General features: G+C 56.9%; 56 protein-coding genes and 5 tRNA genes (2 of these 61 running past the window's edge). 36 read left to right on the top strand and 25 right to left on the bottom strand.

What is annotated here, in order from left to right; translation table 11 throughout:
• From recA to FQK12_RS16450, 15 genes are all read left to right on the top strand, one after another.
• Positions 1-877, top strand: the 3' portion of a protein-coding gene (gene recA, locus FQK12_RS16380) for a recombinase RecA (RefSeq protein ID WP_014226511.1). The gene continues 182 nt to the left of window position 1, outside the view; 877 of the gene's 1059 nt are visible here — the last part of the coding sequence; the start codon falls outside the window, past its left edge; the stop codon is at positions 875-877.
• A gap of 71 nt (positions 878-948) precedes the next feature.
• Complete coding sequence (gene recX, locus FQK12_RS16385; protein WP_014226510.1) at positions 949-1449, top strand: recombination regulator RecX; 501 nt, start codon at positions 949-951, stop codon at positions 1447-1449.
• Between the two features lie 130 nt (positions 1450-1579).
• Positions 1580-4207 (top strand): alanine--tRNA ligase, encoded by a 2628-nt coding sequence (gene alaS, locus FQK12_RS16390; RefSeq protein WP_014226509.1) that lies wholly within the window; start codon positions 1580-1582, stop codon positions 4205-4207.
• A 238-nt stretch (positions 4208-4445) separates the two neighbouring features.
• On the top strand, positions 4446-4631 hold the full coding sequence (gene csrA, locus FQK12_RS16395; RefSeq protein WP_000906486.1) for a carbon storage regulator CsrA: 186 nt from the start codon (positions 4446-4448) through the stop codon (positions 4629-4631).
• A gap of 323 nt (positions 4632-4954) precedes the next feature.
• Positions 4955-5047, top strand: a tRNA-Ser gene (locus FQK12_RS16400).
• 4 nt (positions 5048-5051) lie between these two features.
• A tRNA-Arg gene (locus tag FQK12_RS16405) sits at positions 5052-5128 on the top strand.
• Between the two features lie 182 nt (positions 5129-5310).
• Positions 5311-5387 (top strand) — tRNA-Arg (locus FQK12_RS16410).
• 192 nt (positions 5388-5579) lie between these two features.
• Positions 5580-5656, top strand: a tRNA-Arg gene (locus FQK12_RS16415).
• Positions 5657-5716: 60 nt separating this feature from the next.
• Positions 5717-5793 (top strand) — tRNA-Arg (locus FQK12_RS16420).
• Positions 5794-6194: 401 nt separating this feature from the next.
• On the top strand, positions 6195-6509 hold the full coding sequence (locus FQK12_RS16425; RefSeq protein ID WP_004853477.1) for a BON domain-containing protein: 315 nt from the start codon (positions 6195-6197) through the stop codon (positions 6507-6509).
• 127 nt (positions 6510-6636) lie between these two features.
• Positions 6637-7203 carry a fructose-1-phosphate/6-phosphogluconate phosphatase gene (yqaB, locus tag FQK12_RS16430; protein WP_014226508.1) on the top strand — a complete coding sequence of 189 codons (567 nt, stop codon included), beginning with the start codon at positions 6637-6639 and terminating at the stop codon, positions 7201-7203.
• Positions 7200-7628, top strand: coding sequence for a YqaA family protein (locus FQK12_RS16435; protein WP_014226507.1), 429 nt, complete (start codon positions 7200-7202; stop codon positions 7626-7628). The genes yqaB and FQK12_RS16435 overlap by 4 nt, the downstream gene beginning before the upstream one ends.
• Positions 7629-7694: 66 nt before the next feature.
• Positions 7695-9251, top strand: coding sequence for a glutamate--cysteine ligase (gshA, locus tag FQK12_RS16440; protein ID WP_014226506.1), 1557 nt, complete (start codon positions 7695-7697; stop codon positions 9249-9251).
• Between the two features lie 165 nt (positions 9252-9416).
• A complete protein-coding gene (gene luxS / locus FQK12_RS16445) occupies positions 9417-9932 on the top strand; it encodes an S-ribosylhomocysteine lyase (RefSeq protein WP_004104795.1) in 516 nt (171 codons plus the stop codon).
• A 54-nt stretch (positions 9933-9986) separates the two neighbouring features.
• Positions 9987-10754, top strand: a complete 768-nt coding sequence (locus tag FQK12_RS16450; protein ID WP_014226505.1) for an AraC family transcriptional regulator — start codon at positions 9987-9989, stop codon at positions 10752-10754.
• Here the strand turns inward: FQK12_RS16450 and leuA are convergent.
• From leuA to FQK12_RS16520, 14 genes are all read right to left on the bottom strand, one after another.
• Positions 10733-12409 (bottom strand): 2-isopropylmalate synthase, encoded by a 1677-nt coding sequence (leuA, locus tag FQK12_RS16455; RefSeq protein WP_014226504.1) that lies wholly within the window; start codon positions 12407-12409, stop codon positions 10733-10735. The two genes, FQK12_RS16450 and leuA, sit on opposite strands and share 22 nt — an antisense overlap.
• 144 nt (positions 12410-12553) lie before the next feature.
• Positions 12554-14092, bottom strand: coding sequence for a multidrug efflux MFS transporter permease subunit EmrB (gene emrB, locus FQK12_RS16460; protein ID WP_004123984.1), 1539 nt, complete (start codon positions 14090-14092; stop codon positions 12554-12556).
• A gap of 15 nt (positions 14093-14107) precedes the next feature.
• Positions 14108-15280, bottom strand: a complete 1173-nt coding sequence (emrA, locus tag FQK12_RS16465) for a multidrug efflux MFS transporter periplasmic adaptor subunit EmrA (protein WP_014226503.1) — start codon at positions 15278-15280, stop codon at positions 14108-14110.
• A 132-nt stretch (positions 15281-15412) separates the two neighbouring features.
• Positions 15413-15943 carry a transcriptional repressor MprA gene (gene mprA / locus FQK12_RS16470; protein WP_004104785.1) on the bottom strand — a complete coding sequence of 177 codons (531 nt, stop codon included), beginning with the start codon at positions 15941-15943 and terminating at the stop codon, positions 15413-15415.
• Positions 15944-16034: 91 nt separating this feature from the next.
• A complete protein-coding gene (gene ygaH, locus FQK12_RS16475; protein WP_014226502.1) occupies positions 16035-16370 on the bottom strand; it encodes an L-valine transporter subunit YgaH in 336 nt (111 codons plus the stop codon).
• Positions 16360-17106: an AzlC family ABC transporter permease gene (locus FQK12_RS16480; RefSeq protein WP_014226501.1), complete on the bottom strand. Its 747-nt coding sequence runs from the start codon at positions 17104-17106 to the stop codon at positions 16360-16362. The genes ygaH and FQK12_RS16480 overlap by 11 nt, the downstream gene beginning before the upstream one ends.
• Positions 17107-17384: 278 nt before the next feature.
• Entirely contained in the window at positions 17385-18380 is a 996-nt protein-coding gene (gene proX / locus FQK12_RS16485; protein WP_014226500.1) for a glycine betaine/L-proline ABC transporter substrate-binding protein ProX, read from the bottom strand.
• A gap of 62 nt (positions 18381-18442) precedes the next feature.
• Positions 18443-19507: a glycine betaine/L-proline ABC transporter permease ProW gene (gene proW / locus FQK12_RS16490; RefSeq protein ID WP_004853456.1), complete on the bottom strand. Its 1065-nt coding sequence runs from the start codon at positions 19505-19507 to the stop codon at positions 18443-18445.
• A complete protein-coding gene (gene proV / locus FQK12_RS16495; protein WP_014226499.1) occupies positions 19500-20702 on the bottom strand; it encodes a glycine betaine/L-proline ABC transporter ATP-binding protein ProV in 1203 nt (400 codons plus the stop codon). Before proV ends, proW begins: the two co-directional genes overlap by 8 nt.
• A 345-nt stretch (positions 20703-21047) precedes the next feature.
• On the bottom strand, positions 21048-22010 hold the full coding sequence (gene nrdF / locus FQK12_RS16500) for a class 1b ribonucleoside-diphosphate reductase subunit beta (protein WP_014226498.1): 963 nt from the start codon (positions 22008-22010) through the stop codon (positions 21048-21050).
• 10 nt (positions 22011-22020) lie between these two features.
• A complete protein-coding gene (nrdE, locus tag FQK12_RS16505) occupies positions 22021-24165 on the bottom strand; it encodes a class 1b ribonucleoside-diphosphate reductase subunit alpha (protein ID WP_038423021.1) in 2145 nt (714 codons plus the stop codon).
• Positions 24138-24548, bottom strand: a complete 411-nt coding sequence (gene nrdI, locus FQK12_RS16510; RefSeq protein ID WP_014226496.1) for a class Ib ribonucleoside-diphosphate reductase assembly flavoprotein NrdI — start codon at positions 24546-24548, stop codon at positions 24138-24140. Before nrdI ends, nrdE begins: the two co-directional genes overlap by 28 nt.
• On the bottom strand, positions 24545-24790 hold the full coding sequence (nrdH, locus tag FQK12_RS16515; RefSeq protein ID WP_004853449.1) for a glutaredoxin-like protein NrdH: 246 nt from the start codon (positions 24788-24790) through the stop codon (positions 24545-24547). The genes nrdI and nrdH overlap by 4 nt, the downstream gene beginning before the upstream one ends.
• A 183-nt stretch (positions 24791-24973) precedes the next feature.
• A complete protein-coding gene (locus tag FQK12_RS16520; protein ID WP_004853446.1) occupies positions 24974-25405 on the bottom strand; it encodes a carboxymuconolactone decarboxylase family protein in 432 nt (143 codons plus the stop codon).
• 87 nt (positions 25406-25492) lie between these two features.
• Here FQK12_RS16520 and FQK12_RS16525 point away from each other — a divergent pair, with 87 nt between their 5' ends.
• Complete coding sequence (locus tag FQK12_RS16525; RefSeq protein WP_014226495.1) at positions 25493-26851, top strand: PLP-dependent aminotransferase family protein; 1359 nt, start codon at positions 25493-25495, stop codon at positions 26849-26851.
• Between the two features lie 63 nt (positions 26852-26914).
• Here the strand turns inward: FQK12_RS16525 and FQK12_RS16530 are convergent, their stop codons facing one another.
• Positions 26915-27241 (bottom strand): DUF883 family protein, encoded by a 327-nt coding sequence (locus FQK12_RS16530; RefSeq protein WP_004123945.1) that lies wholly within the window; start codon positions 27239-27241, stop codon positions 26915-26917.
• Between the two features lie 149 nt (positions 27242-27390).
• On the opposite strand from FQK12_RS16530, the gene FQK12_RS16535 reads away from it, so the two are divergent.
• Entirely contained in the window at positions 27391-27741 is a 351-nt protein-coding gene (locus FQK12_RS16535) for a DUF2002 family protein (protein WP_004123942.1), read from the top strand.
• A gap of 41 nt (positions 27742-27782) precedes the next feature.
• Here FQK12_RS16535 and alaE read toward each other — a convergent pair whose 3' ends face one another.
• On the bottom strand, positions 27783-28232 hold the full coding sequence (alaE, locus tag FQK12_RS16540) for an L-alanine exporter AlaE (protein ID WP_004853442.1): 450 nt from the start codon (positions 28230-28232) through the stop codon (positions 27783-27785).
• A gap of 705 nt (positions 28233-28937) precedes the next feature.
• Between alaE and stpA the strand changes: the two genes are divergently transcribed.
• On the top strand, positions 28938-29339 hold the full coding sequence (stpA, locus tag FQK12_RS16550) for a DNA-binding protein StpA (protein ID WP_014839288.1): 402 nt from the start codon (positions 28938-28940) through the stop codon (positions 29337-29339).
• 46 nt (positions 29340-29385) lie between these two features.
• Here stpA and FQK12_RS16555 read toward each other — a convergent pair whose 3' ends face one another.
• From FQK12_RS16555 to FQK12_RS16570, 4 genes are all read right to left on the bottom strand, one after another.
• Positions 29386-29565, bottom strand: coding sequence for a hypothetical protein (locus FQK12_RS16555; protein ID WP_014226493.1), 180 nt, complete (start codon positions 29563-29565; stop codon positions 29386-29388).
• 91 nt (positions 29566-29656) lie between these two features.
• A complete protein-coding gene (locus tag FQK12_RS16560) occupies positions 29657-30178 on the bottom strand; it encodes a rhodanese family protein (protein ID WP_014226492.1) in 522 nt (173 codons plus the stop codon).
• A gap of 9 nt (positions 30179-30187) precedes the next feature.
• Positions 30188-30487 carry an ArsR/SmtB family transcription factor gene (locus FQK12_RS16565; protein ID WP_014226491.1) on the bottom strand — a complete coding sequence of 100 codons (300 nt, stop codon included), beginning with the start codon at positions 30485-30487 and terminating at the stop codon, positions 30188-30190.
• A gap of 157 nt (positions 30488-30644) precedes the next feature.
• The gene (locus tag FQK12_RS16570; RefSeq protein ID WP_014226490.1) at positions 30645-32432 is read right to left on the bottom strand and encodes a sigma-54-dependent Fis family transcriptional regulator; all 1788 of its coding nucleotides are present in this window, start codon (positions 32430-32432) and stop codon (positions 30645-30647) included.
• A gap of 249 nt (positions 32433-32681) precedes the next feature.
• On the opposite strand from FQK12_RS16570, the gene FQK12_RS16575 reads away from it, so the two are divergent.
• The 7 genes from FQK12_RS16575 to FQK12_RS16610 all read left to right on the top strand — a co-directional run bounded on the left by FQK12_RS16575 (position 32682) and on the right by FQK12_RS16610 (position 41698).
• Positions 32682-34202 (top strand): aldehyde dehydrogenase family protein, encoded by a 1521-nt coding sequence (locus FQK12_RS16575; protein WP_004853428.1) that lies wholly within the window; start codon positions 32682-32684, stop codon positions 34200-34202.
• 664 nt (positions 34203-34866) lie between these two features.
• The gene (locus FQK12_RS16585; RefSeq protein WP_014226488.1) at positions 34867-35463 is read left to right on the top strand and encodes a fimbrial protein; all 597 of its coding nucleotides are present in this window, start codon (positions 34867-34869) and stop codon (positions 35461-35463) included.
• A gap of 160 nt (positions 35464-35623) precedes the next feature.
• Positions 35624-36283 (top strand): molecular chaperone, encoded by a 660-nt coding sequence (locus tag FQK12_RS16590; RefSeq protein WP_014226487.1) that lies wholly within the window; start codon positions 35624-35626, stop codon positions 36281-36283.
• A gap of 28 nt (positions 36284-36311) precedes the next feature.
• Complete coding sequence (locus FQK12_RS16595) at positions 36312-38846, top strand: fimbria/pilus outer membrane usher protein (RefSeq protein WP_014226486.1); 2535 nt, start codon at positions 36312-36314, stop codon at positions 38844-38846.
• Between the two features lie 48 nt (positions 38847-38894).
• Positions 38895-39959: a fimbrial protein gene (locus tag FQK12_RS16600; protein WP_049097514.1), complete on the top strand. Its 1065-nt coding sequence runs from the start codon at positions 38895-38897 to the stop codon at positions 39957-39959.
• 135 nt (positions 39960-40094) lie between these two features.
• Positions 40095-40889: a CatB-related O-acetyltransferase gene (locus FQK12_RS16605; protein ID WP_014226484.1), complete on the top strand. Its 795-nt coding sequence runs from the start codon at positions 40095-40097 to the stop codon at positions 40887-40889.
• Positions 40890-40924: 35 nt separating this feature from the next.
• A complete protein-coding gene (locus tag FQK12_RS16610) occupies positions 40925-41698 on the top strand; it encodes a transporter substrate-binding domain-containing protein (RefSeq protein WP_004853415.1) in 774 nt (257 codons plus the stop codon).
• 39 nt (positions 41699-41737) lie between these two features.
• Here FQK12_RS16610 and FQK12_RS16615 read toward each other — a convergent pair whose 3' ends face one another.
• The gene (locus FQK12_RS16615; protein ID WP_014226483.1) at positions 41738-42658 is read right to left on the bottom strand and encodes a LysR substrate-binding domain-containing protein; all 921 of its coding nucleotides are present in this window, start codon (positions 42656-42658) and stop codon (positions 41738-41740) included.
• 145 nt (positions 42659-42803) lie between these two features.
• Between FQK12_RS16615 and FQK12_RS16620 the strand changes: the two genes are divergently transcribed.
• The 11 genes from FQK12_RS16620 to FQK12_RS16670 all read left to right on the top strand — a co-directional run bounded on the left by FQK12_RS16620 (position 42804) and on the right by FQK12_RS16670 (position 52996).
• The gene (locus FQK12_RS16620) at positions 42804-43580 is read left to right on the top strand and encodes an SDR family NAD(P)-dependent oxidoreductase (protein WP_014226482.1); all 777 of its coding nucleotides are present in this window, start codon (positions 42804-42806) and stop codon (positions 43578-43580) included.
• Positions 43581-43643: 63 nt separating this feature from the next.
• Entirely contained in the window at positions 43644-44837 is a 1194-nt protein-coding gene (locus FQK12_RS16625) for an MFS transporter (protein WP_014226481.1), read from the top strand.
• A 405-nt stretch (positions 44838-45242) separates the two neighbouring features.
• Entirely contained in the window at positions 45243-46637 is a 1395-nt protein-coding gene (locus FQK12_RS16630; protein WP_014226480.1) for a cytochrome c peroxidase, read from the top strand.
• A gap of 7 nt (positions 46638-46644) precedes the next feature.
• Complete coding sequence (ccmA, locus tag FQK12_RS16635; RefSeq protein ID WP_014226479.1) at positions 46645-47286, top strand: cytochrome c biogenesis heme-transporting ATPase CcmA; 642 nt, start codon at positions 46645-46647, stop codon at positions 47284-47286.
• Positions 47286-47942 carry a heme exporter protein CcmB gene (gene ccmB / locus FQK12_RS16640; protein WP_014226478.1) on the top strand — a complete coding sequence of 219 codons (657 nt, stop codon included), beginning with the start codon at positions 47286-47288 and terminating at the stop codon, positions 47940-47942. Before ccmA ends, ccmB begins: the two co-directional genes overlap by 1 nt.
• Before the next feature lie 97 nt (positions 47943-48039).
• The gene (locus tag FQK12_RS16645; RefSeq protein WP_014226477.1) at positions 48040-48777 is read left to right on the top strand and encodes a heme ABC transporter permease; all 738 of its coding nucleotides are present in this window, start codon (positions 48040-48042) and stop codon (positions 48775-48777) included.
• Complete coding sequence (gene ccmD, locus FQK12_RS16650; RefSeq protein ID WP_014226476.1) at positions 48774-48977, top strand: heme exporter protein CcmD; 204 nt, start codon at positions 48774-48776, stop codon at positions 48975-48977. Before FQK12_RS16645 ends, ccmD begins: the two co-directional genes overlap by 4 nt.
• Positions 48974-49453, top strand: a complete 480-nt coding sequence (gene ccmE / locus FQK12_RS16655) for a cytochrome c maturation protein CcmE (RefSeq protein WP_014226475.1) — start codon at positions 48974-48976, stop codon at positions 49451-49453. Before ccmD ends, ccmE begins: the two co-directional genes overlap by 4 nt.
• Positions 49450-51387, top strand: a complete 1938-nt coding sequence (locus FQK12_RS16660) for a heme lyase CcmF/NrfE family subunit (protein WP_014226474.1) — start codon at positions 49450-49452, stop codon at positions 51385-51387. Before ccmE ends, FQK12_RS16660 begins: the two co-directional genes overlap by 4 nt.
• On the top strand, positions 51384-51941 hold the full coding sequence (gene dsbE, locus FQK12_RS16665) for a thiol:disulfide interchange protein DsbE (RefSeq protein ID WP_014226473.1): 558 nt from the start codon (positions 51384-51386) through the stop codon (positions 51939-51941). The genes FQK12_RS16660 and dsbE overlap by 4 nt, the downstream gene beginning before the upstream one ends.
• On the top strand, positions 51938-52996 hold the full coding sequence (locus FQK12_RS16670) for a cytochrome c-type biogenesis protein CcmH (RefSeq protein WP_014226472.1): 1059 nt from the start codon (positions 51938-51940) through the stop codon (positions 52994-52996). The genes dsbE and FQK12_RS16670 overlap by 4 nt, the downstream gene beginning before the upstream one ends.
• On the opposite strand, the gene FQK12_RS16675 is transcribed toward FQK12_RS16670, so the two are convergent.
• The 4 genes in view from FQK12_RS16675 to FQK12_RS16690 are tightly spaced (at most 24 nt apart) and all read right to left on the bottom strand, a layout consistent with a single transcriptional unit that may run on beyond the window.
• Complete coding sequence (locus FQK12_RS16675) at positions 52993-53925, bottom strand: 2-hydroxyacid dehydrogenase (protein ID WP_014226471.1); 933 nt, start codon at positions 53923-53925, stop codon at positions 52993-52995. The genes FQK12_RS16670 and FQK12_RS16675 overlap by 4 nt on opposite strands.
• 5 nt (positions 53926-53930) lie before the next feature.
• Entirely contained in the window at positions 53931-54659 is a 729-nt protein-coding gene (locus FQK12_RS16680) for a class II aldolase/adducin family protein (RefSeq protein WP_014226470.1), read from the bottom strand.
• On the bottom strand, positions 54660-56180 hold the full coding sequence (locus FQK12_RS16685) for an amino acid ABC transporter permease/ATP-binding protein (RefSeq protein WP_014226469.1): 1521 nt from the start codon (positions 56178-56180) through the stop codon (positions 54660-54662).
• A 24-nt stretch (positions 56181-56204) separates the two neighbouring features.
• Positions 56205-56947, bottom strand: the 3' portion of a protein-coding gene (locus FQK12_RS16690; RefSeq protein ID WP_009652546.1) for an ABC transporter substrate-binding protein. The gene runs 61 nt beyond the window's last position; the window shows 743 of its 804 coding nt (coding positions 62-804); its start codon lies off the right edge, out of view — the gene reads right to left on this strand; it ends in the stop codon at positions 56205-56207.

Genomic DNA, 56947 nt, shown 5'->3' on the forward strand with positions numbered 1-56947 from the left:
TATCGTCGAGATCTACGGGCCTGAATCTTCCGGTAAAACCACGCTGACGCTGCAGGTTATCGCCGCCGCGCAGCGCGAAGGCAAAACCTGTGCGTTTATCGATGCGGAACACGCGCTGGACCCGGTTTACGCACGCAAGCTGGGCGTCGATATCGACAACCTGCTGTGCTCCCAGCCGGATACCGGCGAACAGGCTCTGGAAATCTGTGACGCGCTGGCGCGTTCCGGTGCGGTAGACGTTATCGTCGTTGACTCCGTTGCGGCGCTGACGCCGAAAGCGGAAATCGAAGGCGAAATCGGCGACTCTCATATGGGCCTCGCGGCGCGTATGATGAGCCAGGCGATGCGTAAACTGGCGGGCAACCTGAAGCAGTCCAACACCCTGCTCATCTTCATCAACCAGATTCGTATGAAAATTGGCGTGATGTTCGGTAACCCGGAAACCACCACCGGCGGTAACGCGCTGAAGTTCTACGCCTCCGTGCGTCTGGATATCCGTCGTATCGGTGCGGTGAAAGAGGGCGACAACGTTGTCGGCAGCGAAACCCGCGTTAAAGTGGTGAAAAACAAAATTGCCGCGCCGTTTAAACAGGCTGAATTCCAGATCCTCTACGGCGAAGGGATTAACTTCTTCGGTGAGCTGGTCGATCTCGGCGTGAAAGAGAAGCTGATTGAGAAAGCCGGCGCATGGTACAGCTATAACGGTGATAAAATCGGTCAGGGTAAAGCGAACGCCATCTCCTGGCTGAAAGAGAACCCGGCTGCGGCAAAAGAGATCGAGAAGAAAGTTCGTGAACTGCTGCTGAGCAATCAGGACTCCACGCCAGACTTCGCGGTTGATGGCAACAGCGAAGCGGAAACCGGGCAAGATTTCTGATATCGTCTGAACAGACTAACAAGGGGCCGCTTATGCGGCCCTTTTGCTTTTTTTGATTAGCGAGGCTGACCGTGACTGAAACTTCATCCCGCCGCTCTGACTACGCCAGGCTGCTGGATCGCGCGATTCGCATTCTGGCAATGCGCGACCACAGCGAACAGGAGCTAAGGCGAAAACTGGCTGCACCGGTCATGAGCAAAAACGGCCCTGAAGCGTTAGATGTGACGCCGGAAGAGGTCGATAAAGTCGTTGAATGGTGCATTGAGAACCGCTATCTGGACGACGAACGCTTTGTCCGTCAGTTCATTGCCAGCCGCAGCCGCAAGGGGTACGGCCCGGCGCGCGTCCGCCAGGAGCTAAAGCAGAAGGGGATCTCCCGCGAGACGACAGAGGCAGCCATGCGCGAGTGCGAAATCGACTGGGCGCGGCTTGCCAAAGAGCAGGCGCAGCGAAAATATGGCGACCCCCTGCCCAGCGTATTTGCAGAAAAAGTCAAAATTCAGCGCTTTTTGCTCTACCGCGGCTATCTGATGGAGGATATTCAGGAAATCTGGCGAAATTTTGCAGATTGACCCATCCGGGATTTTACTTCCCCGTGAAGAAAACTTATCTTATTCCCACTTTATTTTCGTGAGTAGCCTGCCGGTCGATACTGGGTAGTGGCTGCCAGCGACATTTCGTTAGCTTGATTTCAGGATAATTATGAGCAAGAGCACCGCTGAGATCCGTCAGGCGTTTCTCGACTTTTTCCATAGTAAAGGACATCAGGTAGTTGCGAGCAGCTCCCTGGTGCCGCATAACGACCCGACCCTGCTGTTTACCAACGCCGGGATGAACCAGTTCAAGGATGTTTTCCTTGGTCTCGACAAACGTAATTATTCGCGCGCGACCACCGCGCAGCGTTGCGTTCGTGCGGGTGGTAAGCACAACGATCTGGAAAACGTCGGCTACACCGCGCGTCACCACACCTTCTTTGAAATGCTGGGTAACTTCAGCTTTGGCGATTACTTCAAGCAGGATGCCATCAAATACGCATGGGAGCTGCTGACCGGTGAAAACTGGTTCGCCCTGCCGAAAGAAAAACTGTGGGTGACCGTCTACGAAACCGACGATGAAGCGTTCGATATCTGGGCAAATGAAGTTGGCGTACCGCGCGAGCGTATTATCCGCATCGGCGACAACAAAGGCGCGCCGTTTGCTTCCGATAACTTCTGGCAGATGGGTGACACCGGGCCGTGCGGTCCATGCACCGAAATCTTCTTCGACCATGGCGACCATATCTGGGGCGGCCCTCCGGGAACGCCGGAAGAAGACGGCGATCGCTATATTGAGATCTGGAATATCGTCTTCATGCAGTTCAACCGTCAGGCTGACGGAACCATGGAGCCGCTGCCGAAGCCGTCCGTAGATACCGGTATGGGCCTCGAGCGTATTGCCGCCGTGCTGCAGCACGTCAACTCCAACTACGATATCGACCTGTTCCGCGATCTGATTAAGAGCGTGGCGAAGGTTACCGGCGCGACCGATCTCTCGAACAAGTCGCTGCGCGTTATCGCTGACCACATTCGCTCCTGCGCATTCCTGATTGCCGATGGCGTTATCCCGTCGAATGAAAACCGCGGCTACGTGCTGCGCCGCATCATTCGTCGCGCAATTCGCCATGGCAACATGCTGGGCGCGAAGGAGACCTTCTTCTGGAAACTGGTTGCCCCGCTGATTGACGTGATGGGTTCCGCTGGCGAAGAGCTGAAACAGCAGCAGGCTCAGGTTGAGCAGGTGCTGAAGACCGAAGAAGAGCAGTTTGCCCGTACGCTGGAGCGCGGACTGGCGCTGCTGGATGAAGAGCTGGCTAAACTGCAGGGCGACACGCTGGACGGCGAAACCGCTTTCCGCCTGTACGACACCTACGGCTTCCCGGTTGACCTGACCGCGGACGTTTGCCGCGAACGCAACATCAAGGTTGACGAAGCCGGCTTTGAAGCCGCGATGGAAGAGCAGCGCCGTCGCGCGCGCGAATCCAGCGGCTTTGGCGCGGACTACAATGCGATGATCCGCGTCGACGGCGCCTCTGAGTTTAAAGGCTATGACAGCCTGGAACTGAATGGCAAAGTCACCGCGCTGTTTATCGATGGTAAAGCGGTTGACGCGGTGAACGCCGGTCAGGAAGCGGTTGTTATCCTCGACCAGACGCCGTTCTACGCCGAATCCGGCGGCCAGGTGGGTGACAAAGGCGAACTGAAGGGCGCCGGTTTCTCCTTCCAGGTCAGCGACGCGCAGAAGTACGGCCAGGCAATTGGCCATATTGGTAAACTGACCAGCGGTTCGCTTAAAGTCGGCGACGCCGTGCAGGCCGATGTCGATCAGGCTCGCCGCCAGCGTATCCGCCTGAACCACTCCGCGACGCACCTGATGCACGCGGCGCTGCGCCAGGTTCTCGGTACGCACGTTGCGCAGAAAGGCTCTCTGGTCAACGACAAAGCATTGCGCTTCGACTTCTCGCATTTTGAAGCGATGAAGCCGGAGGAGATCCGTGCGGTAGAAGATCTGGTGAACGCGCAAATTCGTCGCAACCTGCCGATCGAAACCAATATCATGGATATTGACGCTGCGCGTGAATCCGGCGCGATGGCGCTGTTTGGCGAGAAATATGACGATCGCGTTCGCGTGCTGAGCATGGGCGATTTTTCCACCGAGCTGTGCGGCGGTACGCACGCCTCGCGCACCGGTGATATCGGCCTGTTCCGCATTACCTCTGAATCCGGTACCGCCGCTGGCGTGCGCCGTATCGAAGCGGTGACCGGCGAAGGCGCGATGGCGATGCTGCACGCGCAGAGCGATCTGCTGGGCGATATTGCACAGCTGCTGAAAGGGGATACCCACAGCCTCGGTGACAAAGTCCGCGCCGCGTTAGAACGCAGCCGTCAGCTGGAAAAAGAGCTGCAGCAGCTGAAAGAGCAGGCTGCCGTGCAGGAGAGCGCAAATCTCTCCAGCAAAGCGGAAGAGATTAACGGTGTTAAGCTGCTGGTCAGCGAGCTGGCCGGCGTTGAGCCGAAAATGCTGCGTACTATGGTTGACGATCTGAAAAATCAGCTGGGTTCAACGATTGTCGTGTTGGCCACGGTCGCAGAAGGTAAGGTTTCTCTGATTGCAGGTGTGTCTAAGGATGTGACAGACCGCGTTAAAGCCGGGGAACTGATTGGTATGCTCGCCCAGCAGGTGGGCGGTAAAGGGGGCGGTCGTCCGGATATGGCGCAAGCCGGCGGTACCGATGCGTCTGCTCTCCCTGCTGCGTTAGCCAGTGTGAAAGGCTGGGTAAGCGCAAAACTGTAATAACTATAATTGCATAGATGCTGTGATTCTCGGATTACAGCATCTTGCGCGAGAAGCACTGATAACGATAAAGTCGGGTTGAAGTTGTGTATATCGGCTAAACTTAGGTTTAACAGAATGTGATGCCGTGACTGCTTACACCGTAGGGTGTTTGTCATCGCTTACTTTTTGGCGTTATATGATGGATAATGCCGGGATACGAGAGACCCGACTCTTTTAATCTTTCAAGGAGCAAAGAATGCTGATTCTGACTCGTCGAGTTGGTGAGACCCTCATGATTGGAGATGAGGTCACTGTGACAGTTTTAGGGGTGAAGGGTAACCAGGTACGTATTGGCGTTAATGCCCCTAAAGAAGTCTCCGTGCATCGTGAAGAGATCTACCAGCGTATCCAGGCTGAAAAATCCCAGCAGTCCAGTTACTAAGGTTTTCGCGCCTCGCTATTTTGTGAGGCGCCTCCTTCCACCCGCCGTTTTTGCCAATTTTCCTCTCCGATAGCCTCTCATTTTTGTCTCTTTCTCCGCATCCGCGACAGTTATCTTTTGCGTTAGCCGCGGCGTAATCAGCAATTTCTTGTTGATAAAATACTCTTTTTGCCGTTTTCACAGGCTAATTGCGCGGGAAGTGTGCAAACGAAAAAAAGGTCTCGAAAAAAGGTTTGACTTATAAGTACCAGAAAGTAATATGTGCGCCATCGCAGCGACGAAGAGCAGAAACAAGTTCTTCGAAGCACTCGTAAGAGGCGTGTGGTGAGGTGGCCGAGAGGCTGAAGGCGCTCCCCTGCTAAGGGAGTATGCGGTCAAAAGCTGCATCCGGGGTTCGAATCCCCGCCTCACCGCCATTTTGCATCCGTAGCTCAGCTGGATAGAGTACTCGGCTACGAACCGAGCGGTCGGAGGTTCGAATCCTCCCGGATGCACCATATTCTCCATACCTTCAGCAACGAAGGTGTGAATGAGGTGGCGGTATTAGCCGCAAGCACCAGGGAGGATAACGTTGCTTTAGCAACGGCCCGAAGGGCGAGTCATCCTCCCGGATGCACCATCTTACTTGATACTGCTTTAGCAGCAGTATCAAAATCTGCAGTAAAGTAAGTTTCCCGATGCATCCGTAGCTCAGCTGGATAGAGTACTCGGCTACGAACCGAGCGGTCGGAGGTTCGAATCCTCCCGGATGCACCATCTTCTCCGAGATAGCAGCTACGCTGTTGTTTCACGGTCTGCGAGATAATCGCCAGCGCCGGGGAGGATAACGTTGCTTCAGCAACGGCCCGAAGGGCGAACCGAGTGAGTCATCCTCCCGGATGCACCATCTCTTACTTGATACGGCTTTAGCAGCGGTATCAATATCGGCAGTAAAGCAAGTTTCCCGATGCATCCGTAGCTCAGCTGGATAGAGTACTCGGCTACGAACCGAGCGGTCGGAGGTTCGAATCCTCCCGGATGCACCATCTTACTTGATACAGCTTTAGCAGCAGTACCAAAATCTGCAGTAAAGTAAGTTTCCCGATGCATCCGTAGCTCAGCTGGATAGAGTACTCGGCTACGAACCGAGCGGTCGGAGGTTCGAATCCTCCCGGATGCACCATATTCTCCATACCTTCAGCAACGAAGGTGTGAATGAGGTGGCGGTATTAGCCGCAAGCACCAGGGAGGATAACGTTGCTTCAGCAACGGCCCGAAGGGCGAACCCAGTGAGTCATCCTCCCGGATGCACCATCTTCTCCGAGATAGCAGCTACGCTATTGTTCCATGGTCTGCGAGATAATCGCCAGCGCCAGGGAGGATAACGTTGCTTCAGAAACGGCCCGAAGGGCGAACCCACTGTTGTTTCACGGCCAGCCACTCTCCTTACCTCAAAACCCCTTAAGCGCAATCATTCACCTTATTCTTCAGCACTTTTTTCATTGGCAACTCCCTCTTTCCACTATAATTTATTCCTGTATATCGATCTGATTTTGGGTGAGATAAGTGCAAGGAGAGAAATCCATGAAATGGTTCAAAGCAATATCTGCGTTTTGCGCGACGCTTCTGGTCGCCGTATCGCTGGCGGGCTGCGCAGGTTCGTCCACAAAGGAAAGTACTGGTGGGTACATTGACGATACCGTCGTGACCACCAAAGTCAAAACCGCGCTCTTCAATGATAAAGAGATTAAGTCTTCGGAAATTAGCGTCCAGACCTTTAAAGGTCGTGTACAGCTGAGCGGCTTTGTCTCATCCGCCGAAAGCGCTAAACGTGCGGTAGAAGTGACGCGAAAAGTGCAGGGCGTTCGCGTGGTGGAGAACGATTTAAGAATCAAATAAACGCATCAGATTGCATCTGTATCGACAAGGGCGCCTTCGAGCGCCCTTGTCGCATCTGCCGCTGGCAGCGACAAACCTGACCTTTTGCGTTACAGTAAGACCTCCTTAACCGGTTGGTGAGAAGACGATGTACGAACGTTATGCAGGACTGATTTTTGATATGGATGGCACGATCCTCGATACCGAGCCGACGCATCGTAAGGCATGGAACGAGGTTCTCGGACGTTACGGTATGCGTTTTGATATGCAGGCTATGGTCGCGCTTAACGGCTCTCCAACCTGGCGGATTGCTCAGGCCATTATCGAATTAAACCAGGCTGATTTAGATCCTCACCTTCTGGCGCGGGAAAAGACGGACGCGGTGAAAGCGATGCTGCTTGATAGCGTCCGTCCTCTGCCGCTGATTGAAGTGGTTAAAGAGTGGCACGGTCGTCGTCCGATGTCAGTCGGTACCGGCAGCGAGAGCGCCGTTGCTGAAGCGCTGCTGGCCCATCTGGGCCTGCGTCACTACTTCTCGGCGGTGGTTGCCGCCGATCATGTCGCCAACCATAAACCCGCACCTGATACTTTCTTACTCTGCGCTGAGCGCATGGGCGTTGCGGCGGAAAAATGCGTGGTCTTTGAAGATGCGGACTTCGGTCTGCAGGCGGCGAAGCGGGCCGGAATGGATGCCGTGGACGTGCGATTGTTGTGAGCGACGCGCTGTCGCTGATATCGCTGTTTGCCAGCAGCTTTTTAAGCGCCACGCTGCTTCCCGGTAACTCGGAAGTGGTGTTGATCGCCATGCTCCTGGCGGGGGGGAGTCAGCCGTGGTTACTGGTTTTAATAGCAATAATCGGTAATAGCCTTGGAGGGGTAACTAACGTTATTCTGGGGCGCCTGTTTCCGCTGCGCAAAACATCGCGCTGGCAGGAGAAGGCGTCCGGCTGGCTGAGGCGTTACGGCGCGGTCACGCTATTATTAAGCTGGGCGCCTGTTATAGGCGATTTGCTGTGTTTACTGGCGGGATGGATGCGCATTTCCTGGGGACCAGTGCTCTTTTTTTTATGCCTTGGCAAAGCATTACGCTATATCGTCATTGCGGCGATAACGCTTCAGGGCATGACGTGGTGGCACTAATTGGACTGACGGTTCAACCATGACAATTATGCTAATTCAAACGATTTCGACAGGCGGGAGGTCAAATTGATCCCGGACGTATCACAGGCGCTGGCCTGGCTGGAAAAAAATCCGCAGGCGCTGCAGGGTATTCAACGTGGTCTTGAACGCGAAACGCTGCGCGTCAACGCTGACGGCACGCTGGCCACTACCGGTCATCCGCAGGCACTGGGTTCAGCGCTGACTCATAAATGGATTACCACCGATTTTGCCGAAGCTTTGCTGGAATTTATTACGCCGGTTGATGGCGATATCCAGCATATGCTCACCCTCATGCGCGATGTTCATCGCTATACCGCACGCCATATTGGCGACGAGCGGATGTGGCCGCTGAGCATGCCTTGCTATATCGCGCCCGGCCAGGATATTGAACTGGCGCAGTACGGTTCCTCTAATATCGGCCGCCTGAAAACGCTGTATCGCGAAGGGCTGAAAAATCGCTACGGCGCGCTGATGCAAACCATCTCCGGCGTGCACTATAACTTCTCGCTGCCGATGGCTTTCTGGCAGGCTAAGTGCGGCGTTGAGGATGCTGAAAGCGGTAAAGAGGCGATTTCAGCGGGCTATTTCCGCTCCATTCGCAACTATTACCGTTTTGGTTGGGTGATTCCATACCTGTTCGGCGCCTCTCCGGCGATCTGCTCGTCGTTCCTGCAGGGCAAACCGACGGCGCTGCCGTTTGAGAAAGCCGGCAACGGCATGTACTACCTGCCTTATGCGACCTCGTTGCGCCTGAGCGATCTGGGCTATACCAATAAATCGCAAAGCAATCTCGGAATTACGTTTAACGATCTCTACGAGTATGTGGCAGGATTGAAGCGGGCGATTAAAACGCCTTCCGAAGAGTATGAAAATATTGGGCTGGAGAAAGACGGCAAGCGTCTGCAAATCAACAGCAACGTGCTGCAGATCGAAAACGAGCTGTACGCGCCGATTCGCCCGAAACGCGTGACCCGCAGCGGCGAAACGCCTTCCGACGCGCTGCTGCGCGGCGGTATTGAGTACATTGAAGTTCGCTCCCTGGATATCAATCCGTTCTCACCGATTGGCGTTGATGAGCAGCAGGTGCGTTTCCTCGATCTGTTTATGGTCTGGTGCGTGCTGGCCGATGCGCCGGAGATGAGCAGCGACGAGCTGCTGTGCACGCGCACCAACTGGAATCGGGTGATTCTGGAAGGCCGTAAGCCGGGCCTGACGCTGGGTATTGGCTGCGAAACCGCTCAGTTCCCGCTGGCTCAGGTCGGCAAAGATCTGTTCCGCGATTTACGCCGCGTGGCGCAAACGCTGGATAGCATCCACGGATGCCAGGCCTATCAGCAGGTCTGCGATGAGCTGGTCGCCTGCTTCGATAATCCGGAATTAACCTTCTCGGCGCGCATTCTGCGTTCTATGCTTGAAGAGGGGATTGGCGGTACCGGCAGAGAACTGGCCGATCGGTATCGGACGATGCTGCGCGAAGAGCCGCTGGAAATTTTAAGCGAAGCGGATTTTGTCGCCGAGCGTGAAGCATCGGTACAGCGTCAGAAGAAGGTGGAGGCGGCGGATAGCGAGCCGTTTGAAGCGCTGCTGACACGGCACGCGTAGTTTTACGAGCCGTAAAAAAGAAAACGGCCACATCACTGTGGCCAAACTTTCATCTCTGATTCAGGGATGATGATGATAATAAATGCGCGTCTTTCATATACTCAGACTCGCGGCCTCAAAAAGAGTTCATTTTATTTTAAAAAAAATCACTATCGGAGGTGAAGAATGCCGTTGTTAGATAGTTTCACAGTCGACCATACCCGAATGGAAGCGCCTGCGGTGCGTGTCGCGAAGAAAATGAACACGCCTCACGGCGATGAAATCACCGTTTTCGATCTGCGATTCTGCGTGCCAAACCAGGAAGTGATGCCGGAAAGAGGCATTCACACCCTAGAGCACCTGTTTGCCGGCTTCATGCGCGATCACCTGAACGGCAACGGTGTGGAAATTATCGACATCTCTCCGATGGGCTGCCGCACCGGGTTCTATATGAGCCTGATCGGTACGCCGGACGAGCAGCGCGTCGCGGATGCCTGGAAAGCGGCGATGGCTGACGTGCTGAAGGTGAAAGATCAGAATCAGATCCCGGAGCTGAACGTTTATCAGTGCGGAACCTACACCATGCACTCGCTGGAGGAAGCTCAGGAAATCGCTCGCCATATTATTGAGCGCGATGTCCGCGTCAACAGCAACGATGAGCTGGCGCTGCCGAAAGAAAAACTGCAAGAACTGCACATCTAGTGCTTCTGCCACGGCCCGGCGAACCGCGTCGGGCCGCTACTCCCTGACGCCGCGATGTCGACGACTTTAACCTTCAATTTTCAACACCGTTCGCTGGTGCCTTTTGCCCATGATTACGCCCATGGCGATAGCGAACCCTGGCATCAGCACGATTGCGCCCAGCTGCTGCATATCCTCAGCGGCGTGGTGCGGGTGGAAACCGCGCAGGGTTATTGGGTTGTGCCGCCGGGCCGTGGCGTCTGGCTGCCCGCCGGTACGCCGCATACCCTACGGGTGACCGGCGTCGCGGCCGCGCGAACCCTGTTTATCGATCCCCTTGCCCGGGCCGATCTCCCCTCATCCTGCCAGATAGTCCAGGTGACTCCGCTGCTGCGTGAACTGATCGTCGCATCGCTGACGCTGGCGGAATCCTACGCGCCGGACAGCCGCGATGAACGCATTTACGAACTGATCCTCGATGAAATTCGCGGCATGGCAGTGCTGCCGTTTGGCCTGCCGGAGCCGCAAAGCGAAGCGCTGCGCCGTTTATGCCAGAAGGTAAGAGAAGCGCCCGGCGAACCCTGGAGCAGCGCCGAGGCGGCGAAGGAGAGCAGCATGAGCGAGCGCACGCTGAATCGTCATTTTCAGCAGCAGACCTCGCTCACCTGGAGCGAGTGGGTGCGCCGGGCGAAGCTGATGGAAGCGCTGGTTCGCCTGGCACAGGGGCATTCGGTATTGCGGGTGGCGCTGGATCTCGGCTACGGCAGCCATAGCGCTTTTAGCGCCATGTTTCGCCGGGTGATAGGCGTGGCCCCCAGCGACTACTTCCGCTCGCCGGCGTAATGGCCTGCGCTCATCGCATTGCACAACGCCTGCAGCGAGGCGCGCGCCACGTCGCTATCAATTCCTACCCCCCAGCGGCTGTCGCCATTCGGGAAGACGCAGCGAATATAGGCCACTGAACGGCTGTCGCTACGTTCGCCGAGGGTATGCTCATGATAATCTTTAATCACGATGTGTTGCTTTAACAGGCCGCTCAGCCCGCTGGCGGCGGCGGACAGCAGGCCGTTGCCGCGGCTCTGCAGTCGTCGCGTTTCACCGGCGATGCGCAGGGTCGCCTGCAGAGAAAGCTGGCCGTCCTGCTGGCTATCGCTTTGGTAATCCAGCAGCGCAAGCGGCGGCTGGGGCAGAAGTCCGTAGCGGGCGCGAAACAGCTGCCACAGCGCGTTCTGGGTCATCTCTTTACCATGCGTATCGGTTTCGTGCTGAACGTGCAGGCTAAAATCCTGCTGCAGCGCGCGCGGCAGCTTCAGGCCATGATTCTGCTCAATCAGCCACGCGCTGCCGCTTTTGCCGGACTGGCTGTTGACGCGGATCACCGCTTCGTAGCTACAGCCGATATCCTGCGGGTCGATGGGCAGATAGGGCATTTCCCAGCGTTCGCCGGGCCGGCGGGCATCGAACCCTTTTTTGATCGCATCCTGATGCGAGCCGGAAAAGGCGGTATAGGCGAGGCTTCCCGCCCACGGGTGGCGCGGATGAACCGGGATCTGGTTGCAGCTTTCGACAATTTCGACCACCCGGTTCATTTCGGAGAAGCTGAGCCGGGGATCGACGCCCTGGCTGTAGAGATTCATCGCCAGCGTCACCAGACAGACGTTACCGGTGCGTTCGCCGTTGCCGAACAGGCAGCCTTCGACGCGGTCGGCGCCGGCCATCACCGCCAGCTCCGCGCTGGCGACGCCGGTTCCCCGGTCGTTATGCGGATGGACGCTGATGCACACATCGGCGCGGCGCGAGAAGTGACGACAAAAATACTCAATTTGATCGGCATAAACGTTAGGCGTGCTCACTTCTACCGTCGCGGGCAGATTGATAATCATCGGCCGTTCGGCGCAGGGCTGCCAGATTTGCGCCACCGATTCGCAAATCTCCAGCGCGAATTCCGGCTCGGTGAAGCAGAAGGTTTCCGGGGAATACTCGTATTGCCAGCGGGTCTGCGGCTGCTGTTCGCACTGCTGGCGGATAAGCCGGGTGGCGCGGGTCGCCAGCTCGACCACCTGCGCTTTGTTCATTCCAAAAACCAGCTCGCGGAACAGCGGAGCGGTGGCGTTATAGAGGTGAACGGTGGCGCGGTGGGCATCGCGCAGCGATTCGAAGGTCCTGAGGATTAAATCTTCCCGCGCCTGGGTCAGCACCTGAATCGTCACATCCTGCGGGATACGCCGTTCTTCAATCAGTTGACGCACAAAGTTGAAATCGGTTTGCGAAGCCGAGGGAAATGCCACCTCGATCTCTTTAAATCCGCACTCCAGCAGCAAGTCCCAGAACTGCAGCTTGCGCGCGCTGTCCATCGGCTCGGCCAGCGCCTGGTTGCCGTCGCGCAGGTCGGTGGAGAGCCAGCGGGGGGCGCGGGCTATTTTTTGCTCCGGCCAGCGGCGGTCGGGCAGGGCAATCGGCGGATAGGGACGGTATTTTTCACCGGGTTGAGTCAGCATGATTTTCTCCTTCTTAGCGGATCTTCATCGTGCACGACAGAGCGAAAAGGCATCTCCAGCGAACTGGACATCAACTAGCGTAAACCGGACAACCTGCGTGTTGGGCAATAAAAAAGGGATCCGCAGATCCCTTCAGGTCAAACCTTAGTGCGCGCCGCCGCCGCCGCCCCCGGCGCTAAACGGCGGCCTGGCAAACCACACCAGCCCGAGCAGTAGGATAAATATTGCCGCCGAGAACCAGAAAATTTCGTTGGCGGAGATTATCAGCCCCTGGTTGGTTATCTGCTGCGCTATCCAGCCGGACGCCTGCTGTTGCGTCATCCCTAATCCCTGCAGCTGATCGTACATCTGCTGGGCGTTGGGATTATACGGCGTCACCGATTCGGTAAGCTGAGCATGGTGCAGCGCCTCGCGGTTCGTCCACATAGTGGTGGTAATCGAGGTGCCGATGGAGCCCGCCAGGGTACGCGTGAAGTTCGACAGGCTCGATGCCGCCGCCAGCCGTTCCGGCGGCAGGCCGGAAAGCGTAATGGTCGTCAGCGGCATAAAGAAGCAGGCCACCGCGAAGCCCTGGATAAACTGCGGCCACGCCGAGGCGCCGAAGTCCATACCCGGTTCGAAGGTCCACGCGCGCCAGTAGAAACAGACCGCGTACATAATAAAGCTGAAGGTGACCAGCCGACGCATATCCAGCTTATGCGCGAAGCGGCCGATAATCGGCGACAGGATTACCGGGATCACCCCGACCGGGGCCGAGGCCAGACCGGCCCAGGTGGCGGTATAGCCGTATACCTCCTGCAGTAGCTGCGGCAACAGCACGATAGCGCCGAAGTAGAGCATATAGGCGAGGCTGATACACAGGCAGCCGATGGTGAAGTTTCGCGACTTAAAGAGCGACAGGTCGACTATCGGGTTGTCGTCGGTTAGCTCCCAGACGATCAGGAAGCTTATCGCCACCACCGCGACAATGGTCAGGATGATGATCTCGTTTGAGGCGAACCAGTCCAGCTCTTTACCCCGGTCGAGCATCACCTGCAGGCTACCGATACCAATAATCAGCAGCGCCAGGCCAACGCCGTCAATCCGCCGCTGCTCGGTGCGGGTTTCGCGGTTGCGCAGGGTCTGTAGCGTCATGACCACCACGGCGATGCCAATCGGCACGTTGATAAAGAAGATCCAGCCCCAGTGGTAGTTGTCGCTGATATAGCCGCCGAGAATCGGGCCGCAAATCGGCGCGACGATCACCGTCATTGACCACAGCGCCAGGGCGATAGAGCGCTTGGCGGGCGGATAGTTGCTGAGCAGCAGACTTTGCGACAGCGGAATCAGCGGACCGGCGACGATCCCCTGAATCACGCGGAAGAAAATTAGCATCGTCAGGCTGTTTGACATGCCGCAGGCCCAGGAGGCGATGGCGAACGCCACCGTCGACCAGAGGAACAGCTTCACTTCACCTACGCGCTTTGCCAGCCAGCCGGTAATCGGAATGGAGATAGCGTTCGCCACCCCAAACGAGGTGATAACCCAGGTCCCCTGGCTCAACGATGAGCCAAGGTTACCGGCGATGGTGGGGATGGCCACGTTGGCGATGGTGGAGTCCAGCACCTGCATAAAGGTCGCGAGCGACAGCGCAATGGTCATAATGACCAGCTGCGCGCCTTCCAGCGGTTTTTGCTGTTGCATTACGCTCACCCCGAATTATCCGGCGTTGGCCTGGATGATGTCGTTTATCAGCTTATTGACCGGCTCAAGGCCGATTTCGCGGGCATTGCTTTCGTAAACCGGAGAGCTGCGTACCTGGCTTGCCAGCATCTCGCCGCCGCGGTCGGTGGTGTTCACTTCAACCAGGGTCGAAAGGCCGATGCGCAGCGGGTGCTCTGCCAGCTGTTTTTCATCCAGCTCGATACGTACCGGCAGGCGCTGAACCACTTTGATCCAGTTGCCGGTGGCGTTCTGCGCGGGCAGCAGCGAGAAGGCGCTACCGGTGCCCATATCGAGGCCGACCACTTTACCGGTGTATTTCACATCGTCACCGTAAATATCGCTGATCACGGTGGCCGGCTGACCGATACGCATGTGCGCCAGCTGGGTTTCTTTAAAGTTGGCGTCAATCCACAGGTTGGTCGCTGGCACGACGGCCATCAGCGGGGTGGTGGTGGTGATTTGCGCGCCGGGCTGTACGGAGCGACGCGAAACGTAGCCGCTAATCGGGCTGACGATTTTCGTCCGCTGCAGGGCCAGCCAGGCGTTACGCACTTCGGTGGCCGCTTGTAGTACCGCAGGCTGCTGTTCCAGCTTCGTGCCCAGAACGATCGCCTGATTGGCGTTGTATTGCTGAATCGCCACGTCCAGTTCGGCCTGCGCGCTGGCAACCGTGTCGCGCGCGTGCTGCAGCTCTTCGCGGCCAATCAGGTTGGCGGCCCCCAGCGGAATACGACGGTTAAGGTCGGTCTGCGCCTGGGAAAGCGCGGTTTTTTTCACGTCGATGCTGGCCTGCAGCTGCTTGCTGTTGATCATCTGCTGGCGCGTTTGACGTACGCTGGCGGCCAGCTGGGTTTGCGCTTTTTCAAACGCCTGCTGGGCATCGGTCTGGTCGAGGGTGACCAGCGGATCGCCTTTTTGCACGTAGTCGGTGTTGTCGGCCCAGACTTTCGTCACGCTGCCGGACACCTGCGCCATAATTTGTACCTGATTCCCTGCCACGTACGCGTCGTCGGTCTCTTCGAAGTGACGCAGTACCAAAAACCAATAAATCCCGTATGCCACGGCAACAATAATAAAGAGCAAGGTCAGCAGCAGGAGGGCGCCTTTACGTTTCCCTTTTTTGCTGCCCGGTTGCTGCGGGGTTTGGCTCTCCGCATTTGCGCTCATGTTATTCTCCACGATCTTATTATTTCACATCGGCTGAGCCGACCTGTTTATCAGAAAGGCCAGCAGAAGATCTGCTGGCCTGTCCGTTTTCCTTGTCAATCCAGAAAAATTGTTGAGCGGTTGGTTCCGCGCTTAGCGCAGAGACTCCGCAAGCACGCCATCCTCTTCCATTTGGTCAAGGCGACCAAGCAGCTTACGGGTGATGTGCTCGAGCTGATCTTTTTCGCTGGTGCTTAAAGAAGACCAGAGCTGATGCAGGCAGTTGTGCTGCGGGGGTAACACTTCGCGCAGGAACTGATGCCCCTTTTCGGTAAGCTGTAAATGCAGGCAGCGACGATCGTTATCGCTTTCGCGGCGCTCAATCCAGCCGCGTTTTTCCAGCTCGTCGGCAATGCGCGTGGCGTTGGTACGCGAAGAGCCCAGCGCGCAGCTCAGCTCGGAAGGCTGAATGCTGTGGTTTTCCTGAGACTCGAGCGTGATCAGCGCCATAAACAATGTCTCGTTAATCCCTTGCGCTTTCAGCATCTTGTTGCGGTTTTCCAGCAATTTTCCCTGCATATGCATGCAAAGACGGGTGAGCAGAATCTCCTGAAAAGGAAAGTCTTCGTGACGGCTGGCGCGGAACTTGAGCATTTGCTCAATGGGAGTAAACGAACTATCCATTTTGGTTATGACCTCATTAATTACAGTCGATATAATAACTATTGTGACAAATAAATCAAATGAATTATTGACAGAAATTGATACTTTAAGCTTATAGCCATGTGCCGATTTTCCAGACAACACCGTAGGTTAGGGCGCTTAATAGTGTAGGCAAAATAATGCTGCGCGTTTTCCAGAAAGCCAGGCCCAGCACGGCGAAGCCAGCCAGCGTGGGCAGCAGGCGGCGGGCATCGTGGAGAATTTCCGGTACGCTGGAGACCACCAGCAGCGCGCAAATAGAGGCGATGCCGATGGTGTCCAGCAGCACGCTGACCGGCCCGCGACGCGTCGGACGCGCGTTCCCGGCACGCAGGCGCAGCGGCAGATAGCGGAACAGATAATTTACGCAGCCGACCACGAGGCCGATAATTAAAACATCACTGTTCATCGGGCATCCCCTCAATGCTGGCCTGCACCAGCGCGGTCAGACAGCCGCAGACGATCCCGGCAAGGATGGCGGCGGGAATGGAAAACAGGATGATCCCCCCCAGCGCCCCTGCCAGCGCGGCGGTTACGCTAAGCGACTGCTTGCGCTGGAAAGAAGCCAGCAAAAAGCTCATAAACAGCGCGGGAAGCATAAAGCCCAGCGCCGCTTCCACCGCCGGAAAGTCGGTCAGCAGGCCGCTGCCCGAATAAGCGCCGATCAGCGTACCGAAGACCCATGACGCCCAGGACATCAAAGCGATACCGATCATCCAGTTTTCGCTCCAGCGTCGATTGTCGCGTACCAGTTTAGCAGTGGCGGCGGCAAAGACCTCATCGGTCAGGCCGAATGCCCATACCGCGGTTTTTTTCTTGCTCAGCGCGCGCTGGATGCGGCTGCGCAGGGAAGGGCCGTAGAGAACGTGGCGAACGTCCATCGCCATGACGGTGAGCGCGGCGACCCACAGCGAGCTTCCCGCCGCCAGCATCGCGGTGATCACGAACTGGCTGGCGCCCGCGTAAATAATGCAGGAGAAGAACAGACTTTCCAGCGGAGTGAAGCCGAGCTTAGTGGCGTTGAGGCCGAAGGCGAAGGCCACGGGGATATAGCTGATGACGATCGGCAGGCTGTCTTTCAGGCCTTCAGCCAGCGTGGCCGCGTCAGCGGGAGGAGAGTGCGTCAATGCGTCAGGATTTTCCATAGGAATTGCTTATTGATAACTCACGTGAAAATCACATGATTAAACAGGTGGATTTACCTTAGCAGAGAGCGGTGCGGCTTAACAGTAACGAAAACGTTGATGGCTAAAGTTATGCAGTTTATTTGCATATCAATCCATCATTTAGAACAGGAGATGTCGTGTTGTGCAGGATGCGGTCTTCCCCGGGGGCGGCGCAAAGCGCCTTGCCCGGGCTACGGCTTTTGTAGCCCGGGCAGATGCGTAGCATCGCCGCCGGGAATTGGCTATAAAGTGGGAGACTATTTCTGCGCGGCCAGCGCTTCGTTCACCCAGCCGTCAAACTGCTGCTGGTGGGCTTTGATCCAGCCGTCGACGTGGCCTTGGATATCTGCTTCTGAACCATGTCCCTCGTGCATCATGGCATTCTCGGCGTTGATGTCGGCAATCGGCAGCTTCATGATGCTAAACAGCTTCGCCGCCGCCGGGTTTTTCTCGGCCCAGGCCTTATTGGCGACGATATGCATGGTGCTGACCGGGAAGCCGTAGTTGGCGCCATTAGAGAGCTTCGTGTCGATGTTTTTTTGCACACCCGGCAGGGAGGAGAATGGCACCTGCAGCCAGACGACGTCTTTACCCGGCTTCAGCACATCGCTGACCCAGTAAGGTGTCCAGGTGTAGTAGATGACCGGCTTGCCCTCTTTATAACGGGCAATGGTGTCGGCCATCATGGCGGCATAGTTACCCTGATTGTGGGTGACGGTATTATTCAGGCCATAGGCATCAAGCTGATGGTTGATCACCGCTTCACAGCCCCAGCCCGGGGTGCAGCCGGTCAGGTCGGCTTTACCGTCGCCGTTGGTGTCAAACAGTTTGGCGATTTTCGGGTCTTTTAACTGATCGATAGATTTAATGTGGTACTGCTCGGCCGTTTTCTTATCAATCAGATAGCCCTGCGCCGCACCGTTCACAAACACGCCTTCGCGGTAGAACTTTTTATCCCCGCCGGCGGCAGCGTACATATCGTCGTGCAGGGGCTGCCAGTTGACGGCGGTAAAAGTGGCGTCGCCGGAGGCGAGCGAAGTATAGCCAACGTTGTAATCCACTTCGCTCGGCTTATCGACGGTATAACCGAGTTTCTCCAGCGCGCGGCTGACCAGCAGGGTCTGGAAGGTCTCTTCCGAAATGGTGCTCTGAATCGGCTTAACGGTAATGCCTTTGCCAGGCAGATCCGCCGCGAAGGCGGTGGTGGAAATGAGGGCGGTTAACGCTGTGGCAAGGATCGCTGTATGTCGCATCGTTGTTCCTTTTATTTATCAGAAGGGAAGTCTATCCCCCCGGCTGTCGGGGGGATGGGCTCTTATTTACAGAAAGGGCGAGTTATCAGCCCCAGTGGGCCGGTTGCATACCAGCGGCGGTTGCCGCGGCTGCGTGAGTCCCGTCCTACGGCCTGAGTCAGACGGTCAAGAATAATGGCGAGGATAACAATCCCGACGCCGCCAACGGTGGCCAGGCCCATATCAAGGCGACCGATGCCGCGCAGTACCATCTGGCCGAGACCGCCAACGGCAATCATTGAGGCGATGACCACCATCGACAGGGCCAGCATCAGCGTCTGGTTGACCCCGGCCATAATCGTCGGCATGGCCAGCGGTAGCTGAACCTTAAACAACAGCTGACGCGGGCTGGCGCCGAAGGAGCGCGACGCTTCAATCAGATCCGCCGGCACCTGGTTAATCCCCAGAATGGTCAGACGAACAATCGGCGGCAGGGCGAAGATAATGGTGACCACCACGCCCGGAACGTTGCCGATACCGAACAGCATCACAATGGGCACCAGATAGACAAACGCCGGCGTGGTCTGCATCGCGTCGAGCAGCGGACGGATAATTTTCGCCGCCCGCGGGCTCCGCGCCAGCCATATCCCAAGCGGCAGGCCGATCAGCATACAAAACAGCAGCGCGGTCAGCACCAGCGCCAGGGTCACCATCGCCTGCGACCAGGCGCCGATAGCGCCGATAGCGATCAGCGAAATCAGCGTCGCCGCGCCCATGCCGACGCTGGAAATCTGCCAGGCAATCAGCGAGAAAATAATAATCGCCACCGGCGCCGGCATACCCAGCAGCAGTTGCTGGAAGGCGCTCAGGATGTAATCCACCGGTACGCGTATTCCCTGGAATACCGGACGAAAATGCATCACGACCCAGTCGATACCGTGCGTGACCCAGCTGTCGAGTGGGATCAGCGTTTTATGGAACGGGTCCATAATATTGAAGTGTTCCGGCTGCGGCGCGGGCGCGCTGCTCAGCCAGTCGGCACCTCCGCCATCGGTCGGCGCCGGCGTAGAGGTGCCCCAGGCATCGGCGGATTGCGCTGCGCTATCCGCCGCCGGTGCGGTGTCCCACGGGTTAGATTGATCAGCCATTGTTTGCCCCCTCGCGATCTAAAGCCTGCAGCAGCATCCGTTTGGAAATGATGCCGATGTACTGGTGCCCCTCGTCGACAACCGGCACCGCGCACGGTGCATGGCCGACGTGAGAGAGCAGCTCGCTGAGCGGCGTTTGCGCATCCACCGCCTGCGGTGAGTCGATTAACGCCGCATCAATTCCCTGACCTTCGCTTAGCGCGGCTTTCAGGGAATCAATGGAGACAATGCCAACAAACTTATTCCCGCGTTCAATGACGTAGCCATATTCGCGGTCTTCATCCTGCAGCAATTTCAGCGCGGAACGCGGGCCAAAGCCGGGCGTTTTGCGAATCAGCCCCACCGGGCTACGGCGGGCAATATCTTTGGCGCTGAACACCTGGCTAATATCGACGCCGCGGAAGAAGGTTCGGACATAATCATTGGCCGGATTATTGAGTATTTCATCCGGCGTGCCGACCTGAACCACTTCACCATTTTGCATAATGGCAATCCGATCGCCAATACGCATGGCTTCATCAAGATCGTGGGAAATAAAGACCACGGTACGCTGATGTCTGGCCTGTAATTTAGTGAGCTCATCCTGCATCTCGGTACGAATTAACGGGTCGAGCGCGGAGAAGGCTTCATCCATTAACAGAATATCGGGATTAATCGCCAGCGCGCGGGCGAGACCAACGCGCTGGCGCATGCCGCCGGAGAGTTCGTCCGGGTATGCATGAGCATAGTTTTCCAGGCCGACCTGGCGCAGCGCCTCCAGCGCTTTCTCCTGGCGTTCCTGAGTCGGCACGCCGGCCAGCTCCATGCCGAAAGCGGCGTTGTCGAGCACGGTCATATGCGGCATAAGCGCAAAGGATTGAAAAACCATCGCAATTTTTTTTCTGCGCACCTCGCGGAGCTCGGCGTCAGAGATTTTAGCGATATCGACGCCGTCGATCAGGACCTGGCCACGGGTGGGTTCAATCAGGCGATTGAGAAGGCGAACCATGGTAGATTTCCCCGATCCGGAGAGCCCCATGATGACGAATATCTCGCCTTCTTCAATGGTCAGACTGGCGTTCTTTACGCCAAGCGATAACCCCGTCTTTTCCAGTATTTGTTCTTTCGATAGTCCTTTATCGATATATTTGAAAGCCCGCTGCGGGTGCTCGCCAAATATCTTATAGAGATTCTTGATTTCTAATTTAATTGCCATGCAATAGAGTGTTTCCTGTTATTTATTAATATCGATACGGTACCCGGTGATGATAATTGCTTTTTTACACCCTAACATACTGAGAATCTGTGACAACCCTTTATGTGGCGTTGCCAGGGAAATGTGCAAGGGAGAATTCCGGTGCATCCCCCGTGATATAAGGGCTGAGCGCGAATGACTTGTGGTCGATATTTTTTAGTTATGTTGCGTTAATTCAGGCGAAAATCGAGGGCATGCTGTTGAATATGACACGGTGATGACCGAAAGATATTGAGTGAGGCGAAAACAAATAATGTGAAATAAATCACCAGGAAATATGCTGATATATTCCTGGTGAAAGTAAGGCTAAAAGTCCCAATCGCCGTCGACGGTTTCTTCCGCTTTTCCCATCACATACGATGAACCTGAACCGGAAAAGAAGTCGTGGTTTTCGTCGGCATTCGGCGAAAGCGCGGCGAGGATCGCCGGATTGACGGCGGCCATTTCCGCCGGGAACAGCGCCTCGTAGCCGAGGTTCATCAGCGCCTTATTGGCGTTGTAGCAGAGAAAGGCGTTGACCTCCTCAATCCAGCCGCTATCGGCGTACAGTTCGCGGGTGTAGGCCAGTTCGTTGTCATACAGATCCATCAACAGGTCGAGGGCGAAGTTTTTCATCTCCTCGCGCTTCTCGGCGCTGACTATTTCCAGCCCTTTCTGGAATTTGTAGCCAATGTAATAACCGTGTACCGCTTCATCGCGGATGATCAGGCGAATCAGATCGGCGGTGTTGGTCATCTTCCCCCGGCTAGAGAAGTACATCGGCAGCCAGAAGCCGGAGTAGAAGAGGAACGATTCGAGAAAGACGCTGGCGATTTTTTTCTTCAGCGGTTCATCTGCCTGATAGTACTCCAGCATCAGCTGCGCTTTGCGCTGCAGCGGCGCGTTTTGTTCGCTCCAGGCATAGGCGGCATCGACGTCTTTGGTCTGGCAGAGCGTCGAGAAAATGGAGCTGTAGGAGCGGGCGTGCACCGCCTCCATAAAGCTGACGTTCGACAGCACCGCTTCCTCATGCGGGGTGAGGGCGTCGGCCATCAGCGCCGGGGCGCCAACGGTATTCTGGATGGTATCGAGCAGCGTCAGGCCGGTGAAGACGCGAATCGTTAGCTGCTGTTCCGCCGGGGTGAGCGTTTGCCAGGCGGGGATATCGTTAGACAGCGGCACCTTCTCCGGCAGCCAGAAGTTGCTGGTCAGCCGATTCCAGACCTCCAGATCCTTATCATCTTCAATTTTGTTCCAGTTGATGGCGCTGATGCGCGATAAATGGGTCATCCTGTTCTCCTTACAGCGCGCAGGACACGCAGCCTTCGATTTCGGTACCTTCCAGCGCCAGCTGGCGCAGACGGATGTAATAGAGCGTTTTGATGCCTTTCTTCCACGCGTAGATTTGCGCTTTATTGATATCGCGCGTGGTGGCGGTATCGGGGAAGAACAGGGTCAGCGACAGCCCCTGATCGACATGGCGCGTCGCCTCGGCGTAGGTGTCGATGATCTTCTGCGGGCCGATTTCGTAAGCGTCCTGATACAGCGCCAGGTTGTCGTTGGTCATAAACGGCGCCGGATAGTAAACGCGCCCGGTTTTCCCCTCCTTGCGGATCTCTATCTTCGACACGATCGGATGGATGCTGGAGGTCGCGTGGTTGATGTACGAAATAGAGCCCGTCGGCGGCACCGCCTGCAGGTTGCGGTTATAAATGCCGTAGCGCATCACGTCATCGCGCAGCTGCCGCCACATATCGCGGTCGGGCAGGGCAATACCGGCACGGGCAAACAGCGCGCGGACTTTCGCCGTTTTCGGCTGCCAGTCGCCTTCCAGGTAGGGGCGGAAATAATCACCGCTGGCGTACCGCGACTGCTCGAATCCGGCAAAACGCGTGCCTTTTTCCCGCGCTATCAGCATCGAGGTACGCAGCGCGTGCCAGGTGATGGTATAGAAATAGAAATTGGTGAAATCCAGCCCCGCTTCGCTGCCGTAGGCAATACCTTCGCGCGCCAGATAGCCGTGCAGATTCATCTGCCCGAGGCCGATGGCGTGCGAAGCGGCATTGCCCGCCGCGACCGACGGTACCGAACGGATATCGCTCATTTCGGACACCGCGGTCAGACCGCGCACCGCGACCTCGACCGTGCGGGCGAAATCAGGAGAGTCCATGGTATGGGCGATATTCAGCGAGCCGAGGTTACAGGAGATATCCTGGCCGATGCTGGCGTAATCCAGGTTTTCGTCAAAGGTAGAAGGCGCGTTAACCTGCAGGATCTCCGAGCACAGGTTGCTCATATTGATGCGCCCGGCAATCGGGTTCGCGCGATTAACCGTGTCTTCAAACATGATGTACGGATAGCCGGATTCAAACTGAATTTCCGCCAGCCGCTGGAACAGATCGCGGGCGCGGATCCAGCGCTTGCTGACCCGCGCGTCGGCCACCAGTTGTGCATACATTTCGCTTACCGCGATATCGCCGAACGGTTTACCGTACAGGCGCTCGACGTCGTAGGGCGAGAACAGCGCCATCTGCGCATCTTCTTTCGCTAGCTGAAAGGTGATATCCGGAATCACCACCCCGAGCGAGAGCGTTTTAATGCGGATTTTTTCATCGGCGTTCTCGCGTTTGGTATCAAGGAAACGCAGGATATCGGGATGATGGGCGTGCAGATAGACCGCGCCGGCCCCCTGGCGCGCGCCGAGCTGGTTGGCGTAGGAGAAGGCGTCTTCCAGCATTTTCATCACCGGCACCACGCCGGAGGACTGATTCTCGATACGCTTGATTGGCGCCCCGGCTTCGCGAAGATTGGAGAGCAGAAACGCCACGCCGCCGCCGCGCTTGGATAGCTGCAGCGCCGAGTTCACCGCCCGGCCAATGGATTCCATATTGTCTTCGATGCGCAGCAGAAAGCAGGAGACCAGCTCGCCGCGCTGCTGTTTACCCGCGTTGAGGAACGTCGGCGTGGCGGGCTGAAAACGTCCGGAGAGGATCTCATCGGTTAGCTGCCGGGCCAGCGCCTCGTTACCCTGCGCCAGGGCCAGGGCCACCATGCAGGTGCGGTCGGCAAAGTCTTCAAGGTAGCGCTTACCATCGAAGGTTTTCAGCGCGTAGCTGGTATAGAACTTCCATGCGCCGAGAAACGTCTGGAAGCGAAAACCGTAGCCCTGAGCGTACGCGAACAGCGCAAGAATAAACGAGCGATCGTAGCGGGCCAGCACCCTGGCGTCGTAATAGCCTTCGGCGACCAGCCACGTCAGCTTGTCGTCCTGGCTGGTAAAGGGCACGGTATTCGGCTCAACGTGGTTGGCCATAAACGCCGCTACCGCCTGATGGTCTTTGTCAAACGGGATGCGGCCGTTGCTGTCGTAGAGATTCAGCATCGCGTTGAGGGCGTGGAAATCCGGCGCCTCGGTGGTTATACGTTCTGCGGTTGTCGTTGCCAAAATTCGCTTACTCCTTTACGCACGTTGTCGACATCTTGCGGGGTGCCCATCAGCTCAAAGCGATAGAGATACGGTACGCCGCATTTCTGCTTGATGACGTCGCCTGCCCGGCCGTAGGCCTCGCCAAAATTACGATTGCCCGCGGCGATGACGCCGCGAATAAGCTGGCGGTTATGCGGATCGTTGAGGAAACGGATCGCCTGCCGGGGGACCGCGCCCGCCGTGCCGCCGCCGCCATAGCTGGGGACGATAAGAATGTAGGGTTCGTCTACCTGGATGCGCTCGCGTTCGTTAAGCGGTATACGCACGGCGGGCAGCTCCAGACGCTGGACGAACCGGTGCGTATTTTCGGAACTGCTGGAGAAGTAGACGATCAGGCTCATACGCTGGCCGCTGACGCTGTCGGGCGCAGGCGATTGATCATATCGGGACGGAAGCCGGACCAGCGGGTCTCTCCGGCAATCACTACCGGAAGCTGACGGAAACCCTGCTCGCGCAGCATATCGACGGCTTCAGGGTGGTGGTCGATGTTGATCATATCGAATTCAAACCCGCGGGTTTCCATGGCCCGTTTAGTGGCATGGCATTGCACGCAGTCGTTTTTAGTGTAAATAGTAATGCGCATGATTCGTATTTCCATTTAAGATAACAGTACGACGTAAAAATTGACGTCGCGTGCTATGGGTTATCGTTGAAGGAAATACTAGATGTAGTTATTTAAAAGTTCAACAACTCAATATATATGGTTTTTGTAAAGGTTAGCCCCCGCGGGAGGATCCGGCGGGGGGCGGGATTTCTTGCCGTGAAATTACAGGCGCATACTCACCGCCAGACGATTAAAGGCGTTCATCAGGCTGATGGCGAAGGTCAGATCGCTGATCTGGCGGGCGCTGAAATGGTCCAGTAGCGGCTGATAAACGGCGTCTTCCGCATGGCTTTCGGCGATATGGGTCACCGATTCCGCCCACGCCAGCGCGGCGCGTTCCGCATCGCTGAAATGGGCGCTCACCCGCCAGCCTGCCAGCGCGTCCAGCTTGTTTTGCGCGACGCCGGATTTACGCAGGGCTTTGCTGTGCATCTCCAGGCAGAAGGCGCAGCCGTTGATTTGCGATACCCGCAAATACACCAGCTCGATCAGCGCGCCATCCAGCTCGCTTTTTTCCAGCGCAATTTTGGCCTGAACCAGGGCGTTATAGACTTCCGGGCTCAGTTCATTGTACGGCTGACGTAGTGTGTTCATTTTACTCTCCTCATTAAGACGCGAGGAAAATAGCACTATAATGGACTGCATAAGATAGCCATATTGCGATGAAAAAAGCAGACCATGATGGACGGTAAAAAAATTCCGCACTACCAGCGCATTGCCCGACAACTTAAGCAGGCGATTGAGCGCGGCGAGCTGGCTCCGGGCAGCAGGCTGCCTGCAAGTCGGGTCTATGCTCAGGAGCTTGGCGTGTCGCGGGCGACGATTGAGAACACGTGGGGAGATCTGGTGGCGCAGGGATGGCTGGAGCGGCGCGGACAGGCAGGGACCTTTGTCAGCGATCGGCTGCTGCCGCAGCAAAACGCGCCCGTTCAGCCCATCGCGGGCGATGAAACCGCGGCGCCGCTGCCGTTTCAGCTGGGGCTGCCCGCGCTGGATCTGTTTCCACGCGGCCTGTGGGCGCGCGTGATGGGGCGGCGTCTGCGTACGCAAACGCGTTTTGACCTCGCGCCAGGCGATCCCTGCGGTGAACCGACGCTTCGCCGGGCGATCGTCGATTATTTGCGTCTGTCGCGCAGCATTGAGTGTCGGCCTGAGCAGGTCTTGATCACCGGTAGCTACGCGGCCTCGATGCGCCTTATTTTGCGCACGCTGGCGCGGCCTGGCCAGCAAATGTGGATGGAAGATCCGGGATTTCCGCTGATCCGGCCGGTAGTGAACGATGAGGGGGTGGCGATCAATCCCGTTCCGGTCGACGACGACGGGATGGATATTCCCTGGGCGCAGCGGCATTACCCGAGTGCCCATTTCGCGCTGCTGACCCCGGCTCATCAAAGCCCGCTCGGCGTGGCGCTATCGCTGGCCAGGCGCAGACAGCTCCTGCTATGGGCGGCGCAGAATAACGCGTGGATTATCGAAGATGATTACGATAGCGAATTCCGCTATCACGGTAAGCCGCTGCCGCCGCTGAAAAGCCTCGACGCCCCGCAGCGGGTCATCTATGCCGGGGCGTTCAGCAAGTCTTTGTTCCCGGCATTACGCGCCGCCTGGCTGGTGGTGCCTGAGCCGCTGGTGGCGCAGTTTCGTGAACGGGCCGCGCTGATGTGCTGTAGCGTGCCGACGCTGTGGCAGCAGACGCTGGCGGATTTTATTCGCGAAGGCCATTTCTGGCGGCATCTGAAGAAAATGCGCGCCAGCTATGCCCAGCGCCGACTGTGGCTTGAGTCGGCGCTGCGGGCGCAGGGATTCACCGTCGTGCCTCAGGCGGGCGGGATCCAGATGGTGGTCAGGGTCGCCGGAGACGATCGGCCTCTGGCGCAGCGCGCCAGACGGGCTGGTCTGGCCGTACAGGCGCTGAGCGACTGGCGGATGGAGGCTCGGGGAGAAGGGGGGCTGATAATGAGCTTCACCAACCTGACGTCGGAAGAAATGGCGAACCAGGCTGTGCGTAAGCTTTATGTCGCGCTTTACCCGCAGAGATAACAAAAACCCCTGCAGGGCAGGGGTAGACGCGTATTTGTTATCTTCATGGGTCTGGCTGTTTTATTATCGACGTAAATTCAGCAATACGCCAATAAATACCCCAACGGCAGCTGCGGCGCCGACGCTTTGCCACGGTTTATCGCGCACATAGCTGTCAGCGCAGCCCATGGCATCGCACGCCGCCTGCTGAACGCGGTTATTGCCGTTAAGCCGCGCGCGGGTCTCTTTCAGCAGCGCCTGCGCTTTTTTACGCGCGGCCTCCGCTTCGTCCTTGGCGTCGCTGCCCCATGATTTCAGCACCTCTTCCAGCGTATCCGCTAATTGGCTGACATCATTATGGATATCTTCAGCGCTCTCTTCTACGTTGTTGCGGTTTGCTCGGTTGGCCATTGGTTTCTCCCTTTATTCCATTGAGTCTATAAGTGTAGGACAAGATTTTGAATTATGCTGTAAATAGCCCTTTATGGAATATTCCGAAAGCGTTGCCTTTAATGAATAAGGTAAGGTTAACGTGCGGTAAAAGATAATGAGGAATGAGTATGTATTTAAGACCCGATGAGGTGGCGCGTGTTCTTGAAAAAGCCGGCTTCACCATGGATGTTGTGACGCAAAAAGCGTACGGCTATCGCCGTGGCGATAATTATGTTTATGTGAACCGTGAAGCTCGTATGGGGCGTACCGCGTTAATTATTCATCCGGCTTTAAAAGAGCGCAGCACAACGCTTGCGGAGCCCGCGTCGGATATTAAAACCTGCGATCACTACGAGCAGTTCCCGCTCTATTTAGCGGGCGATGCTCAGCAGCATTATGGTATTCCACACGGGTTCAGTTCGCGCATGGCGCTTGAGCGTTTTCTGAGTGGCCTGTTTGGCGAAACGCAGTATAGCTGACAAAAAGCGGCTGGCTGAACCAGTCGCTTTTTTGTATCAACTCAGGCTTTGGCCTGCTGATAGGGGCTGACGCGAAACAGGCGGCGGCAGTAGTCGAGGAAATAGCCGTACGCTGCGCCCATCATCATCGATACCACGATGTTGGAACTTACCGCCGCGGCGATCTGATGCCAGTCGGCGCCGACAACCAGCAGAATCGCGACGTATACCGGCGACTGGAACGTCACATAGGCCACCACATCCGCAATATTCTTCATCCAGCCGGATGCGCTAATGCGGCGCGCCTGGCGCATCGCGAAATCTCGATAAAAACCGTAAGGCACGGCAATAATAATGTTCACCGGAATCGCCACCAGTCTCGAAGATAACGACTGCTGGAAAGTCATTCCGGAGAGAAAAATTTCGATCATCATGTTCACAACGGTGCAGTACACCACCATCGCAAAGGTGTCTGCTACCGCATGACGCAAGCGGGACTGCGCAGAGAACATTGGTATGCTCCTCGAAAATGAAGTCGATAATGCCAAAAGATTCGCGGTTATTTAGCGTTTTTGGGTGCCTGTTTTGATGTGCGTAGATTATATCTCTGCATTAAAAGAGGCAACTAGCTATAAATTTTTATTTAAAGGCTTTTGGTCGATAAAATACTCTGCGTCAGGCTATTTTTTGTTCGTTACGCTACTTTTGTTCTCTTTACTGATTTTTTTATTGTTTTTCAATTGGTTGTAAAATAAATGCGTCATATAGATGAGAGCCAATCCGGGTTGTGAGGGGGGATTTCGCGACAGAATCGCGTAGCGGTGTGAGTTGTGTCACTTTTGGCGTTTTTTACACGTATAAAAGAGGAATGGCAGCATTATATGCTGATTTGTCTGCTGGGTGGACATTCGGATTTTTTGCATGACTATTCTATAAACGCCCGTAGCGCCCTGCGAGGCGCAACCGTAAATATACGGATAACCTGCTGAGCATACAGGTAATAAGATAAAGACGTTGCCTGGCGAATAGTATTATTTGCAAAAGAATTTATTCAGTGTTGATAATTTCGCTTTTATCGATTTGTTCGCCTTATTAATTGCTAAACATTTCTGGTGCTATATCAGGAATTAGTGAAAGGCTGGAAATACATTATCATATCAATTAAACTAGCGCCGTAATCTTTGTTTCATTTGCTATTTGGGAATTTTTTGAATTATATGTCATTACTATTAGAGAAATTGAATAATATCCGTTCACTTCGCGCCATGTCCCGTGAATTCTCCATTGACGTGCTTGAAGATATGCTGGCAAAGCTAAGGACCGTCACTGAAGAAAAACGCGCTGAGGAGCAGGCGGCTCAGGCGCTGCGCGCAGAACATCAGGAAAAAATAAATACCTGGCTGGAATTAATGATGGCTGACGGCATTACCCCTGAACAATTAGCGGGCTACAATAGCGCTTCCCCGAAAGGGAGCAAAAAGCGCCAGCCGCGTCCGGCTAAATATCGTTTTACCGACCATACCGGCGCCGAGAAAACCTGGACCGGGCAGGGACGTATGCCGAAGCCACTGGCTAAAGCGGTGGCTGAGGGAAAATCCCTCGATAGCTTCCTGATCTAATATTGAAAACGGTGGGGAGACCCACCGTTATCGTTAGCCGGCTTAATCAGCACACGCCAAAATCGCCGTCTTCTTTATAAGCCGTCACATCGGCGGCCTTCAGCGTATATTTCTCACCCTGCTCGTTGCTTGCCTGAACGGCAATAATGCGATCGTCCTGGACTTCAACGACTTTAAGTTTTGGCCCACCCGCGCGCGGTTGTACCAGGTCACCGACTGAAAACATACTGCTTCTCCTGTGTGCTGATGAATCTTTTCGCTGACATAACCATAGCTCAGCAAAAGCGTTACCAACAGTCTCTCAAAAGAGGTAGAGGCTAGCGACGGTTCCAGGGCATCAAAGCCAAAAGACGCGCCATACCGCAAAACCCGGTAATACCGGCAAAGGTTAAGCCGGCGCCGACGAAGGCGCTAAGCAGAAAAAAGCCGCTGCTGAAAGCATAACCTAAAGCGACGCCAAGCAAAATCAGGGCGCCGGCGACGATCTGTACCTGACGCATAAGCGGCAGCGGCTGTGATTTATCCTCTTTCACCGGCAGACCGGCCGCTTTCCACGCCTGAATTCCGCCAGCCAGCAGCTTTACCTGCGCCGGTGCGGCGGCCTGCGCCAGACGGGCCGCGTTATTTTGGGTGCGCGATCCCGCCTGACAGTGAAAAATAATCGTCTCTTCGGGACTGGCGTGCAGCGCTGCGCCATTCGTCAGCGTCGCCAGCGGCACGAGCTCCGCTCCGGGAATATGCTCGCGGGCGTATTCATCGGCATCGCGGATATCGATCAGCCGGCCGCCCCGGGCGACGAGCGCCTGGGCTTCGGCAGGCGAAAGAGTAGCAATAGGCATAAAGGCTCCTTAAGGACAATAGATTGACTTCAGCGCGGCGACGATTTGCTGAACCGCTGGCCGGGTAATGAAGTAGTGAATGCGCTGCGCCTGACGTTCGCAGCCGATCAGGCCTTCATCACGCATCCGCGCCAGATGCTGGGAAGTTGCGGAGGGGCTCAGCCCGGTTATCCGCGCCAGTTCGCCGGCGCTGGTGCCCGGCGCATCGCATAGCATGCACAGAATCAATAGCCTGCTGGGATGGCTCATGGCTTTCAGCAGCGCGGCGGCTTCGCCGGCGCTGGCCTGTAGCTGTTCGGGTGTATTCATTTATTTTAGCCTTTTCTAAATTTAGTAAAGTCTAAAATAAAAAAGCGTATTACGCCAGCAATGGATGCCGCTGTGACAAAATAGCGCGGCTGAAACCTGGTAATACTAATGGCGGTATTATGGCCGCCGCGCTTCACGCCCTGAGCGAATCAGAAGGCTATGCGCTATGGCTTCCGCGACGGGCCGCACGGCGATACAGCGTGCTGCGCGCGACGCCTAAAGCCTGCGCGGCCTTACTGATGTTGCCGTTATAGCTTGCCAGCGTGTCGGCAATCAGCTGCGCATCGTGCTGCTGAAGCCCGCGCAGCGGGCGGGCGGCGGGCGGGCTTCGATACTCCTGGGGCAAATCATCTATCCCCAGCGTTTCACCCTCTTCGGCGAGGGCCAGCAGTACCCTCAACACACTTTGCAGCTGGCGGACGTTGCCCGGCCAGGGATGAGACGTCAGGTGTTGCACAACTTCCGGGGCCAGCGCGATGCGACGTTTTTCTCCGCCCAGCTCGTGCCACAATCGTTGGATAAACCCGGACAGTTCAGGCCATTCGCGCAGGGGCGGCAGCGTTAAAGCAAACTCACGCAGGCGGTAGAGCAGGTCTTCGCGGAAGGTTCCTTCCGCGACGCGCTGCGCCAGATTGCGGTGGGTGGCGCAAATCACCGCGAAATTAACCGGCGAGCTCTGGCTGGCGCCAAGCGGCGTGACCTCTTTCTCCTGTAAGATCCTCAGCAGCCGGGTCTGAAGCGTTAACGGCATATCGCCAATCTCATCAAGAAATAGTACGCCGCCGTCGGCTTCGCGAATTTTGCCGATGTAGCCGTTTTTGTTTGCGCCGGTAAACGCCCCGGGCTGGTAGCCAAACAGCTCGGATTCAATCAGTGATTCCGGCAGCGCGGCGCAGTTGATGGCGACGAATTTGCCGCCGCTCCAGCGGCTGTGCCGATGCAGGGTACGGCTGACGTACTCTTTGCCGCAGCCGGTTTCGCCTTCGATACACAACCCAATCCCGGCGTTAAGCAGGCGCAGCAGCTTTTCGCCTTCGCGCTGGCTGGAGAAAGGCAGCTCGAGGGTGGGGCGCGCGGTCACCGCCACGCCAGCGGTCACGGGAGCGCGTAGACGGTAATAGTAGTTTCGATCTCCGGCGATGAGCGGCAGCGGTACGCTGACGGCGGTTTGCCGCAGCTGCGGAAAAAGCTGCTGGAACGTGAGGTGGCCGAACCGATCTGCGTTAAGTGAGAACTCGCGCATCGCCAGCCGGTTAGCCGCCATCAGCACATTGTCGGTAAAGACCAGCAGACATTCGTCGACGCCGTCGAGCTTTTCCAGCTGAGGATGCAGGCTCATCAGCCACTGTTGCGGATGCAGACTCTGTTTAACCCACAGATATTCTATCTGCTTCGCGGCGCCTTTTACCCACGCCAGCGTGCGGGCGTGCGGGTACCGGGCCGGGCCGGAGATATCCAGCACCCCGGCTATTTTGCCATCGGGACTTTGCAGCGGCACGGCGGCGCAATAAAGACCCTGGTTACTGGTCAGAAAATGCTGGCGGCCATCGATTTCGCAGCTGTCGTCAATTGCCAGCGCGGTGCCAATGGCGTTGGTTCCGCGTCCGCTTTCGCTCCACAGGTTGCCCGGCGCTAAAGCGAAGCGCTGCGCTTTCTGCATGGCGTGCGTATCGCCAAAGGTTTGCAAAACCAGACCGCTGGCGTCAGAGAGAACCACGACGGATTGCAGAGCGTTGACTTTGCGGGATAGCTCATTAACGACCGGCTGGGCCAGCGTTTGCAGGCGGCTGTGTCTGGCGAGCCTGTCGGCCAGTTCGCTGGCGTGCAGGCGAGGGAAGTCATCCGTGGCGGGGTCGAGGCCATAGCGCTGGCTACGGCACCAGGAGTCGCTGAGCAGCGGGTTCGTTTCGATCTCTGGCGTCAGGGCAAACGGATTTCCTGGCACGGGACACCTCGTCGTTTAATTTGTGTTGCAATATTGTAGCTATATGGTTTTCGTTGTGTTGCGATTTGCGACACATAAGAGAGATTCTGTGCGACAGAAAGTGACGTGACCTATCTAATTTATTGAAAATTAATTTCTTTTTTAAAATATAAAAAATGGCATAACCCCTGCAATAGACGAGAGACGCAGCGAGCCGCCGTACAAAACTAATATGCCGCTGCCCTCAACCCTACATGAAGGAGATTCGCGATGCGTTATGCTCATCCTGGCACACCGGGCGCTTTGGTTTCACTGAAGTCAGCCTACGGTAACTTTATTGACGGTAAATTTGTTGAACCCATCGGTGGAGAATTCTTTATGAATACCTCCCCGGTCGACGGTAGCAACATCGGGCAGTTTCCGCGTTCTGATGCCAAAGATATCGACTTCGCCCTTGATGCGGCGCACCGGGCCGCCGACGCCTGGGGCAAAACGTCGGCTCAGCACCGCGCTAATCTGCTGCTGCAGGTTGCCGACCGTATTGAGGCCAACCTGGAATATCTGGCGGTAGCGGAGAGCTGGGATAACGGTAAGCCGATCCGCGAAACCCTCAACGCCGACCTGCCGCTGGCGGTCGATCACTTCCGCTATTTCGCCGGCTGCCTGCGCGCGCAGGAGGGAAGCACGGCGGAGATTGATGAAACGACGGTGGCTTATCACTTCCATGAGCCTCTCGGCGTGGTCGGACAAATTATTCCGTGGAACTTCCCGCTGCTGATGGCCGCCTGGAAGCTCGCTCCGGCGCTGGCTGCGGGCAACTGCGTGGTGCTGAAACCGGCAGAGCAGACGCCGCTCAGCATTACATTGCTGCTGGAGATTATTGGCGATCTGTTCCCGGCGGGCGTCCTTAACGTGGTTCAGGGATTTGGCAAAGAGGCGGGTGAAGCGCTGGCAACCAGTAAACGCATCGCCAAAATCGCCTTTACCGGCTCAACGCCGGTAGGCCGCCATATCATGGCCTGCGCGGCGGAAAACATTATCCCCTGTACCGTTGAGCTGGGCGGTAAATCGCCGAACATCTACTTTGCCGACGTGATGGAAGGAGAAGAAGAGTATATCGAGAAGGCGGTTGAAGGCCTGGTTCTGGGCTTCTTTAATCAGGGTGAGGTCTGCACCTGCCCGTCCCGCGCGCTGATTCAGGAGTCTATTTACGAGCCCTTTATGGCGCGGGTCATGGAGAAGGTGGCGCAAATTCGCCGCGGCGACCCCTTTGATACCGATACGATGATCGGCGCGCAGGCGTCGCGTCAGCAGTTCGATAAGATCCTTTCCTATATTAAGATCGCTCGCGATGAAGGCGGAAAGATCCTGACCGGCGGCGAACGCGCCAGCATCTCTGCCGAACTGGATAACGGTTTCTATATTCAGCCGACGCTGATTCAGGGTCGCAACGATATGCGCAGCTTCCAGGAGGAGATCTTTGGCCCGGTTATCGGCGTCACCACCTTTAAAGATGAAGCCGAGGCGCTGGCTATTGCAAACCAAACCCAGTTTGGCCTTGGGGCCGGGGTGTGGACGCGGGATACCAACCTGGCTTATCGCATGGGGCGCGGCATTAAGGCCGGTCGGGTGTGGACCAACTGCTATCACATCTACCCTGCGCACGCCGCGTTCGGCGGCTACAAACAGTCCGGCGTAGGGCGCGAAACCCATAAGATGGCGCTCAATGCCTATCAGCAGACGAAGAACCTGCTGGTGAGCTACGGTACCGCGCCGCTGGGCCTGTTCTGATCGTCCCTGTCAGCTATTTATTTTAGGATAACCCGCAATCTTCAGCATCGATTGCGGGTTTATTATTCCACAAAGAAAGTATTGTTATTCATCTTTCCTCTCCGGCTTTCAGATGACATACACTTGTCATCAATATCTCCTGCTTATAATGACTCGCGTGATTATTGTTTATTCGATAACGAAAATAAGATAAAAGCCAGTCTAAGATTTATCCTAATATTCTATAAAAACCCAGTCCGCTCACAGAATTATTGCCGAAAAATCGCGGTGAAATTAGGGGTGGTTGTTAAATTACGCCGCCTGATGTTGCTTTTTGATGTTATTGTATCGTGATTTTTGGTTGCATTAATTAACAATGCGCATAATGTTTTTAATATTATCTTTATATGTAAAATAAAACAGCATTTCATTAACATAACAAAATATTGCGATTTGTAATCGGTAGGGATAGTATTTATTTGTTACCTTAATAAAGGGTTTATCAATTTCGCCGAAGAACTTCTTTTTATCAAAATAGCCAATTAAGCAGCTTATTTTTGCTGCCTGATGTCCTGCGGACGGAACGCGAATATTATTAACATGGAGGATCTGCACGCAGATTTGCCCGGGGCTTAATCCCTCGCGCGCAATCTGTCGAAAATATAAGTTAGAGATGAGATGAATAATGAAAACGCAATTTCGTATTATGGCAATGTTTGTCGGTGCTCTGGTGTCCGCTAGCGCATTATCCTCGCCTTCACAACCCGCCAGATCGGCAATGACCGTTAACCCCGGTTCTAATGCGGGCACGCAGGGGACGGGTGGGCAGGTAGAATTTACCGGATCGATTACCGATTCCTCCTGTAATGTTGATAGCACCAGCGCAAATCAGAGCGTCGATCTGGGGAAATGGGCGAGCAGCTATTTTACCGGCGCAGGTTCTGAAACGACCAAAACCGCCTTCCATATCAAAGTGAAAGATTGTCCTTCTACCGTTACCACCGTCTCGGTGCTGTTTGACGGTACCCGCGATACCAACAATAGCGATCTGCTGGCGATAAACGGTACCGCAAGTGGGGTAGCGATAAAGCTGTATGAAGATGATAAGTCGACGCCGGTTGATCTCGGCGCCGTCTCACGCGGCCACAGCGTTACCGCTGGCGCGAGCGGCGCGGCAACGGGTACCGCCGATTTGGAATTCTTTGCTGACTATGTCTCAACCAGCGCGGTTTCCGCCGGTTCTGCCAACGGTACGGCCAACTTCAATATGGTTTACAACTAATACCCTGGAAGCGGGTAAAGCTGCGGTTATTCATGGCTTCCCACGCCGGGTAAGCCGCCAGCCGCCGCCCGGCTGAAATAGGGTCGGCATAATTAATGCAGATTATTTATCAGCTTCAGGCAGTGATACCCGCTTTTATTATTCCCGGACGGTAGTCATTATGAAACGAACGATCGCCGCGATAGCCTTTTTATTGCTATCAACTGCGGCACAGGCCGGTATTGTCATGGGAGGAACCCGTGTTGTTTATCAGGAAGGGAAACGTGAAGCCGCAATATCGGTTACCAACGCTGATACTCATTCACCTTATCTGGTGCAATCGTGGGTAGAAAACTATGCGGAAAACAATAAAAGCCGGGTGCCTTTTATTGTGACGCCGCCGCTTTTCCGTCTCGATCCTGAACAGCAGAACGTATTGCGTATTAACTATATTGGTGGAACGCTGCCCACCGATCGCGAATCCGTTTTTTGGCTCAATGTGAAAAGTATTGCTCCAACGAAACAAGATGAAGTGAACAAGCTTCAGGTCAATATTAAATCAAAGTTTAAGATCTTCTATCGCCCGAATGGTCTGGCGGGCGAGCCTGACGATGCATGGCGCAAGCTGACGTTTAACATTGAAGGTTCCAGGCTGGTTGCCCAAAACCCGACGCCCTATTTTGTCTCCTTTTTTGTTATTTCGGTTGGCGGTACAGATATTCTGCAACCCGGCATGATTGGCCCCTTTGATCATAAAGCGTGGCCGATTACTCATTCCGGGGTAGTTAAATGGCGCGCCATTAATGACTTCGGTGGTATTACGGATTACGCACAACAGTAATTAATTTGCTTCGCCTGGTCAGGATATTGTGAAAAATAACACTTCGGATATGACTCCCGTTTATTCGGCGATCGCGGCGCCAACCGGCGGGATTTTATTATTGCCGACGGCGCTTTTTCTGCTGTACCAAAGCGGTATCGCGCGGGCGGAGGACTACTTTGATCCGGCGGCATTAGAATTTGCCAATCCGCAGCAAAAGACCGCTGATTTACACTATTTTGCTAAAGCAGGCGGCCAGCAGCCCGGGACATACCCGGTCAGCATTTGGGTGAATAACCAGGAGATAGCCCAGGGCGAGGTGACATTTGTCGACAGCAACGGCGAACTGCGGCCGCAGTTAACCCCGGCGCAGCTGGCGGAATATGGCGTCAACGTCAGCGCTTTCCCGGCGTTTAATACCCTGCATGAGGGAGAAACGTTTACTCGCATCGAGCGCTACATCCCCGATGCCAGCAGCCGTTTTGATTTCGCCACTCAGCGTCTGAACTTAAGTATTCCCCAGGCGGCCATGAACGCCCAGAGCCGCGGATACGTGGATCCGGCACGCTGGGATGATGGTATCCCGGCGGCGTTTGTTAACTATAACCTGACCGGGTCGCAAACCCGGCAGACGGATGACAGCAGCCACTCCAGCTACCTGAATCTACGCAGCGGGGTTAACCTCGGTGCCTGGCGCCTGCGTAACGTCTCGTCGATGGAGTATGACCGGACCCGGCGCTGGAATTCACAGAGTACCTGGCTACAGCGCGACCTGAAGTCACTCAAAAGCCTGCTGCGGATGGGCGATACCTTTACGACCGGCGACGTTTTCGACAGCGTGCAGTTTCGCGGCGTTCAGCTGATGTCCGATGATGAAATGCTGCCGGATAGCCAGCGCGGCTTCGCCCCGACGATCCGCGGAATGGCGCACAGCAACGCCAAAGTCACCATCTCCCAGCATGGCTACGTTATCTATGAAACGTTCGTCTCGCCGGGAGCGTTTGCGATAAACGACCTCTATCCAACGGCGCAAAGCGGCGATCTCGAGGTGCAGGTAAAAGAGAGCGATGGTTCGGTGCGGACCTTTACCCAGCCCTTTTCAGCCGTCCCGTTTATGCTGCGGGAAGGACGCGTGAAATTCAGCCTGAGCGCCGGACGCTACCATTCGGAGCAGAGCCAGGCGCGCTCGCCGACGTTTTTGCAGGGTATGCTCTTTTATGGGCTACCGGCTGAATTCACGCTCTACGGCGGTAGCCAGCTGGCGCAGGATTACCAGTCGTGGGCGCTCGGCGTCGGGCGCGGTTTTGGCGAGCTCGGATCGCTTGGAGGCGATGCGACATGGGCGAACACCACGACGCCGTCGGGAAAGCGCTCGGCCGGCCATTCGGTACGGGTGCAGTACCAGAAGGATTTTGCCGGCACCGGCACCTCATTTAGCCTCGCCAGCTATCGCTACTCCTCAGGAGGTTATTACGACTTCAGCGAAGCCAGCGCGCTTGAGAGCCGCAATGGCCTGCTGGATAACAAGCGCAGCCGCGAAGAGGTCTCCCTTTCTCAGGCATTTGGCGGCATGAGCAGCCTGGCGATTTCCGCCTGGTCGCAGGAGTACTGGCACCGCCAGAGCCGCGATGAAACGATCCATCTCGGTTTTTACAGCGCCTGGCGAGGCGTTTCGTGGGGCGTGGGTTATTACTACACCCAGTCATCCGATCGCCAAAAAAACGATCGCTCGTGGTCCTTGAACCTGAGCATTCCGCTTGGCGGCCCGCTGTCCGAGAGCGCGGTTAGCTACAGCACCACCTCCGACAATAACGGACGCACCTCGCAGCAGGCGTCGCTGTACGGTTCGCTTCCGCGCAATCCCAATCTCTACTACTCCCTTCAGCAGGGCTACGTTAACGGCGGCCAGGGCAGCAACAGCAGCGCATCGCTCGATTACCACGGCGGCTATGGAACCGCGCAGCTCGGCTATCGCCGCGATAGCGCAAGCCATCAGCTGACCTGGGGCGCATCGGGGTCCATCGTCGCCCATCCTCATGGCGTGACGCTGGGTCAGACCGTCGGCGAAAGCTTTGCCATCGTACGCGCGCCGGGAGCCGCCGACGTGGCAATTCAGAACGGCAGCAACGTGCATACCGACTGGCGGGGCTATGCGGTGGTGCCCTCGCTGACGGCGTATCGCAAAAACATCATTACGCTCGATACCGAATCGCTGGCCGACGATGCCGATGTTGAACTTGAAGGGCAGACGGTGATCCCCGGCGGCGGGGCGGTGGTGCAGGCAAACTATCAGACCCACATCGGCAGCCGCGTGCTGTTTACCCTTCGCGATAGCCACGGCCCGCTGCCGTTTGGCGCCAGCGTTCGCTTGCGTAAAGCAGAAGACGATCGGGGCGCGGCGCCGGGCGGCATGGTGGCGGATGGCGGGCAGGTCTATCTGAGCGGTATTCCGCAAGAAGGGACGCTCGATGCCGCCTGGAACGCCGACAATCTCTCACGGAGATGCGCGCTGCATTTCCATCTTACCGATACCGTACAGCAGCGGCAGAGTCCGGTTAAAACCGTCTCTGGCCTCTGCCAGTAGGTCTGCACAGAGGTGATTTTGCGCATAGTATCGTTTTTATTCCTGCTGATGGCGGGGGTTTATAGCCACAGCGGCTGGGCGGAAACCTGCAGAGGAGATATCGGCCAGATGACCGTGAACGTCCAGAATATCAAGTACCTGCCCACGCTGCCGTTGAATACCCAGATGACCGGCATGATGGCGGATAACGGCAGCGGGATTCATTTCTCCTGCGATCTTCAGGTGCCGAAAGCGGCGGCAAAGCGTCTGGTTTATCGGCAGCTAAAAACGGCCTCAACGCCGCTGTCAATCGGCGGTCAGCACGTGTTCCCCTCAGCGCTGGACGGCATAGGATACTCGCTGGGCTTCCAGTGCAGCGGCGGCGCCGTTCGCTTTATTGATGGCAGCCATGCGGCCGGTAATGGGGAATCCGTGACGGTTTGCGACAGCAATGAGATGGCTAACCTGCTGAATCAGCAGCAGATTGTGGTGAAAGTCTTTGTGACGTTTTATAAGACCGGCAATGTCGCCCTGGTCAGCGGCAACCACGCAAACGTTCCGGCGCAGCCGCAGATTGGCGAACTCACTATTCAGCAGCAGGCCGACAGCCGCAGCGGTTTTGTCGCCAGCTCGCCGGTCACGCTCGATATGGCGGCGCTGAATGTCGATATCGGCGGCAGCGGCAGCTGTCAGGTTTCAACCGCGAATATTCACGTTAGCCTCGGCACGGTAAATAAAGCGGAGTTTAAGGGCAAAAACACCACCGGCGGCGTCGCGAAGCGCTTCTCCATACCGGTCTTCTGCTCCACGCCAACCGATATCCGCATCGGCTTTTTTGGCGTCACCTCGCCATCCGGGGGAACGGATACTCTGGCGCTAAGTAAAGCAAACGCCTCCGCGAGCGGTGTGGGCGTCAGGCTCACCTACGGCAGTAACGGTGCCCCAGCGCCCGCCGCCGGAACCGGCGTCAAAATCAATGAGGCCAGTAACTTACCTGTACTCAAGCGGATTACCGCCAGCAGCGCGGGGGCGGCGGAAAATATCAACTTTAACGCCCAGTACGTACAGACGGATGACGCGGTAACCGCCGGTACCGCCAATAGCATGGTGACGTTTGCGCTGGAGTATAACTGACCGTCGCTTTCGCGCTGTCGCTCACAAAAAAGAGAAGTCATAACGATTTTTCGCACGGCGAGCGGATCGGTACGCTATCAATGATCGAGAGATTAAGCGGCTGTCCGGGAATACTTTTGTGCGGGAAAATCGATAATGAAAATCGCCTTTGGGGAGCTTAAGCCACTATTGCAGGCGCAGCGGATTTTTGTCGGCGGGCAGACGCTGGCCTGTAGCCACGCCTTTTACCGTGACGACCTGTCGATTGAGATACCGGAAAACTTAGCCACCGAGGCCTATACCACCTACTGGGGGCGCTGCGGCGAACGGCTGGCCTCGCTGGGCGCCTTTAGCTATACGCGAACCCTGCTGCCGGCGCTGATTAACGTGGGGCGCTACACGTCGATTGCCGATCGGTTACAGGTGCTCGGCGACCGACATCCCCTGGAGTGGGCCAGCGCCAGCCCGGTGTTTTATGCCCATCATTCCGGCGTGATGGCGACGCTGGCCGCCGATAGCGGCAGGACCAACCAGTTTTATCCTTTTGCAAAAACCCCCCGGCCGATAACCATCGGCAACGATGTGTGGATTGGCCAGAATGTCACCCTGGCGCAGGGGATCACTATTGGCGATGGGGCCGTCATTGCCGCCAACGCGCTGGTGGTCAAAGACGTCGCACCGTACGCCATCGTCGGCGGTAATCCCGCGAAGATCATCCGCATGCGCTTCAGCGAGGCGATTATTGAGCAGCTGATGGCGCTACGATGGTGGCGTTACTCCGCCCAGGATATTGCCGGGTATCCGGTTAATCAGGTTGAGCGCTTTTGCGAGCAGCTCGCCGGGCGGGTGGCCGAAGGAACGATGCCGCCTTTCTCGCCGCCGGTATTGACGGTATCCATGATTAAAGATTTTATAAACAATAAACAGCATCCGCTGCGCAGCGCGGTGTAATCATAAACGGTTCACATTTGAACAAGGATATAACGATGAAGTTGAAGTCAGGTCTTGTTTTCGTCATCGCTGCCGTCGCCTTTGGCGCCCAGGCGCGCGACATGAACAGCATTCAACAAAGCGGCGAACTTAAAGTCGGCGTCCCGGGCGATTACGCGCCGCTGGCGTTTCATAATAAAGCCGGGGAGCTGGTGGGCTACGATGTTGATATGGCGAAAGATCTCGGCAAGCGGCTTGGGCTAAAGGTGAGCTTTGTGACGACCAGCTGGCCCACGCTCTCCGCCGACCTGAAGGCCGATAAGTTTGATATCGCCATGGGCGGGGTGACGGAAACCGCAGCGCGGGCGAAGGATTTCGCGTTAAGCCAGCCGGTGGTGCCGAACGGCAAGATTGCGCTGGCTAACTGCGCGGCGGCGCCGGCGCTCGGTAGCCTGGAAAAAATCGACCAGCCAAACGTGAAGGTGGTGGTGAATCCGGGCGGCACCAACCAAAGCTTTGTCGATGAACATATCAAACAGGCGCAGATTATTCGGGTGAAAAACAATATCGATAATCTTGAAGCGCTGCGGCAGAAAACGGCGGATATGATGGTGACCGACCTGATTGAGGGCGTCTATTACCAGAGCAATGAGCCGGGCGTGTTTTGCGTGGCCAATGAGCAGCCGTTCCCGGGCACCGCCAGCTTCAAAGTCTATATGATGAATAAAGATAACCCGCAGCTGCTGGACAAGGTTAACCAGTGGCTGGCCAGCCAGGACAAAAACGTGCTGAAACAGAAGTGGCGCATTCATGACCAGCTAAAACCATAAAGCAATAAAGGTTTTCTATGCGGGTGTGGCGGAAGATAATCAGCGCATCGGGTCTTCCGCCAGCACATCGTGAAGCAGCCAGTCATAAAACACCTTCACTTCCGGGCGCATGACCGCATGCTGGGGCGTCACAATATAGTAGGACCAGGTGAGCGGCCAGCGGCGGGCCGGGTGTAGCTGAACGAGCTGGCCGGTGGCGAGGAGCTGTTGTACCAGCGCCCGGCGGACAATAGCGACGCCGCGCCCGCTGAGCGCGGCCAGGATGACCGCCGACGTTGAGTTAATATGCAACCCGCTATCGCGCGCCGTTGGCGCCTGAGCGGCCTCCAGCACTTCCGCCCATGATGGAAAACTGGCGCCGGGATAGGGCGTATCATCATGAATCAGCTTTTGCGCCGCCAGCCACTCGCCGCAGGCGGTTTTGTCTGCCGGGACGATTAGCGGGCTGCATACCAGCACCGCTTCTTCATCCATCAGCCAGGTTTTATTGACCCCGGGCCAGTCGCCGCGACCGCAGCGTACCGCCAAATCCGCTTCGCCGTGGGCCACATCCATCAGCTTTTCCGTAACGTTGAGACGCAGGTCGATATTATCATGGACTTCAGAGAAGCGGTTTAAGCGCTCCATCAGCCAGTTCATCATCAGCACCTGCGAGGCGGTAATCACCACCACGGAACGCGCCCGGCGGCCGCGAAGCTTATTCAGTCCGCTCTCCAGCTTATCCAGCCCCTGAGTAATATCCTGCAGCGCCGCCTGCGCTTCGCTCACCAGGGTGAGACGCTCTTTACCGCTACGGGTACGGTGCAGCAGCGGATGGCCGACCCACTCTTCCAGCGCCCTGACCAGCTGCCCGACGGCGGCGGGCGTCACGCCCAGCTCGCGCGCCGCACCGGTAAAGCTGCCGTGGCGGGCGGTGGCTTCAAACGCGTGAAGCCATTTCAGTCGGTTAAGCGATCGCATGGTGAATATCCCTCAGTGAATTTGCGTCTCAGTATAGGTCATCAAGATAGATTTTCTTTGTCGTTGGGCTATTTCTTCTCATTCGTCAGCGCGCTGCAGGAAAGGCATGCTTAGGCTACACAAATCAAGCGTGAAGAGGTGAATGATGAATACGGCGTTTATGGGGAAAAAACTGTTAGTGGTTGGCGGGACCAGCGGTATGGGGCTGGCGACGGCCAAACGGGTAGTGGAGAATGGCGGCAGCGTGGTACTGGTGGGCAATCGTCGGCAGAAGGCCGAACAGGCGCGTCAGGCGCTGGCGGCAGTGGGGAAAGTGGATGTTATCGTCGCTGACCTGATGAGCGAAAACGGTATGCAGCAGGTTATGGCCGCTATTAACGCGGAACATCAGGATATCAGCCTGCTGGTCAACGCCGCCGGCGTTTTCTTCCCGAAGCCGTTTATCGAACATGAAATGGCTGACTACGATCGGTATATGCATCTCAACCGCGCGACGTTTTTTATTACCCGCGAGGTGGTGCGCAATATGCTGGCTAATGGCATCAAAGGTTCGATTGTGAATATCGGCTCGATGTGGGCGCAGCAGGCCATCGGCGCAACGCCGTCGTCAGCCTACTCCATGGCGAAAGCGGGTCTGCATGCGCTGACCAAAAATCTGGCGATTGAGCTGGGCGGCAGCGGGATTCGGGTCAATGCGGTATCGCCGGCGGTGGTGCATACGCCGATATATGAAGGGTTTATCCCTAAAGAGGATGTGAAGGATGTGATGAACAGCTTTGACGGCTTCCATCCCATTGGCCGCGTCGGCACGCCTGATGATATCGCGCAAACCGTGGCGTTTCTGCTCAGCGATAGCACCCGCTGGGTGACCGGCGCGGTTTGGGATATTGATGGCGGCGTGATGGCTGGTCGTCATGCCTGATTACGTTCATTATGTCAGTCAGGGTATTGGCATAACGCAAACGAATTCAGGATAAAGAGAGTCATGAGCGCTGAGATAACGCTGCCCGTCGGACAGCAAAACCAAAATATTGTTCGCCTGGCGACGGCGCAGGCGCTCGCAGGGGCAAACTCGGTGGTGTTTTACGCCACCGGGGCGATTGTGGGCAACGCCATCGCGCCCTCGCCGACGCTGGCCACGCTGCCCATCACCATTTTTGTGCTGGGTATGGCGGCCTGTATTTTGCCGTTTGGCGCGCTGGCCAGAAGACGCGGGCGCAAAACGGTCTTTATGGTCGGTACCGGCGCCGGCGTGTTGACGGGAGCGCTGGCGGCGCTGGCGGTCGCGATCGGTTCGTTCGGGCTGTTCTGTCTCGCGGCCTTTTTCGGCGGCGCCTATGCGGCGGTGGCGGTGTCTTTCCGCTTTGCCGCTACCGACGGCGTCAGCGGCGAGCGGCGCGCGCGGGCGCTCTCGCTGGTTATGGGCGGCGGCGTGGCGGCGGGGATCATCGGCCCGATGCTGGTGACCGCGACCATGAATTTGTGGCCGCCGCACACCTTTGCGATGACCTTTATCGCTCAGGGGCTGGTGGCGGCGGTATCCGCGCTGGTCTTGCTGGGAGTAAAAACCCCCGAGCCGGCGGCGCAGGCCAAATCGGGCGGGCGCCCGCTGGGCGAAATCGTGCGCCAGCCGGGTTTTTCCCGGACGGTTTTTAGCGGCGCGATATCCTATATGGTGATGAACTTCCTGATGACCGCGGCGCCGCTTTCCATGCACATGCATGGGATCTCCCAGCAGGCGTCGAATCTGGGCATTCAGTGGCACGTGATCGCCATGTACGGTCCCGGATTTTTTACCGGCAAGCTGATTAATCGCTTCGGCGCCCGGCGTATTAACGCGGCCGGTTTAGTTCTGCTGCTACTGTCGGTGATGGTTGGCCTCGCCGGTATCGACGTGATGCACTACTGGCTGTCGCTGATCCTGCTGGGTATCGGCTGGAACTTCGGTTTTACCGGCGCGTCGGCGCAGATTATGGATTTCCACCGGCCGGAAGAGAAAACTCAGGTGCAATCGCTGAATGATTTTATTGTCTTCGGCGTCATGATGATTGGCTCATTTTCCTCGGGCGCGTTGATGAACCTCTTCGGCTGGAATGCCGTGCTGTGGGGATCGCTGGTGCCGGTTGCGGTTGCGCTGATCGCATTGTTGGCAGGCCGACGCCCAACGCTAAGGGGTTAATCCTCTTAGCTTTTCAAACGCAGGCGGAATTATTTTTCCGCTTTTTATTTCTGCCGCGAGAGCAAATTTAAAATATGAATTGGTAGGGTGAGATAAAATTCATCTCTCTTTTTTACTGCTTAATGGAAACACGCTAATGTGAATCCTCTCATTAATGTTTTACCCGTTTATATAATAAGAATGAATACATGGAAAATTGAGCAAGGGAGTGAGGTTTTTAGCTGCCGCGCGCAGCGCAGAATAATATAGTGATGATAGGGTGTGGTTATTATATCTATAGGTCCTGCCTGTCATCGGCTTTGACGCTAATCAATATCCACGGCGTCGTCACCGCTATGATGTTACGTGAAACTATAAATATAAAACGTCATTATCTCAGCTGCAATGCCTCAAAGGAATGATCTTATGAAGAAAATTGCGACCATTACAGCCTCGGTCATTACCGCAGGCGTGTTATGTTATTTAGGGTTGTCAGGCTATATCTGGTATTACGACAGTCAGCGTATTAAAAAAAACGACGTCCGGCTCTCGGCGGTTGCCGAGAATAATAAAGTCCTCTCTTTTTTTAGTGAAAAAGGTTGCGACTATTGCCATACCCCCTCGGCGGAGTTGCCCTTTTACGCCGCTTTTCCCGTTGCCAAACAGCTGATGGATTATGACGTACAGCTGGGATACAAATCCTTTAACCTTCAATCCGTGCGTACGTCACTGATTGACGATAAACCCGTTTCACAAAGTGAATTAAACAAGATTGAGTGGGTTATGCAGCATCAAACGATGCCGCCTACGCGATACGTCGCGCTGCACTGGGCCGGCGGCGTTAGCGACAGCGAACGTATTGAGATACTCAACTGGATTAAGCACCAGCGCGAGCGCTACTACGCCAGCGCTGATACCGCCGCGCAGCATCGCAATGAACCTCTCCAGCCGATCCCTAAAAAGCTGCCCGTTGATGAGCGGAAAGCTGCGCTGGGTTTTCGTCTTTATCACGACGCGCGAATGTCCGGGGATAGCACTATTTCTTGCGCACACTGTCATGCGTTAAACGCGGGCGGGGTCGATGGCAGAAAAACGTCTATCGGCGTGGGGGGCGCTGTTGGGCCAATTAACGCGCCAACGGTATTTAACTCCGTCTTTAATATTGAGCAATTCTGGGACGGACGGGCATCAACGCTGCAAGAACAGGCCGGTGGCCCGCCGTTAAACCCCATTGAGATGGCATCAAAATCCTGGGGAGACATTATTAATAAACTGGATAAAGATCCCGTATTGAAAAAGGATTTTTTAGCCGTTTATCCGCAAGGTTTTAGCGGTGAGCGCATCACTGACGCTATCGCTGAATTTGAAAAAACATTAATTACCCCCGACGCGCCATTTGATAATTGGCTGCGCGGTGATGAAGACGCGCTGACCGCGCAACAAAAACATGGCTATCAGCTATTTAAAGATAATAAATGTGCTACCTGTCACGGCGGTATTATTCTCGGCGGCCGCTCTTTTGAACCGCTGGGGCTGAAGCGTGATTTTAATTTTGGTGAAATCACGGCTGCTGATATTGGCCGAATGAATGTGACGAAAGAGGTACGGGATAAATTACGCCAAAAAGTGCCGGGTCTGCGCAACGTGGCGCTCACCGCGCCCTATTTTCATCGCGGTGATGTTCCGACGCTTGATGGCGCAGTAAAACTGATGCTGCGCTATCAGGTCGGTACGGATTTAGCGCAAAAAGATATCGATGATATTGTCGCTTTTCTGCATAGCCTGACCGGTGTTTATACGCCGTATCAGCCGGGGCAATAACGGGATGATGAGCGAAAGTTCCCGGAGCTGGCTCAGGGCCATTAAACTGCACTGCGAACGCGATGGTCGGACGCTGATGAAAGATTTTTCATTCAGCGTTTCGGCGGGCGATTGGGTGCAGATAGCCGGAGGCAACGGTGCGGGGAAAACCACTCTCCTGCGCCTGCTTACCGGGCTGGCTCGCGCTGATGCCGGAGAAATCTACTGGCAAGGCCGCCCTCTGCATCGCGTTCGCGATAGCTACCAGCAAAACCTGCTGTGGATTGGCCATAAGCCGGGAATCAAAGCCAGGCTGACCGCCATGGAAAACCTGCGCTTTCTCCATCAACACGATGATATCGCCCAGTGCCGGGAGGCCCTTGAGCAGGCCGGGCTTGCCGGCTTCGACGATATTCCTGTTAACCAGCTCTCCGCCGGTCAGCAGCAGCGCGTGGCGCTGTCGCGCCTCTGGCTGACCCGCGCCCGCCTGTGGATCCTCGACGAACCTTTTACCGCCGTCGATACGGAGGGCGTCGAACGCCTGATTCAGCGCATGGCGCAGCACACGGAGCAAGGCGGCATCGTCATTTTCACTGCCCATCAATCAATTAGCGCGGCATCCGACAGGATTCGACGCATTGCGCTGCGCGGCGAGAGGGCGGAACCGTGATGTGGCGGATTTTTTGCCTTGAACTGCGGGTCGCGTTTCGCCATCGCGCGGAAATCGCCAATCCGCTGTGGTTTTTTTTGATTGTCATTACGCTGTTTCCGCTTGCCGTTGGTCCGGAGCCGCAGCTGCTGGCGCGGCTGACGCCCGGCATTATTTGGGTCGCTGCGCTGCTCTCTTCGCTGCTGGCGCTCGAGCGCTTGTTTCGCGACGACTTACAGGACGGCAGCCTCGAACAGCTGATGCTGCTGCCTTTGCCGCTGCCGGCGGTGGTCGTGGCTAAAGTGATGGCTCACTGGGTGGTCACCGGTGTGCCCCTGCTGATCCTGTCGCCGCTGGTGGCTCTGCTGCTGGGCATGGACGTCTATGGCTGGAAAATTATGGCGCTGACCCTGCTGTTAGGGACGCCGACGCTGGGGTTCCTCGGCGCGCCGGGCGTGGGGCTCACCGTCGGACTTAAGCGCGGCGGCACGCTGTTAAGCATTCTGGTTCTGCCGCTGACTATTCCCTTACTTATTTTTGCTACCGCCGCGATGGATGCGGCCTCCATGCATCTGCCCGTGACGGGGTATATGGCGATACTGGGCGCGCTGCTGGCGGGCAGCGCAACGTTAAGCCCCTTTGCGACGGCGGCGGCGCTACGCGTCAGTCTGCACTAGCGCGGTTTTTGATGGATGGCGCTTATCAGGTTTGCGGCGCCGGGGATTCAGGCCCGGGCTTATCAATGGATTTATCTTTATTTCTGGTGACTGAAATATGAGAAAAACAGGGATTCAACTGACGAATCCGCCGCGGCTTTATCAGCTCTGCGGCAGGGTCGCTCCGTGGCTGGGCGGCGCCAGCGCGTTGGTACTGATCGCGGGCTGGGCCTGGGGATTTGGCTTTGCGCCCGCGGACTATCAGCAGGGCGAGAGCTATCGCATTATCTATCTGCATGTTCCGGCGGCAATGTGGTCTATGGGCATTTATGCCCTGATGGCGGCCGCGGCGTTCATCGGCGTGGTCTGGCAGATGAAAATGGCCAATCTGGCGCTGGCGGCGATGGCGCCCGTGGGGGCGGTGTTTACCTTTGTGGCGCTGGTGACCGGTTCCGCGTGGGGTAAGCCAATGTGGGGAACCTGGTGGGTTTGGGATGCCAGATTAACCTCTGAGCTGGTGCTGCTGTTTCTCTACGTCGGCGCGATAGCGCTGTGGCACGCTTTTGACGATCGCCGTCTGGCCGGGCGCGCGGCGGCTATTCTGGTGCTGATTGGCGTGGTGAATTTACCGATCGTTCACTACTCGGTGGAGTGGTGGAACACCCTGCATCAGGGCTCAACGAATATGCAGCAAAGCATCGCCCCGGCGATGCGCGCGCCGCTGCGGCTGGCGATTATCGGCTACCTGCTGCTGTTTATCACGCTGGCGCTAATGCGCATGCGGAATCTGATTTTGCTCATGGAAAAACGTCGCCCGTGGGTCAGTGAACTGATTTTAAAAAGAGGTCGTCGATGAGCAGCGCATTTACAAGCTGGAGTGATTTCCTGGCCATGGGCGGCTATGCCTTTTATGTCTGGCTGGCGGTGGCGCTGACCGTTCTTCCGCTGGCGGCGCTGGTCGCGCACAGCGCGATCCTGCATCGTGTCATTCTGCGCGATATCGCCCGGCAGCGCGCCCGTGAAGCCCGCAGGCGCGCGGCGCGGGAGGCGACATGAATATTCGCCGCAAAAACCGCCTGTGTGTCGCCCTCGCGGTGCTCGCCGGGCTAACGCTGACCACCGCGCTGGTGCTCTATGCGCTGCGTTCCAGTATCGACCTGTTCTATACGCCTGGCGAAATCCTCTACGGCAAGCGCGAAACGCAGCAGCGGCCCGAGCGGGGTCAGCGTCTGCGCGTCGGCGGGATGGTTACGCCCGGCAGCGTGAAGCGGGATGCGAATTCGCTGCAGGTGAGTTTTAGCATCTATGACGCCGAAGGTTCGGTGGACGTCAGCTACGAAGGCATTCTGCCGGACCTGTTCCGCGAAGGGCAGGGCGTGGTGGTTCAGGGCGAGCTTGATGCGCACAACCGGATACAGGCGAAAGAAGTGCTCGCCAAACACGATGAGAACTACACTCCGCCAGACGTGGAAAAAGCGATGGAGAGCAACCATCGTCGCCCGGATAGCGCCTACAGGGACACATCCTTATGATGCCTGAAGTCGGCAACGGGCTGCTGTGCCTGGCGCTTGGCGTCGCGCTACTGCTTTCCGTCTATCCGCTGTGGGGCGCGGCGCGGGGGGACAGGCGAATGATGGCCTCTTCCCGGGTATTTGCCGTTCTGCTGTTCATCCTCATTATGGGCGCCTTTATGGTGCTGATTAACGCCTTCATTACCAACGATTTTACGTTGAGCTACGTGGCCAGTAACGCCAATACTCAGCTGCCGATCCGGTACCGCGTGGCCGCAGCCTGGGGCGCACATGAAGGTTCGCTGCTGCTATGGGTGCTGCTGATGAGCGGCTGGACAGTGGCGGTAGCGCTGCGCAGCAGGCGAATGCCGCTTGATATTGTCGCCCGGGTGCTGGCGGTGATGGGAACGATCAGCGTTGGCTTTCTGCTGTTTATTCTGTTCACCTCCAACCCGTTTGCCCGTACGCTGCCGGAATTTGCCATTGAAGGGCGCGACCTGAACCCGCTGTTGCAGGACCCCGGGCTCATTTTCCATCCGCCGCTGCTGTATATGGGCTATGTGGGCTTCTCGGTGAGTTTTGCCCTGGCGATAGCCGCGCTGTTGAGCGGGCGGCTGGATAGCACCTTCGCTCGCTTCTCTCGCCCGTGGACGCTGGCGGCGTGGGCCTTCCTGACGCTCGGTATTGTGCTGGGCTCCGCGTGGGCTTACTACGAGCTGGGATGGGGAGGCTGGTGGTTCTGGGATCCGGTGGAAAACGCGTCGCTGATGCCATGGCTGGCCGGCACCGCGCTGCTGCATTCGCTGGCGGTCACTGAACAGCGCGCCAGCTTCAAGGCGTGGACGCTTCTGCTCGCTATCTGCGCATTTTCGCTCTGTCTGCTGGGGACCTTTCTGGTGCGTTCCGGCGTGCTGGTCTCGGTTCACGCTTTTACCTCCGACCCGGCGCGCGGCATGTTTATTCTGGCCTTTATGGTGCTGGTCATTGGCGGCTCTTTACTGCTGTTCGCCATGCGTGGCTATAAAGTCCGCTCTCGGGTAAATAATGCGCTCTGGTCGCGCGAGTCGCTGCTGCTCGGCAACAACGTTCTGCTGATGGCCGCTATGCTCACGGTGCTGCTGGGTACGCTGCTGCCGCTGGTGCATAAACAGCTGGGTCTCGGCAGTATTTCGATTGGCGCGCCGTTCTTTAATACGATGTTTAGCTGGCTGATGGCGCCGTTTGCGCTCCTGATGGGCATCGGCCCGCTGGTGCGCTGGGGGCGCGATCGCCCGCGTAAGCTCAGGAGGCTGCTGGTTATCGCCTGCGCAAGCACGCTGGCGCTGTCGCTTCTGTTGCCGTGGTGGTTGGGCGATAAGATTGTCGCCATGACGGTGGTCGGGCTGGCGATGGCCTGTTGGGTCTTTGTGCTGGCGGGAGTAGAGATCGCTTTGCGGGTTTCACGCGGCGCCAGGATGACCCTCAGCTACTGGGGAATGGTCGCAGGCCACCTCGGGCTGGCGGTCACCCTCGTGGGTATCGCCTTTAGTCAAAATTACAGCGTGGAGCGCGACGTGCGCATGCGGGTGGGCGACAGCGTCGATGTCCATGAATATCGCTTTTCTTTCCGTGAGGTCAAAGAGGCGATCGGCCCAAACTATCGCTCCGCCGTCGCGGTGATTGGCGTCATGCGACGCGGCGAACCGCAGGCGATACTGAATGCGGAAAAGCGCTTTTACCACAGCAGCAGCGCCATGATGACCGAAGCGGCGGTTGACGGCGGATTTACCCGCGATCTCTATGCCGCGCTGGGCGAAGAGCTGGGCAACGGCGCCTGGGCCGTACGCCTTTATTATAAACCGTTCGTACGCTGGATTTGGGCCGGGGGAGTGCTGATGGCGCTGGGCGGGCTGTTGTGCCTGTGCGATCCGCGCTATCGCCCGCGCCGCGGATATCCTGGCGCGGAGGCCAGATGAAGCGCTGTACGTTGTTGATGCCGCTGGTCATTTTTATGGCTATCGCGATGCTGCTGCTGTGGCAGCTGGCGCGTAATGTGGAAGGGGACGATCCCAATAGCCTGGAATCGGCGCTGATCGGAAAACCGGTACCGATTTTCCGTCTTGAGGCGCTGGAAGATCCCGGGCAGTATTTTCAGTCGGATGCGCTGGCGCAGGGCAAACCGCTGCTGCTTAACGTCTGGGCGACCTGGTGCCCGACCTGTCGCGCAGAGCATCAGTATTTGAATCAGCTTTCCGCGCGGGGGATCCGCGTGGTGGGTCTGAACTACAAAGACGATCGGCAGAAAGCAATTGGCTGGCTGAACACGCTGGGCAATCCCTACGCGCTGAGCCTGTTTGACGGCGACGGGATGCTCGGGCTGGATCTCGGAGTCTACGGCGCGCCGGAGACGTTTTTGATCGATGGACAGGGGATCATTCGCTACCGCCACGCGGGGGATCTTAACGATCGGGTGTGGGAGCGCGAATTCAGGCCGCTGTGGGAGAAGTTTAGCCGGGAGGCTGCGCCATGAGATTATTACTGAGCGCGCTGATGCTGCTGCTTTGCGCAAACGCGCTGGCCGCTATTGATGTCATGCCGTTTAAGGACGAGGAGCAGGAACAGCGGTTTCGCCTGCTCACGGAGCAGCTTCGGTGCCCGAAATGCCAGAACAATAGCATTGCGGATTCCAGTTCCGCGATCGCGGCCGACCTGCGGCAGAAAGTTTTTACGCTTATGCAGGAAGGAAAAAGCGACAGCGATATTGTGGACTACATGGTGGCGCGCTACGGCAACTTCGTTACCTACGATCCGCCATTAACCCCGCTGACGATGCTGCTGTGGGTCGTGCCGGCCGCAGCGATCGCCATGGGCGGTTGGGCTATAGTGGCCCGCTCCCGCCGCCGCGTCAGGCCAGGGCAGGAGACGTTTTCTGACGGCCGGGCGCCGGAGGATAAATCCGCCGGGCCGTGGATTTTTATACCTGGCGCGGCGCTTGCGCTGGCGGTAGGTGCGGTCAGCTATAGCCAGACCGGCCACTATCAGCAGGTGCAACGCTGGCAGCAGGCGGTGGCTCAGACGCCGGCTCTGTTGGCGCGGGTGCAGGATCCAAAGGCGCAGCCGCTTGATGAAGACGAGCTGCGGCGTCTGGCCCTTGGGCTACGCACGACGCTGTGGCAAAATCCGGACGCTTCTATTGAGGATTGGCTTATGCTCGGGCGTCTCGGCAGGGTCCTGGACAACGCCGCTATGGCGACTCAAGCCTATGCTCGCGCTTACGCGCTGGCTCCGGATAACGATAGTGCGGCATTTGGCTATGCGGAGGCGCTGCTGCGGGTATCTGACCCGCGGGGCGGTGCGCTGGTGCGCCAACTGATGGAGGGCCAGCGCGTTAACGACCGCCTGCTTAATCTGTATGCGCTCAGTGCATCAGAGCAGGCGCATTTCAGCGAGGCGCTGACGGCGTGGCGGTTGCTGCTAAAACGATTACCGCCGGACGATACGCACCGGGCGGTCATTGAGCATCATATCAACCAGACGGAGCAACGGTTAACCCACGGACATCCCGCCGTTGACGCGCAAGGTTAATAACCACTCCGTTTGTTCACCAGGTTTTTCAGCGGCAGCGCCTGCTGCTGCCGCCGGATGTTGTCCAGCAGCTGGCGGGCAATCACCTCCGTCTGCGCGATGGAGGCCATATGCGGCGTGATCGCCACCTGCGGGTGTTGCCACAGCGGGTCCTCCTGGGGCAGGGGCTCGACGGGGAAGACGTCCAGCACCGCGCCGGACAGCTTGCCGCTATCCAGCGCCTCGAGCACGTCCTGATTCACCATATGCTCGCCGCGGCCGCAGTTAATCAGCGACGCGCCGTCGGGCAGCTGCTGCAGTAAAGGATGGGCGAGGATACCTCGCGTCTCCCCGGTTAACGGCAGGACGTTGATCAGCGCATCCAGCTGGCCAAGGAATTCGCCAGCCTGCGTCTCTCCGTGGTAGCAGCGCACGCCGGCAAGGGATTTTTCGCTACGCGCCCAGCCGGAAACCCGATACCCCAGCGCGGCCAGCTGCGAGGCGATATAGCCGCCAATTTCGCCGAGGCCCATGACGCCAACGTGATAATCGGCCGCCGCTCGCTGCGGATACATCTTCCAGACGCGCTCGCGCTGGTGGGCCAGCGCCCGGTCAAAGCGACGCTGAAACCACAGTACGCCCCACAGCGCGTATTCAAACATACCGTGACGAAAATCTTCATCCACCACCCGGCAGAGCGGAACGTCGCTGGCGAAAACGCTGGCAGGCAAATGGTCTACGCCGGCAGACGCGGCCTGGATCAGCTTCAGCTGAGGCGAGCGCGCCAGCAGCTGCGGGTCGGGAAACCAGCAGCAGGCGTATTGCGCCTCGCGGGCGGCGGGCTCCTCGGGTAGAACCGCTTTCACTTCCGGGAATAGCGCGAACGCGGCGCAAATCTCCCGGGTGTACTGAGGATCGTTACAATCCACGACGATGGTGAACTGAGTCATAGGCATTAGCTCTTATAAGAAGTATCAAGACGGTCCAGGCGCCGCAGCCACGCCTGCCACACCAGCTGGCGTTCATGTTCAACCCCCATCAGCTGCTCACAGGCGTGCCGGCTCAGCGGTTCAGGTATCGTATGGATGGGGCCGAGCGGCGCCAGCTGCGCGGCGGCCATCTGGATCTCGCAGGCGCGGTTCAGGTAGTACATGATGTAAAACGCATCGGCGACGGTGCGCCCGACCGACAGCAGCCCGTGGCTTTGCAGGATCATAGCGATGTTCTCGCCGAGCGAGCGCTGGATCCGCACGCGTTCATCGAGATCGAATGCGACGCCTTCATAAGGATGGTAGCCGACGCGTTGATAAAATTCGGTGCTGATTTGGTTAAGCTGCAGCAGCCCGTCTGCGCAGGCGGCAACGGCCATCCCCGGCAGCGTGTGGGTGTGGATCACGCAGTGGGCGTCTTCCCGGGCCATATGGACCGCGCTATGAATGGTAAATCCCGCCGAGTTTGCCGGGGCGCTGCCCTCGACGACCTTCCCCTGCATATCGACCACAATTAAGTTGCTGGCGGTGACTTCGTCAAACATCATGCCAAAGGGGTTAATCAAAAACCGCGGCTCGCCGTCACCGGGCAGGCGCACGGAGAAGTGGGTATACAGCGTGTCTTCCCAGCCGAAGAGCGCCGCCAGACGATAGGCGGCGGCCAGCTGCTGGCGTAGTTCCCGTTCAGTTACCATTTATTGCACTCCCATAAATTCACGAATGCGGGTGAGGGTCGGATCGGCGGCATCGCTGCGAATGCGCTGCGGCGGCATATCGCTCTGCACGACGCCGTTTTCCATCATCACCACCCGGTCAGAAATTGATAAGGCGAAGTCCATCTCGTGGGTCACGATAATCATCGTCATGCCTTCGCGGGCGAGGGACTGAATGACCTTCAGCACTTCGCCAACCAGTTCAGGGTCCAGCGCCGACGTGGGTTCATCAAACAGCATGATGTCCGGTTTCAGCGCCAGGGCGCGGGCGATGGCCACGCGCTGCTGCTGGCCGCCGGAGAGCTGGTACGGGTACTTTTCGGCGTGCGCCAGCAGACCGACGCGATCCAGCAGCCACAGCGCCTGCTCTCTGGCGGCGGCGCGGTCGAGCAGCTTGTGATAGAGCGGGGCGAGCATCACGTTATCCAGCACCGTGCGATGGGGAAACAGGTTGAAGCCCTGGAACACCATGCCGATGCGGCGTACGCCCGCGCGTATTTGCTGTTTATCAACAACGGAGGCGCCCTTCAGGTAATCCTCGCCGTAAAGAATGATCTCGCCGCCGTCGATGCTTTCAAGGGCGTTAATGGTGCGGATCAGGGTGGTCTTGCCGGAGCCGGACGGGCCGATGATGCTGATTACCTCGCCGTTTTCCACTTTCAGGTCGATGCCTTTCAGCACGTGGTGCTGGCCCCAGGATTTTTCGATGGCGTGCAGATCCAGCGCCGGCGGGTTGCCGCTGGCGGCCTGCGCTTTTTGCGTCTGTACCGGCGGCTTCAGGTTCTGGCGCAGGGTTTCGCATTCATGCTCGTTGAGCGTTTGCGGGCGCTTACGCTGAATATCCAGCAGGTTTTCCAGCGCCCGGAACAGCCAGCTAAACACCGTGACGACCATAACGTAGTAAATGGCGACCGCCAGCAGCGTCTCCATGACGAGAAAATTCTGCGCGTACAGGCGCTGGCCGGTCAGCAGCAGCTCCGGCAGCGAAATAACCGACAGAATCGAGCTGAGCTTGATGATGGTGATGTATTCGTTAATCAGCGTGGGCAGGGAAATACGAAACGCCTGCGGGATAATAATTAAGCGCTGAATCCCGATAAAGCTAAAGCTTAAGGCATGCCCGGCTTCGCTTTGCCCCCTGGCGACCGAAAGCAGGCCGCCGCGATGGATTTCCGCCATGTAGGCCGCTTCGGTCACCGTCATCGAGACCAGCCCCGCAATAAACGGAACGCCGAGCAGCGGTTGGGTGGCCGGAAACAGCTGCGGCAGGTTATAGACAAAGACCAGCAGGACCATCAGCGGTACGCTGCGGAAAAACCAAATATAGAGTTCGACGGGAACCTTCAGCCAGCGCGGGCCAGAGAGCTTCGCGCAGGCTAAAAGAAAACCTAATATCAGGCCAATAAACCAGGACAATGAACTGACGACAACCACGGTGACACACGCCTGCCAGAATGCCCCAACGCTAAATAATGAAAAAAAGTATCCCCAATCGAACTCCATACCGACTCCCGTTTAATTATTGTATTAATTGATGCTTTCTAAGTTGTATTTCTTGATGATGGCGTCATATTTGCCGTTGGCTTTAAGGGTGGCTAACGTTGATTTAATGGCCTCGGCCAGCTCGGTGTTGCCTTTGGCGACGTAAATTCCCAGCGGTAGCGGATAGACCAGACGGTTCGAGCTAATGGCCAGGCGGCCGCGGCTTTTCTCGACGATAATTTGCGCCGCCGGGGCGATTTCTAACTGGGCGTTGATATTTTTCGACAGCAGGGCCTGGGAGGCTTCTGGCGCGGTCGGGAATTCCTGAATACTAATGGCCGGTTTGCCGTTTTTCAGGCAGTACTCGTCGGAGTGCGTTTTCAGGCTGGAAACCCAGGCGGTACCCGCCTGCAGACCTACCTTCACGCCGCACAGTTCGTCTTCCGTTTTTGGCTGAATGGCGCTGCTTTTCAGCGCAATAATGGACGCGCCGGACAGGGCGTAAGGGATAGCGTCCGCCTGCTTCTGGCGCTCGGGCGTCACGTACATCCCGGAGATCACCGCATCGTATTTTTTACCGATACCTAAGATCAGGCTGGTGAATTTCGTGTCGATAAGCTGCGGTTTTGCCTTCAGCTGTTCGGCGATCAGCGCCGCGAACTCCGGGTCGATGCCGACAATATTGTTATTGCTGTCATAGGATTCAAAAGGCGGATAGGTCACCTCCATCCCGACTTTAAAGACGCCCTCGGTCAGCAACTCAGCGGCCTGAGCCAGCGGTGAAAAAC

Source organism: Klebsiella sp. ME-303 (assembly GCF_007910085.1).
Classification (GTDB): Bacteria; Pseudomonadota; Gammaproteobacteria; order Enterobacterales; family Enterobacteriaceae; genus Klebsiella; species Klebsiella michiganensis.

Coding starts and splice junctions, on each gene's coding strand:
- alaS (WP_014226509.1), top strand. CDS start 1,580: ATGAGCAAGAGCACCGCTGAGATCCGTCAGGCGTTTCTCGACTTTTTC.
- csrA (WP_000906486.1), top strand. CDS start 4,446: ATGCTGATTCTGACTCGTCGAGTTGGTGAGACCCTCATGATTGGAGAT.
- FQK12_RS16425 (WP_004853477.1), top strand. CDS start 6,195: ATGAAATGGTTCAAAGCAATATCTGCGTTTTGCGCGACGCTTCTGGTC.
- yqaB (WP_014226508.1), top strand. CDS start 6,637: ATGTACGAACGTTATGCAGGACTGATTTTTGATATGGATGGCACGATC.
- luxS (WP_004104795.1), top strand. CDS start 9,417: ATGCCGTTGTTAGATAGTTTCACAGTCGACCATACCCGAATGGAAGCG.
- FQK12_RS16450 (WP_014226505.1), top strand. CDS start 9,987: ATGTCGACGACTTTAACCTTCAATTTTCAACACCGTTCGCTGGTGCCT.
- leuA (WP_014226504.1), bottom strand. CDS start 12,409: ATGCTGACTCAACCCGGTGAAAAATACCGTCCCTATCCGCCGATTGCC.
- emrB (WP_004123984.1), bottom strand. CDS start 14,092: ATGCAACAGCAAAAACCGCTGGAAGGCGCGCAGCTGGTCATTATGACC.
- emrA (WP_014226503.1), bottom strand. CDS start 15,280: ATGAGCGCAAATGCGGAGAGCCAAACCCCGCAGCAACCGGGCAGCAAA.
- mprA (WP_004104785.1), bottom strand. CDS start 15,943: ATGGATAGTTCGTTTACTCCCATTGAGCAAATGCTCAAGTTCCGCGCC.
- ygaH (WP_014226502.1), bottom strand. CDS start 16,370: ATGAACAGTGATGTTTTAATTATCGGCCTCGTGGTCGGCTGCGTAAAT.
- FQK12_RS16480 (WP_014226501.1), bottom strand. CDS start 17,106: ATGGAAAATCCTGACGCATTGACGCACTCTCCTCCCGCTGACGCGGCC.
- proX (WP_014226500.1), bottom strand. CDS start 18,380: ATGCGACATACAGCGATCCTTGCCACAGCGTTAACCGCCCTCATTTCC.
- proW (WP_004853456.1), bottom strand. CDS start 19,507: ATGGCTGATCAATCTAACCCGTGGGACACCGCACCGGCGGCGGATAGC.
- proV (WP_014226499.1), bottom strand. CDS start 20,702: ATGGCAATTAAATTAGAAATCAAGAATCTCTATAAGATATTTGGCGAG.
- nrdF (WP_014226498.1), bottom strand. CDS start 22,010: ATGACCCATTTATCGCGCATCAGCGCCATCAACTGGAACAAAATTGAA.
- nrdI (WP_014226496.1), bottom strand. CDS start 24,548: ATGAGCCTGATCGTCTACTTCTCCAGCAGTTCCGAAAATACGCACCGG.
- nrdH (WP_004853449.1), bottom strand. CDS start 24,790: ATGCGCATTACTATTTACACTAAAAACGACTGCGTGCAATGCCATGCC.
- FQK12_RS16520 (WP_004853446.1), bottom strand. CDS start 25,405: ATGAACACACTACGTCAGCCGTACAATGAACTGAGCCCGGAAGTCTAT.
- FQK12_RS16525 (WP_014226495.1), top strand. CDS start 25,493: ATGGACGGTAAAAAAATTCCGCACTACCAGCGCATTGCCCGACAACTT.
- FQK12_RS16530 (WP_004123945.1), bottom strand. CDS start 27,241: ATGGCCAACCGAGCAAACCGCAACAACGTAGAAGAGAGCGCTGAAGAT.
- FQK12_RS16535 (WP_004123942.1), top strand. CDS start 27,391: ATGTATTTAAGACCCGATGAGGTGGCGCGTGTTCTTGAAAAAGCCGGC.
- alaE (WP_004853442.1), bottom strand. CDS start 28,232: ATGTTCTCTGCGCAGTCCCGCTTGCGTCATGCGGTAGCAGACACCTTT.
- stpA (WP_014839288.1), top strand. CDS start 28,938: ATGTCATTACTATTAGAGAAATTGAATAATATCCGTTCACTTCGCGCC.
- FQK12_RS16555 (WP_014226493.1), bottom strand. CDS start 29,565: ATGTTTTCAGTCGGTGACCTGGTACAACCGCGCGCGGGTGGGCCAAAA.
- FQK12_RS16560 (WP_014226492.1), bottom strand. CDS start 30,178: ATGCCTATTGCTACTCTTTCGCCTGCCGAAGCCCAGGCGCTCGTCGCC.
- FQK12_RS16565 (WP_014226491.1), bottom strand. CDS start 30,487: ATGAATACACCCGAACAGCTACAGGCCAGCGCCGGCGAAGCCGCCGCG.
- FQK12_RS16575 (WP_004853428.1), top strand. CDS start 32,682: ATGCGTTATGCTCATCCTGGCACACCGGGCGCTTTGGTTTCACTGAAG.
- FQK12_RS16585 (WP_014226488.1), top strand. CDS start 34,867: ATGAAAACGCAATTTCGTATTATGGCAATGTTTGTCGGTGCTCTGGTG.
- FQK12_RS16590 (WP_014226487.1), top strand. CDS start 35,624: ATGAAACGAACGATCGCCGCGATAGCCTTTTTATTGCTATCAACTGCG.
- FQK12_RS16600 (WP_049097514.1), top strand. CDS start 38,895: ATGGCGGGGGTTTATAGCCACAGCGGCTGGGCGGAAACCTGCAGAGGA.
- FQK12_RS16605 (WP_014226484.1), top strand. CDS start 40,095: ATGAAAATCGCCTTTGGGGAGCTTAAGCCACTATTGCAGGCGCAGCGG.
- FQK12_RS16610 (WP_004853415.1), top strand. CDS start 40,925: ATGAAGTTGAAGTCAGGTCTTGTTTTCGTCATCGCTGCCGTCGCCTTT.
- FQK12_RS16615 (WP_014226483.1), bottom strand. CDS start 42,658: ATGCGATCGCTTAACCGACTGAAATGGCTTCACGCGTTTGAAGCCACC.
- FQK12_RS16620 (WP_014226482.1), top strand. CDS start 42,804: ATGAATACGGCGTTTATGGGGAAAAAACTGTTAGTGGTTGGCGGGACC.
- FQK12_RS16625 (WP_014226481.1), top strand. CDS start 43,644: ATGAGCGCTGAGATAACGCTGCCCGTCGGACAGCAAAACCAAAATATT.
- FQK12_RS16630 (WP_014226480.1), top strand. CDS start 45,243: ATGAAGAAAATTGCGACCATTACAGCCTCGGTCATTACCGCAGGCGTG.
- ccmA (WP_014226479.1), top strand. CDS start 46,645: ATGAGCGAAAGTTCCCGGAGCTGGCTCAGGGCCATTAAACTGCACTGC.
- ccmB (WP_014226478.1), top strand. CDS start 47,286: ATGTGGCGGATTTTTTGCCTTGAACTGCGGGTCGCGTTTCGCCATCGC.
- FQK12_RS16645 (WP_014226477.1), top strand. CDS start 48,040: ATGAGAAAAACAGGGATTCAACTGACGAATCCGCCGCGGCTTTATCAG.
- ccmD (WP_014226476.1), top strand. CDS start 48,774: ATGAGCAGCGCATTTACAAGCTGGAGTGATTTCCTGGCCATGGGCGGC.
- ccmE (WP_014226475.1), top strand. CDS start 48,974: ATGAATATTCGCCGCAAAAACCGCCTGTGTGTCGCCCTCGCGGTGCTC.
- FQK12_RS16660 (WP_014226474.1), top strand. CDS start 49,450: ATGATGCCTGAAGTCGGCAACGGGCTGCTGTGCCTGGCGCTTGGCGTC.
- dsbE (WP_014226473.1), top strand. CDS start 51,384: ATGAAGCGCTGTACGTTGTTGATGCCGCTGGTCATTTTTATGGCTATC.
- FQK12_RS16670 (WP_014226472.1), top strand. CDS start 51,938: ATGAGATTATTACTGAGCGCGCTGATGCTGCTGCTTTGCGCAAACGCG.
- FQK12_RS16675 (WP_014226471.1), bottom strand. CDS start 53,925: ATGACTCAGTTCACCATCGTCGTGGATTGTAACGATCCTCAGTACACC.
- FQK12_RS16680 (WP_014226470.1), bottom strand. CDS start 54,659: ATGGTAACTGAACGGGAACTACGCCAGCAGCTGGCCGCCGCCTATCGT.
- FQK12_RS16685 (WP_014226469.1), bottom strand. CDS start 56,180: ATGGAGTTCGATTGGGGATACTTTTTTTCATTATTTAGCGTTGGGGCA.